Genomic DNA, 57,671 nt, shown 5'->3' with positions numbered 1-57,671 from the left:
ACGTAAATACAGATGATAAGCACCCACGGGAGCAGCACCATAATATAGCTCCAGTCGTCCCCCCACAGGTCTCCAGCCTGCCATCTCAAAGCAAAGTCATACTGTTGCTTGTCTAGCCGGAGTGTCAACATCAGAGATAATGCGCTGTAGCCACTGCCCATAGCGACACCAGTTAAAATTAAGCCTGTAGGCGAGATGTCTCTTCCCCGCCTGAAAGCAAACATAAAAATCAAAAATGCTGCCGTAAGGCCGCCTGCAAAAGCCAGCCCAGGAAGAAGAATAGGCGATAGCAATCCTTCACTAGCGAACAACGTAATATACATAAGTACAAATAACCCTGAGCCTGAGCTGATGCCGAGTGTTCCCGGACTGGCCATGTCGTTTTTGAGCAAGCTTTGCATAATACAGCCTGATATCCCCATGCCAATACCTACCAATATAGAAAGCACAATACGTGGCAGTCGAAAGTCAAACACGATCAGGTTCTGTTTGCTCGTTCCTTCGCCAATGATGACCTTGAAAACTTCGAGTGGAGTTAGGTTCATTTTCCCAACATTCATACTAAGTACAGCCACTAGCAGCGTCAGCACTACTAACAGTAAAATAATGCTAATCCCCCTGGTATTACGGGACAGTTTCAACTAAACTCCCTCCTCTGCTTGCGCACAAGGTAGAGAAAATAGGGTACGCCCACCAAGGCAAAAATAATGCCAAGGGGTGTTTCGTGAGGACGATTGATCAGACGTCCGAGTAAATCCGCCGCCAACAGAAAGACTGCTCCATACAAAGCTGAGGCCGGGATAATATACCGATAATCCGTTCCGACCAGATGGCGCATAATGTGTGGCACGATCAAACCAACGAAGCCAACAGGGCCGACCACAATAACCGATAACCCCGTTAGAATTAATACAATTAAGGTTGAAAACAACTTAATCCTGTTTGCACGAATACCCAAGCCTGATGCCACATCCTCCCCGAAGCTCAAAATCGTAATCGAGGGAGAAAGCACGATGGCACAGATCAAACCCACTACAAACAGTGGCGCAATGAAAGCTAATTCACCCCACTTGGCACTGGCTGTACCACCAGCAGACCAGTAATCAAGGGCTTGGCCAATCTCATACTTAATAGCGATAAACGTACTAAACGCACCAAAAAGCATGGAGATGGACATTCCTGCCAGCACCAGTCGCTGAGGCGTCATTCCTCGCTTGCCTATAGATGCGATGTAATACGTAATGCCTGTAGTGATTGCTGCACCTAGACAAGAATACAGCATGGTTTCTCCGTAGGTGCGACCAGGCAAAAAGGCCATACATAACGCAATAGCAAATGTCGAGCCAGAACTTATGCCAATGAGTCCCGAATCCGCTAGTGGATTACGAGTGGTTCCCTGCATAATTGCCCCACACACAGCCAAGCTGCACCCTACAATGATATCTGCCACGGTTCGTGGAAAACGCAAGGTGTGAATAATCTGATGTTCTGTAATGTTGGGATCAAACTGAAATATAGCACCCCATGCCAGCTTCAGGCTCATTTCCGCAGCACCAAAGGTAATAGATGCTGCGGTAACCAGCAGGAGCAGGAACACGCCCACGATCATGTAGCTTACAAAATGAAATATTCCTTTTTTATTTGGTTCTTTGTGAGTAGACATCGATTACACCCTTAGTTGGTCAATTATGCATCGTTACTTAGTCTGTTCCAGCAATTTGCTAATAATATAATCTAGCTGTCCCGTCATACTAGCAACGTCCGAATAATAGAACAGTCCTGCATATTTCGCTGGAATTTCGATGATATGTCCGTTTTTAACGGCTGGAATACTGCTCCAGATTTTTGTCTTCGCATATTCAGATTCCTTGCCTTCCTGCTTAAACCAAAGGACATAATCTCCAAAGTATTCAGCAGCTACCTCGTAGGATAAAGAACCCCGACTCTCTCCGGAATTTTTAACCAATGTGTTGAGCTTTTCCGGTTTGTGAAGTCCCAGATAATTGTAAAGCAACGTTCCTCCACGTGAGCCTGTTTCATAATATATTCCGTAAGAGCCACTGCCCCAATCCTCGAAAATGCTAAACGTTTTGTCCTTGAATATGTCGGAATTTAGTTTTTCTTTGGCCTGACTCAGCTTGCTTTCAAACAGTGAAATCACTTTGTCTGCTTCTGCTTCATGTCCTGTGGCCTGACCAAGTAATTTCAAACGTTCTATAGAGGTCATTTTATCCTCAGGTATTACAAGAACAGGCGCAATTTTAGACAACTTATCATAATCCTTTGTATCATATGTAATGATGAGATCAGGATCATACTTCATAATTTCCTCAGTTTCCCACTTTTCAATATTGGGAATGTCGTTAAACTTATCGTAAAAAGGCATCGTTTCTTGTTTCCACCCCATGACTGCGGCTGGCTTAATCCCTAGTGTAAATACATCGCCAACATACCAGTTCACGACTACCCGTTGAGGATTAGCGGGCACCTTCACGTCTCCTTTTACCGTAGAGACTGTACGCGTATCAGAATCACTGCTTGCCTCTTCCTTCACGGACGACGCGGGTTTAGCAGATGAATCAGAGGAACTGCCAGCATTCCCGCAACCTGAAATAACGAAAATCACTACGAATAGTGCACATAAAATCATGTGAAACTTCTTATTCATCATACGATGCATGTTGTAAATCTCCTTTGAAATATAGTAAGTGCAAAACATACTTAAAATTAGTGATATTGATAATCATTATCACTGATATCAAATTGTAAATTTTACCTCACTGATTGTCAACTGTTTCTTTAAGTTTTATGTTTTACTTTAATGGGTTCTCCAGCTCCCCTCTTCTATTTGCTTCATGCCATTCCTGATAGATTCCTCCAATTTCATAAAAGGCTTTGTTCATTACAGTTGTCAGCTCCTTCATGATCTCCTTGGTATATTTTAAATGAGTATTTATGTTATCCACTTTATATTTGCGAAGCAAATTTAGATGAGCAATGATGTGAATCGTATCTTCGATAATCCAATAAATCACATCCTCTACATCTTTCGTAAGCTTGTTCAGCATCTGTATGCCTCTTTCATACATCTGGAGCGTATACCCCCGCTTGCCTACTTGCACATACGGACTAAGATCATCATAAAAATCCGTACGGAAAGGTCGTCTTACATATTGCTCATACTGCTCTTCATATATTGAAGTTTGTTCAAGCAGCTTAATAGTCATATCTATAATTTCTTGTTCACTGTATATTTTTTTCATCAGATTTTCCCTTGCCTTTCTCTACTAAATAAATTCAAGTCATAGTTAAATTAGATCACAAGTGATGCAATAAGAAGTCAAACTCTTTTTTTACCAACGATTAACAATTTTGTTTGATGCAAACGATAATTAGAATAGAGGGATTTCCCTCAATATATCCAACTGAAGGAGACAGGCGAATGAATAGAGTATGGACGAAAGCATCGGCTATTTTATTGGTAGTAATATCCCTGATGTTCAATGGAACGTACGCGCTCGCAGCTTCAGCAACATCAACGTATATCGTTACGTTTCAACAAGCAACCTTGGTATCCAACGATCACGTAGGCAACGAATGGGCCATTGCTGCCCAGGTGGCGGGCCAATCCATTAGTGAAGACAACAGCGTAAAGGTAAAGGTCAAATCAGGGGGCAGCATTAAGCTGTATGCGTATGCCGAGGAACAAGACAAAATTCCTGATGAAGGTGAAGCCACCAAGAATGTAAAGGTCTCCTCTGTTTCTGCCAAAGGTTCTACCGTTAAGCTAAGAGTGACGGTTACTGAAAACCGTGGACGTTACTCAGGTCATCAAGCCGTTTGGGAATTTACGTATAAGATTAAGAAACAATAATAGAAAAAATAGACCGTCACTCCCAGGAGGGGCGGTCTTCGCTTTTACAAGTCGCGGTAACTGGGCACATACCATTTCGGTATATAGGTTTGAAAGTAATCATACGCTTCCAAAACCTCTTCAGCTCGTTGCACCATATCGTCCACCTCTTTTTTGCCAAATGGAATGGCCCAGTGAACCGATGAAAGCTGATTGCTTGCAATATACAGAGCCATTAATCTAAAAAATAAGTCAGGTACATGGTTATTAAAATAACCGTGGATACGGCCCGAAGCGAATAAAGGACTTAACGCTGCACACCAGGTAATTCTATTGAATTCCTCCCAAGGATCACCATAATCCATTCTATTAAAATCGATGATACCCAGTTCACCGGATGGGGTAACCACCATATTGCCCACATGATAATCCCCATGCTGAAAAGTCTGGGGACGATTTTCTAATAGCTGACGATTTTGCTCAATAAAGCTTATGGCTTGATCTGCTCCCTTTAGGGGAATACCGCATGACTTATAGTTTGTAATATATCTGTTTATTTTGCCATTATAATGTTCAACCCATGGGACTCGATCTTGCTCCGCATGAATCTCATGCATTTTTTTCAATGCATCTCCTGCTTGAACCCCGAGTTGATACTGTTGTGCTGCGGTCAACGTAGGGATAATCTCTTCAGCATCTTTCCCTTCGATCCAGGTGAACAGGGAATATACAGATTGACCATCATGACAAATCCCAAATTCAAGCGGCCGGGACATGAACAGATTCTCCACGTGGTTCAGCTTTGTTACAGCTTCAAACTCGCGCTTCTTTTTATCATAATGAACCATATCCGCCATTCTTAGCAGCAAGTCCCTACCGTCAGTGGTTTGAATATAATATTTCTTGTCACTGGACCAGCCTCTATGAATTTCTTCCACGTGGCTCCACCTGCTGGCACCCGGTATTTCACTAAAGAGTTGATTCACGCTCATCCCCCCCCCAAGTTAAGATAGCCTTACTTACTATATATGCTTTCCATAGTTTACCTTCGTAATGACAGAGGAATCAATCCTCTTCCCGGAAAAACCTCAAATAAAAAAGGCTGAAAAGACAAGCCGTCTCTTCAACCTCAATATTCACTGAGTTGCCATCGTGAAAACCCATCACTTGTATTTTCAAATCAGTAAGAATAAGAAAACTCATGTTTAAATTCGTCTACCCGTTGAATGGTTTTCAGAATATTTCGACCTTCACGTGTGCCGTCAATAATACGACGAGCTTGTTTACTATCCCCGATATTAATAACTTCTACTTGATGTTCTTTACCATATTGGAGCAAGCTGTCCATCAGCGGACTGTGTGAATGCATACCCAAGCATACGAATCCAAGATCAAAAGGAATCTCAAACTCCTGTTTTCCATGCTTTACTTTGAAGCGGTCGCTACACACTTCTGTCAATGCTGTTTCCGTATGGACGTTCACTTCCCGCTCCTCTACCATTTTCATCATGGAAATCCGAGTAATCATATCCAGATCTTTACCCAGTAACGGCATCATCTCAATAATAGAAACCTCTTGTGCTCCACGCTCTGCATAATATTCGACGACATCCAGTCCCACGGCTCCGCCGCCAACTACAGCAATGCGTTTACCTTCAAATTCCTGGAATTTCTCCATGTTGTGCAAAAGATCAAAGATGGAGAACACTTTTGTACCTGGTTTACCGAGTTGCTCATGTAAACCTGCAATGGGCGGAAGAAGTGGTGTGGCCCCCGTCGCATTGACAATAATATCAGGATTCAGAGCACTAATCATCGCCAAATCGGCTCGGGTCCCTGTTACAATGTTCAGATTGGTTAACTGTTTGGTGCGCTGAATCAGATAATCAGGGAAATCATTGATGCGTGTTTTGTCTGGCAGGCGGGCAATATCACGAGCCAAGCCGCCCAACTCTAGTTTTTCCTCAAAAAGGGTTACTTTACAGCCTACTTCGGCTGCCGTACATGCAGCTTCCATACCAGCGGTCCCACCACCAATAACAACAACCTGAAAATTGTTCTTAACTCGTTGTTTCCGGTATTCAGCTTCTTTGAACAGATCCGGATTTACCGTACAGCAAATCGGTTTACTTTTGGAGATACGGTGATCCGCACAACCAATGTTGCAAGAGATACATTTTCTAAGCAAATGTTCGTAGCCGTTTTGCACTTTAAGCACCCAGTTCGGTTCTGCAATCAAGCCTCTACCCATAGCCAGAAGATCAGCGTCACCTCTCTCCAAAATATCCTGCGCAACCTGTGGGCTCCGAATATTACCTGAGGTCATCGTGACCTTCCCGAATTTTTCTTTTACTGCTTTGGCCATATAAGAGCGCCAACCATCTGGCAAGTTCATCCCGTCAATCTGGAACTGGATGGAATCATTCAGAGCAGCAGAAACGTTCAGAATATCTACCTCATCATTAAGATACTCCAATAACTCGAGTGTATCTTCCAGTGTGTTCCCACCTTCTGTGAACTCTTCCGCGCTAAATCGTAAGCAAATAGGGAAAAATGGGCCCACCACTGAACGAATTTCATCAATGACTAATCTGGCAAAACGGGTACGGTTTTCTGCGCTGCCGCCAAATTCATCCGTGCGTTTATTATACATCGGCGAAAGAAACTGACTCAGCAAGTAGGAGTGTCCCGCATGAATTTCAACACAGTCAAATCCTGCTCGTTGCGCTCTTCCCGCTGCTTCTCCGTATTTGCGCACAATGGCGTAAATTTCTTCTTTTTGCAAAGGTCTTGGAATCACTCCGCCCTTTTTAGAAGGAATATTCGAAGAAGATACAGGCTGAACTCCGTTCAGTCGTCCCGCATAAGCTGAAGCACCCGCATGGTTAATTTGTACAGAAACACAAGCTCCATAAGAGTGCAGGGCTTCTGTTAATCTAAATAGTCCGGGAATAAACTGATCGTTATCCATACGCAACTGGGTTGTTCCGTTCGTACCCATCGGGAAATCCAGACAAACATTTTCTACTGTTATCAAGCCGGTACCACCTTTGGCCCGTTGCACGTAATAGTCAATATGATCCTGAACAAAGCTTCCGTCCATGGCAGCAAAGTTAGTTCCCATCGGGGGCATAACAATCCGATTTTTCAAGGTCATTCGTCGTATGGTTAGAGGTTCAAAGATAGCAGGATAGTGGTTCATTGTTCTTCCTCCTTGCGAGTTTACAAATTTCATGTTCAAGCTTCCATTAAAGCATTCTCATATGTGATTTTTTTCACTTTTGGGAATTTCGAGATATTATTGAGTACGATCATTCCTTATGGTTTGATTTTATATCATCTAATTCATAAATTCTAATGCTATTTTATGTAGTGAATCATAGTTTCAGTCTATAGATTAACTGGATTAAGACATAAAAAAGGAACAAACCTGTGAGGAATGTCCCTTTTGTGTGAAAAAAATCATGCTAATATTCCGAACCGCCTACCGATCTGTTCTTTTGAAATCGTTGGGTACACGCTCCAAAATCCCCTGCCCGAAAAGCCGGGTGAGTCCAATGAAAGGAAACACCTCAGCTTGACGTCAAGGGAGACTTGTCTATCCGTATACAGATTATACTTTTAAATCACCATCATAGGTGGCAATCATATTGTACAGTTCAGGACGACGGTCACGGAAAATGCCCCATTCAATCCGTCCTACTTCCAGCTCATCCAGATCAAATTCAGCAGTAAGCACTTCCTCATCGGTACGACCCGCTTCTGCGATCTTGTTACCTTGATGTCCGGCAATAAAGGAAGAACCGTAGAATGTAATACTGGAGTCCTCGTCCGTTTCAGTTCCGATCCGATTGGAAGCAATGACTGGAATCAGATTGGAAGCCGCATGACCCAGCATGCAGGTCTGCCAGTGATCTTTGGAATCAATGGCAGAGTCCTGCGGTTCCGAGCCAATAGCTGTCGGATAGAACAAAAGTTCTGCGCCCATGAGCGCCATACAGCGGGCCGCCTCAGGGTACCATTGATCCCAGCACACGCCTACCCCAATTTTGGCATAACGTGTATTCCATACTTTAAAACCGGTATCGCCCGGATTAAAATAAAATTTTTCCTCATACCCAGGACCGTCAGGAATATGGCTTTTGCGGTATTTACCCAACACTTCACCGTCTGCGTCAATGACAGCAAGACTGTTGTAGCGCGCGTAGTTTTTCTTTTCATAAAAACTGATGGGCAGCACAACCTGTAATTCTTTGGCGATCTTCTTAAAATGGTTAACCGCCTTGTTGTGCTCCAGCTCAGTTGCATATGAATAATAATCAGACTTTTCCTTCTGACAGAAATATGGAGTCTCGAACAACTCCTGCAGCAAAATAATTTGTGCGCCCTGCGCAGCCGCTTCACGTACTAGCTTCTCTGCTTTACTAATATTTTCTTCGATATTGGTAGAGCAGCTCATTTGAGTTGCTGCCACTTTTACTTTTCTCACGTTAGTCCTCCTTTTAGATGTTGTATCGTTCAACGATTTACAGCAGGCATCTGCTGGGTCGTACAGTGTACGTTACCGCCTTCACGGATGACCGCCATACCGTCTACAGTACGAATGGTGCGATCTGGAAATACATTTGCCAGCACTTGCTCAGCTGCAAGATCGCTCTTAGCGGCAGTACCGCCAAACACCGGCAAAATAATGCCGCCATTCACAAAGTAGAAGTTAATATAGCTCAGTGTCAATCGGCTATCTTCATAATCCACGCGCGGTGGCTGACCGATCCGAATCACTTCCAGCTTACGGCCTTGGGCATCCGTTGCTTGCTCCAAAATACGCAGATTTTCCTGCGTGATTTCGTAATTTTCATCCTCAGGATCATCACATACTTGCATAATGACCTTGCCAGGAGCTGCAAAGCAAGCAATATTGTCCACATGACCATCTGTTTCGTCGCCACTAAGACCACGTTTTAGCCATATTATTTTCTCGACACCTGTATACTCACATACATACCGTTCAATTTCTTCTCTGCTTAATTCCGGATTTCGGTTGGGATTGAGCAAACACTCTTCGGTTGTAATCAGTGTGCCTTCGCCGTCTACGTGCAATGAGCCGCCTTCCATCACCAGCGGTGCATCAAACCGTGGAACTCCAAGTTGGTCCAAAATTTGCGGCGCAACCTGGTCATCTAGATCCCATGGAGCGTATTTGCCGCCCCAGGCGTTAAACTTCCAGTTTACACCTGCCAATTGACCATGCTCGTCTGTGAGAAAAGTAGGGCCGTTGTCACGCAGCCACGCATCGCTGTGCTCAATCGGCAGCAGTTCTACCCGTTCCCCAAGTTCAAGCGCCTTAACGCTCTCCAGATCATCCGGATTTACGACCACAGTAACTGGTTCAAATTCCGCCATTGCGCGTACAATTCCGGCATACCCCTTGCATACATCGCCATGCATATCTGGGTAAACCATTGAAGATTTTACAGGCCAAGAAATATACGTGCGTTCATGTGGCGCCCATTCAGGTGGCATCTTATAATGTGAATCCTTAATTTGCATGTATTGAAGCTCTCTTTCTTTTTCATAATGTAGACTCCGCTCCTATCATACAATAATATGATCTTTGTCTCAATCGAAGCGGAAAAGTTTTAATAATTTACATTTACATTGGAATAAATTACTTTGAAAACGTGATTGCTTTCACCGTATTCCCATCAAAATCCTTCACAGTGAATTGTGCTCCCTCCAGCACACCGTAAGAGGATGAATAGTTTTCTTTTGGCAGCGAGATCGAACCGGGGTTCAGTATAAAGACCCCATTTTCCACATCCGCTACCGGAATATGAGTATGTCCCTGGATGAACACATCTCCCGCTTCCAGTGGTGGTAAATTTCCGATACTAAAGCCATGTCCGTGCGTGACATAGATTCGCCGTCCTTCATGGTGCAACAAAGCATAATCACCCATCATAGGAAACTCCAGTAGCATCTGGTCCACCTCTGCATCACAATTTCCGCGCACAGAAACCGCAATATGGGACTTGTACTTATTCAGCAGAGCTGCCACTTCTGCCGGATTATACCCTTCTGGTAACGGATTACGTGGTCCGTGGTACATATAATCTCCGAGCAGAACAAGACGATCGGCTTTCTCCTCCCTGTACTTTTCCAGTGCCAATTGCAACCAGTGTAATGAGCCGTGAATATCTGATATAAACATCAATTTCATGATTGTTCTTTCCTTTCTGATTAGGCTAAAAAATATTCCACTTAAGTACATTATTGCATTATTCCCTGAACAAATCTGTGCAAAATTGTTCTTTTGTTTGGTAACACTCTTTTAAGACAATAAACTACAGCTCCGAGTGAGCTGTAGTTTATTATTAGTTCCTTTTGTACTTGGTCTTATTATCTTCGGTGATTTTACGGATTACCTTACATGGGTTTCCAGCAGCGATCACACCAGAAGGGATATCTTTGGTAACAACACTTCCTGCACCGATACGTTGTTCTACATCAAGAGGATGACCCGCAGTATAAAATCCGCAGTTAGGAGCAATAAACACATGATCACCGAAAACGATTTTTGCCCCATCAAGCATGATCGTATTATGGTTACTATAGAAATTTTCACCGATTTCAATGTTATAGCCATAGTCACACACAAAAGGTTGCTCAATCAGGAATCTATCAGTTGTCTTCCCAAGTAAAGTTTTGATGAGTGTTTCTCGTTCTTCGATATTTCTAGGATGAAGCTGATTATATTCGTGGCAGAGACTTTTGGCGTATAAACGTTCTTCAATCAACTCTTCAGAACTGGAAAGCTACTCACATTGAAATTTCCACCAAATTACCTTCTGGATCTTTAATTACGCTTTCATAATAGCCGTCACCTGTCAATCTTGGCTGACCCACAACTTCATATCCTGCATGCATGAGCTGCTCTGTCTTTTCATTCACCCGAGCTTTACTTCCAACGGAAAATGCCACATGAGCCCAGCCCGTAATATTTATCTGTGGTGAATGATCTACTCCCGTTTTACGCATAACCTCTAACCTTGCTCCATCCTCAAAGGTGATAAAATAGGACTCAAATCCTTTTGTAGCGTTATAATATTTATCGTTAGATTTTCCATCAAAATATTGCTCGTAAAAGCTTTTCATCTTTTCTAAGTCCCTCACCCAGATCGCTACATGCTCAATCTTCATTATTTTCCTCCTTCTGCAGCCCTCATCATTAAAAAATCATTAATTTATACTGGACTCAATTTTTAACATCGTTATTATTAACGTTTTAATAAGTCTCAATATATCTCAGTAATTCATTTTTGTCCAATCTATTTATCATCAATTATCAATAAATAACGCTTTCGTCTTCAGCTTGTAACTCGGTTGCTAATACCCCTAAAAAATTAGCGACCGCTTCGTAAAAGAGAAGAAGCGGTCGCTATCTATAAGCCTTCATTGTATATTTAATACTTAATCACTGGTTTATTTATAAATTAACGTTTCAAGCTTTCACCGTTCGTAGCAATAACTTCTTTGTACCAATGGAACGATTTCTTCGGATATCTTTCAAGTGTACCGCTGCCATCATCATGACGGTCTACGTAAATGTAGCCATAACGTTTTTTAAGCTGAGCGGTCGAAGCGCTGACAAGGTCAATACATCCCCAAGACGTATAGCCCAAAACCTCTACTCCGTCCTCAATTGCTTCTCCAACTTGAACCAAATGATCATTCAGGTAGTTGATTCGGTAGTCATCCTCAACCGTTTTTTCGCCTTTTTCATTCGTGATCAGTTCATCAACGGCGCCCAGGCCATTTTCAACGATGAACAATGGTTTTTGGAAGCGATCATAGAACGTATTCAGGACATAACGCAGACCTTGCGGATCAATTTGCCAGCCCCACTCACTTGCCTCGAGATGCGGATTGATGACACCACCAAGGATGTTACCTTCACCTTTGACTTTTTTAGCTTCGTCAGCTGTCTCACAAGTACTCATATAATAGCTGAACGAGATAAAATCAACGGTATGCTTCAAATCTTCGGCATCACCTGGTTCAAAGTGAATAGAAATTCCGTTTTCTTTAAAGAATCGTTTCATGTAACCAGGGTATTGACCTCTTGCGTGAATATCGGCAAATGCCATGTTTCTGTGATCAAATTCCATCGCAGCAATCACATCGTCTGGATTAGGTGTTAGCGGATAAGTAGGCATACTCAGCACCATACAGCCAATTTTGAAATCAGGGTTGATCTGGTGACCGATTTTTACCGCTCTTGCACTCGCTACAAGCTCATGGTGAATAGCTTGATAAAGATCTTGCTCACTAAGTTGATCTTTTGGTGTGCTAATTCCTCCACTCATGAATGGTGCTTCAAGAATGGAGTTGATTTCATTGAAAGTCAACCAGTATTTAACTTTATCTTTGTAGCGATTAAATACAGTTGTAGCATAGCGCTCATAAAAATCAACAAGCTTACGGTTTACCCAACCATCGTATTCTCTGGATAAATGTAAAGGTGTTTCATAGTGAGATAATGTAACGAGTGGCTCAATTCCATATTTGTGAAGTTCATCAAACAAATCATCATAAAATTGCAAGCCCTTTTCGTTAGGCTCCAGTTCGTCACCTTTAGGGAAGATACGTGACCATGCAATAGAAGTACGGAATACTTTGAAGCCCATTTCCGCAAAAAGTTTGATATCTTCTTTATAATGATGATAAAAATCAATACCGATCAACTTCATGTTATCTTCTGTTGGTACATCCGTAACGGGCCCCCAGCCACCACGAGGAGTTACATCCTGAATGGACCAGCCTTTTCCATCTTCTTGATAAGCGCCTTCGAGCTGATTAGCAGCAACTGCTCCGCCCCACAGGAAATCTTTTGGAAACTGTGTACTCATATTTTCTCCGCCTTTGCTGATGTTTTTCATTAACTAGATAGAAATACGTTACCTCTATGCTAATGTGTTATAAGTACTTCTAAATGAATCTTAAGGTTTGTAACGCGTTTCATGTCAAGTATTATTTTAAAAACTTCTAGAGCTTATAACTGTATTATCTCCAATAAGTACTCCCATATTTATAACTCTTCTATTATTGAGTAAAATGACTATTCTTTAATTGGCGGATCTACATGAATATCTCTATCTGGTTCAGTGCTTACCCAACGTGTAAAAATAACCTGAAAGCCGGCTCGAGTCGGCGCGCAGGCAAAAGGACCCGCCTGTTGTCCCGTTTCATAAGGAAAACGTGCTACACGTACGGTGCGCCAGCTTTGATTTTCGGTTCGAGCTCTAATGATAACTGCATCCTGTAGCTGTGAAGCACGAATCGTGACATTTTTCCCTACCCACTCAGGTACAGGAGCTAATGACCAATCGGAATAGCCATCTGTGACTACGACAGCTAATTGAGGAATTCCGTCATTTAATTCAATCCCAGCTTTAATCCACTTTTGCTGTCCTTGATACAGCATTATACCGGCCTGATCATAGAGCTCCGTAAATGAGCCTAATTGAAACGTGACTTCGATGGCTGAGCCTTCTTCCCAGTCTGTAAGCAGGGAATGTCCGCTACTGCGTTCAAATCCATACAAAGTTTTTTCCCAGTAGTCGCTTCCTTCTCTGGTTTCAACTTTAAGAAACTGGTCTTCTTCTATGGATGATACAGGGTGATTAGTCCATGTTCCTGTAGTCCATGCAATTGATCTTTGAGTCATTGATCTCATCCTCTCATGCTTTATTGAACGATGTCCTATTTCCTTTTCTCCACCAATTGCAAATTGTACGTCAGACTTTCAAGGGTCACCGAAATCAACCCATACATATATTCATCATGCGTATCGTTTTTCACAAATATCTCGGGCATATGTTCTTTGGGTACATCTTTTAGACAGCCGTTATAAATATCGTCCAACAGAGTCGGCTTGGATAACTCTCCAGTCAAAGCGATAGATACAGGGTCTATAATTGCAATAATGGAAGTTATCGTTTGGATCGCCAGAGGAACAAATCCCTCTGTGCTATTTAACTGTTTAAGCTGTTCCTCTCTTGTTAAATCAAAGGGTAAGAAGGACACCTCCCCCGCAAACTTGGTATTTCCTTTTAACAAATGTCCGTCGACAATAAAACCCGCTCCCGGGAAATTGTCCTTGGGAAACGAAACAATAGCAAAGGTTTTATCCTCATCATAATTCTGCATGTTATAAAATCCGTAGACTGTCAAATGCATATCATTTTCAATGGTAACTTCTAATCCGTATTTATCTTGAAGCCGTGGACCTACAGGGACTCCTATGAGCAGGTCGAGATCGCAAACATCGATAATCCCTTGATGAACAACCCCAGGAATGCCAATCCCAATGGCTTTGACGTTTCCATAGTTATTAATCAGCTCTCCAATTTGGGTTTCTATGACCTCATAATCAATATGGGGCACTATGGAAGTATTCTCGATGATGATATCACCAAGCAAATTGGCAACAGCATAAGTAAGAGAATGTATACCGCCTTCCGTTTTCACATTTAAACAGATAATATATGAATAATCAGCGTTATATTTGTACCGTCTAGCCGGACGTCCGCCGTTCGATTCTTCCAATTCCGTCTCTAATACTTCCCCGGTTTGAAGAAGCTCATTCAGAATATTTCCGCAGGTTGCCACACTAAGACCTGTGATACTGGCTATGGATGACTTGGTTGCATATTCCTTGGATTTCAGTGTGTTTTTAACTAACTCTACATTAATTTGTTTAACCCGAATAGTATTATTGGAGACTGGTTGTATTTGAATACACTCCTTTTCCAGTATTTATTAAAAGGTTTATAATAAGTTGTAATATACCGCTCTGCCTGCAAAAAGTCAATTTGAACGCGTCTTCCTCTTCTCTTCTATCATCATGCTATACTATAAATAAGAAACAAATTTTTAGTGCGGCATCTTTGCAATGAAACTAAGTGAAATAGGAGGGATTCTGTTGTCAGCTATTGAGTATATAGCAATAATCGCGTTGCTCCTCTCCGTCATACTTTTAATTAAGGTCTATAGCCTTCAATCGCGTCTTAATGACCTGAAATCCGACGTGGAGCGTCTTGAAAATCGTTCAGGAATACAAGGAACATCGCTGTCGGGTACTATTGCTGCCACTCCTTCACATGTTCTAGATGCAGGAGCTTCAGAAGATATCAATGAAAAGTTGCTCCTGCTAATTAGGGAAGGAAAAAAGATTCAAGCCATAAAAGAGCTGAGAACCGCTAAGGATCTTTCCCTTAAGGATGCAAAGGATTATGTCGATCAATTGGAAAAACTCTAAAGAAAGGAAGAAATAAGATGAGTGCCAGCAAAACAAACGCCATGCGCATATTAGATAGGCAACACATACAATACAATATTTTGAGTTATGATCATCAAGACGGAAAAATAGACGGGATGAATGTGGCTGAGAAAATAGAGAGAGCCCCAGAAATGGTTTTCAAAACTTTGATTGCACACAGCAAACAAAATCTGTTTGTTTTTGTAATCCCTGTACATAAAGAGCTTGATCTCAAAAAAGCAGCCAAATGCGCGGGAGAGAAAAAAATTGAAATGCTTCCAGTTAAGGATTTGCAAAAGTATACGGGATATATTCGCGGTGGCTGCTCCCCCATAGGAATGAAAAAGCTCTACCCCACTTTTATCGACCAGCCTGCATTGGAACTGGAAGCCATCGTTGTGAGCGGTGGGAAAATTGGGACCCAACTGGAGTTGAGTCCACACGATTTAGCTCAAATCATTCAAGCACAGTTTGCAGATCTGACGCATACAGCATAAAACTCACCACATGATCATAAAATCTTTATGCATATTTTCTCTAATTCCTTGCTTCATCAAGCTTCAACCTGGAAAGGAAGATCTAATGATGCATAATGATTGCCCGAAAAATGTAAGAATCCCCCAACCCATCAGAAGCGATGGTGCTGGGGGCATCGACAAGGGCCCACGTGATGTGATGAGGGATCTACAAAATCCCGATATGCTGGTTCCCCCCGTAACGGACAATGGTCTCATTCCGAATATGAGATTTTCTTTTTCTGACGCCCATATGCAGCTTAATCATGGTGGGTGGTCAAGAGAAGTAACGGTAAGAGAATTACCTATTGCCACAACCCTTGCCGGGGTGAATATGAGTTTGACGCCGGGAGGTGTACGTGAGCTTCACTGGCATCAGCAGGCGGAATGGTCTTATATGCTGTTGGGAAGTGCTCGTATTACGGCAGTTGACCAAAATGGACGTAATTTTATTGCTGATGTGGGTCCCGGGGATCTCTGGTATTTTCCTCCTGGCATTCCCCACTCTATACAGGGGCTTGAGGATGGCTGTGAATTTCTGCTGGTTTTTGATGATGGCAGCTTTTCCGATCTGAACACCCTATCCATCTCGGATTGGTTCGCACATACTCCCAAAGACGTACTTTCTGCAAATTTTGGTGTACCAGAAGCTGATTTTGCAGCAATTCCTCAAGACCAAGTATACATCTATCAGGATTCAATTCCCGGTTCAATTCAAAGCCAAGCGCTTCCCTCTCCTTACGGGACGTTGCCCCAATCCTTCAAGCATGAATTACTAGCCCAGCCCCCAATCAAAACACCGGGCGGAAGCGTACGCATCGTTGACTCCTCCAATTTTCCGATTTCCAAAACCATCGCAGCCGCCCTTGTTGAGATTGAGCCCGGAGCCATGCGAGAAATGCACTGGCACCCCAATAATGACGAATGGCAATACTATCTTACAGGGCAAGGACGGATGACTGTCTTTGGTGGTAATGGCGCTGCCCGCACATTTGATTTTAGAGCCGGAGATGTCGGATATGTGCCTTTTGCTTATGGTCATTACATTCAAAATACTGGCTCTAGCTCATTATGGTTTCTTGAAATGTTTAAAAGTGACCGTTTTGCGGATGTTTCCCTGAATCAATGGATGGCTCTTACGCCCACAGAACTGATTCAGAGTAATTTACATGTAGGTGTTGATGTAATCTCTAATTTACGAAAGGTAAAATGGCCCGTCGTCAAATATCCTGGTTATTCTTATGACCCTAAAAAGAAATAACGGGAACAACTTTGTCATGATTATTTCCAGCTATCCCCATGGCTCAGAACAAACTGCTCGAATGATATCGGACGGCGCCCAGTGACACGCTCTACGGTATGAGTAACTTGATCTTCACTTCCATTTTCACGTATCCTTCTATCCAATCCCGCCAGCATATCTGCATATTCTTCAGGCATTCCAGCTCGAACCATGCCCGCTTTTAGCTCTTCATCAGGCAACGAGATATGCTGGATTGCTTGGCCTGTTAACTTCCCAATAATCTTACCGACTTCGCCATAGGTTAGTGACTGAGGTCCAGTGATGACATGAGCTATGTTATGTGGTTTATCGTCAATCAGAGCTCGTACTCCCACTTCTGCAATGTCATCTGCACTGACAAAACCTACTCTCCCTTCTCCTGTCGCACTATAAATCGTGCTGGTGTTTTTGATGGTACTTACATGCTGACCTTCTGTAAAATTCTCCATAAAGTAGGATGGCTGCAATACAGCCCACTCTGGAGCTAATCTACGTAGTGCTTGATGCACAGGTCCAAATACTGGTCCGTCCTCAGGCACAGATGCGCTCCCTAACAGCACAAACCTTTGCACTCCTTCTCTCAAGGCCCTCTCAATAAAAGGAATCATCACTTTGGCGGGATTGACATCCAGCACAGGTACTACCAAATAAATTTTATCTACATTCATCAGCGCCTGTGCATGTGTTGATTCATCATACCAATCAAAATATACATAATCTTTCCCTTCCCATTCGGCAGGATGAGCACGTCCTGCCAAACGTACCGGATGCTGAAGTTGCGTAAGTCTGGCGGCTACACGGCTACCTGTTTTGCCGTTTGCTCCTGTAATCAACGCTATATTTCTGTCTTTCATGAAATTCAACTCCTATTTAAATTTTTTGTTTTCGCCTAGATATCCATATCCCTATGAGGCTTGAACTCTTTCATTTATGATTCCAGGGCTTCAAGAGCTACTAAAGGGTTCCAGTAATCTTTGTAGTGAATAATTTTTCCGTTCTTCAGCTTAATAACAGAAATGTAGGTTTGATTATACGGTTTACCTGTGCTCACAGCCTGCGCCTCACAGGCGAACTCGGCCACGAATAAATCCGGGTCCGTTGTCGTATGGATAATTGGTGAAGAGAAATGCTGAATCCGAAGTATATTAGGAAACTCCTTAATGTACTCGTAAATTGCTGCTTTGCCCTGAAGCATTTGTGCAAAATGCTTAGGTGCATAAGGGAACTCGAAAACAGCGTTATCATCAAATAATGAAATCCATTGCTCCATATTTTCTTCTAACAGGTTGCTCGTAAATTTATGCATGACTGCTTGCGCTTGCTGTTTTACTTCGTCAGTATTCGGATTGATTGTCATGGTAGACACCTCGCAAATATATTTTTAGTTCCTGCTTAAAAAACGAATTCAAGACGCTAAAATAAACATAAGCATTCTAGATTGAACAGTCTATAATACTCAAAAAAAATTTGACCAATCAGTCTGGAATGTTCAAAAAATAAACGCTATTAAGCGTTCATAAAGATCAATCTAAAATCGACAGCGTTGTACGCACAATATCTCTAAGCACCTCAGTGCTCGCGCCTGTCTTGGCGGTAAATGTCAACGATAGTCGGGCATGATTTAGAAATCTGGCGATTGACAATAGCTCAGATTCCGTAGCATGAATCTCCCCTTCTTTTTGGGCGCGGACTAGGGCGTCGTAAAAAGCAAGTTCAAGCTTTTCTGTGTTTTCAGAAATAAAAGCTTTGATCTCATGATGATGCGGAGCCTGTTCAATAGCACTGTTCATAATAAAGCATTCCTTGGACATCCTCTTATCCGTCAACACTCTAACAGATTCATTAAAAATCATCGCTATTGCATCCTTAATGCTCCCAGGTTGACTGAGCAGATGAACTACGGCTTCGGTCTTGTCACGTATATAAAGCTGAATAGCCGAAAAAAACAAATCATATTTCGTTCCGTAGGTATCATAAAGACTCTGCCGCGCTATACCCAACTGATCCAGTAAAATTGTCAGAGAAGTTCCCTCATAACCATGCTCTCCAAATACAGCCATAGCTTTTCGTAGAACACTTTCAGTATCAAATTCTTTAGCTCTTCCCAAACCTTATGTTCACCTCCTTGCCTATGATTATAATTTTTACAGACTGATCAGTCAAGAAAATAAAATTGATTTTTTATAAGTTTATTTACAAAAAAACCATCGTACCGATACGATGGTTTAGGAATGTTTATTTTATACAAACGCTCAGATGTAAATGATGCAATCCGACTATTCGTCAGAGTCTACATTATGGTAAACCTGCTGAACATCCTCCAAATCTTCTAATGCATCAATCAATTTATCGAATTGAACCTGTGCATCTTCTGGAAGAGAAATATCATTTTGGGCAAGCATGGTGAGCTCCGCAACGGTAAACTCAGTCACTCCTGCTTGTTTGAAAGCTTCCTGCACAGCATGGAATTGATCAGGCTCTGCATATACGATGACGGCTTCATCTTCTTCAATGATGTCTCGCACCTCTACATCTGCCTCCATCAACAGCTCCAGCACTTCATCTGCGGTTTTACCCACCAGACCAATAACTGCTGTTGAATCAAACATGTAGGCTACAGATCCGCTCACGCCCAGGCTACCGCCATTTTTCGTAAAAGCAGAACGCACATCCGATGCTGTACGATTAACGTTATTGGTCAGTGCATCTACAATGACCATGGAACCGTTCGGTCCGAAACCTTCATAACGAAGTTCTACGTAGTTTTCATCGCCAGCACCTTTTGCTTTTTCAATAGCACGGTCAATGATTGCTTTGGGTACATTGTACGTTTTTGCACGTTCTAAAACGACTCTTAATACCCGATTGGATTCAGGATCAGGTTCGCCCTGTTTGGCTGCCACATAAATTTCCACGCCAAATTTAGCATATATACGACTCGTATTAGCATCCTTGGATGCCTTCTTTTCTTTAATGTTATTCCACTTACGTCCCATAATATCCCGCTCTCTTCCTGTATGAATATACACAACGAACTTCATTATATCCTTGTATATTATATCTCCTAAAGGACATACGAACAAGTTCAAACAACTCCGTTATGGAAAAATAAACAATTCTACCTAATTAGGGATGCTTGGAAATATGAACTTTCAATTCTCCTCATCTATGGACAATCCCCCTATCCATGTCTAAGATGAGGAGGAAGTCTGACTTGAAGGAGATCATTTAATTGGATGTCTTGTACAAAAAGTTGAGCCATAATCATGAAATCACAGTATACGAAACCACCGAGCTGTACGGTGAAAAGGGATTATTTCGGGTGATGCAGTTTTCAAATACAGCCATCCAAGGCGCGGTGGACTTGAATCATCCGCAACGCATTTTGTTCGAATATCCTAGAGCAATCATCCATCTCATGGAACTGAACGATCCGTCATTTGAAGATGTATTTATTATTGGGCACGGTATAGGTACAATAGCGGGTCATTTTACAGATAAACGCTTTAAGATTGCCGAGCTGGATGCACAAGTCGTAGAGTTCAGCCGAACATTCTTTGGATACGATCAGGATAATGTAACTGTTGGCGATGGACGACGCATTCTGGAGAAGGAAGCGCCTGATGCTTATGACTATATTATTCTGGACGCCTTCACAGAGCAGGGTACACCTTTGCATTTAGTATCCTGGGAATTTTTCAAGATGGCCAAAGAAAAGCTGGATTCCGAAGGCTCCCTGATCATGAATTTAATGGGCAAAAGTGAACACGACCATCTGATTAATGCCATTCACACAACGTTGCGTGAAGAATTCGCCTATGTCACAACTTTCTCGCTCCCCTCGGATGGCGCTGCCGATATTCAAAATATCATTATGGTAGGTCGGGACAAGCCAATCCGGTTTCAGGCACGTCAGATGGCGGACTTTCATGAGATTACACTTGGAGAAGGTCATATTCTACGGGATACAGATGCTTAGTGTAGTTCCAATATTCGTCTCTCTACATCTTCGATATGAATCGTCTCTTTGTTGCAGCTTTTTCGTTCCACTAACTCTACTTTCCCGTGTTCGGCATCTTTACCAACGACGATGCGCACGGGAATGCCTACTAAATCAGAGTCTTTGAATTTAACCCCGGGCCGTTCCTCACGATCGTCCAGCAGCACCTCCACACCGCGATCCAGCAGCTGGTTGTATAATTTTTCGGCTATTTGCATCTGAAGCCTGTCTTTCACAGAAATCGGAATAATATGAACTTGAAACGGGGCCAGCGCATGAGGCCATATCATTCCGTTCTGATCATGATTTTGCTCTACAATGGCAGAAAGGATTCGGGAAACCCCAATACCGTAGCAGCCCATAATCATCGTTTGCTCCGTTCCGGACGCATCCAGAAAAGTCGCACCCAGCTTCTCACTATATTTGGTGCCTAGTTTAAATACGTGTCCGATCTCAATCCCACGATAAAGTTTTAATTCCCCTTCCTTACATCGAGGACACCTATCCCCTTCTATGACATTCCGCAAGTCAGCCACATGCCGAAGATCTATATCGCGCCTTGGATTCACATGTCGATAATGATAATCCAGCTCATTCGCGCCTGCGATACCGCTGGACATTTGGACAACGGCGTAATCTACCCACACAGGGATCGTCAATCCGCATGGGCCTACGAACCCCGAGGGGCTTCCGGTCGCCTTTGACACGGTGTCTGCACTTGCTATTTCGAATTTTTCACTACCTAAAATATGTTTAAATTTCACTTCGTTAACCTCATGATCACCCCTGACAACTACAGCAACAGGTTGATCGTCAGCCATATAAATCAGTGTTTTGATGATTTCTTCAGGTTCTATGTGAAGCGATTCAACCAGTTGATCTATTGTACGTAGGCCTGGAGTATGGAATTTTTCCATTTTAGCTGTATCAAAAGAAGGATGGCTGACATGTTCATTTTCATCTGAGACTGGAGCTATTTCTATTTTCTCCGTCGACCGCGCCACGGCTTTTTCAAGATTAGCTGCATATTCACAGCAGGTGCATGCTACAATGGTGTCCTCTCCAATATCAGCTAGAGCCATAAATTCATGGGTTTCACCTTCGCCACCAATGGCACCCGCATCTGCTTCTACTGCACGAAAATTCAGACCACAGCGGGTAAAAATGCGCTGATATGCCTGGAGCATAGTCCAATAGGTATGATCTAGTCCTTCCCAATGTGCATCAAACGAATAGGCATCCTTCATCAAGAATTCTCTGCTACGAAGCAGGCCAAATCGAGGACGTCGTTCATCCCGAAATTTGGTTTGAATTTGATACAGGGTTACAGGCAATTTGCGATAAGAATTCACTTCATTTCGTATTAAAGACGTAATGACCTCTTCATGTGTAGGCCCCAATGCAAACTCTCGATTATGTCGATCTTGCAGACGCATCAGCTCAGGACCGTAAACATCGTATCTCCCTGATTCTTGCCATAGCTCCATTGGCTGCAATACAGGCATCAGCAACTCCCCAGCTCCGGCGCGATCCATTTCATCTCGTATGATTTGCTCTACTTTTCTGAGCACCCGTCTGCCCAATGGCATGTAGGTGTACATTCCAGCCGCCAGTTGGCGGATAAATCCTCCCCGCAGCATAAGCTGATGACTGATCACTTCGACCTCTGCGGGTGCTTCACGCAAGGTTGTCAGTAATAATTGGCTTTGGCGCATGTGTAGCTACCTCCTTGTATGGACGATAAAATGTACGCAAAAAGACACATCCGTCAGGGACGAATGTGTCGTGGTACCACCCTTAATTTGACCGTAGCCATACACGGAACGGTCCTTCATCAGATAACGGCGTCTAGCCGGTAACGGTTTATCTTACAAACCGCTACAGCTCGCAAGGCAGGGAAACGTTCATTCGCGGCGAGAAACCTTTCAGCCCATGAGTTTCTTCTCTGTACAGCGGGTATTGAACCTTTGATCCTTGGTCTACACTATTCCTATATATTACAATTTTCACCACTTTATACGAAATGTAATTTCTAGTCAAGGAGATAATCGTCTATCTGAGATCAGCCAGGGACATGAACGATATTTAATTTTCAAGATAATTAAATTCCGTTGGTTACCCTATTGCATAATGAGTGGCCAGACTTTAGAACGGATACACCTGCGAAAACCCAGAACAAAGCAGACACTACCAAAGAACCTCCCTTTAAAAGCAAATAAAGGAGGCACTGTGGCAGAAAAACAATTACGTATTTCACGCTGTCCATCAGACAACATGCTCCTTTTACCAATTAATTGATTGAGGCCATTACGTACGTGAAGCTCCCAATACGCGCTGTTGTAGGGTAGAGTTCTCTTGATTACTTATGTATCTTCCTTTTTAAAATACACGCCCTTGAAAAACACAAAATTTTGCGAATGTGTGCCATATAGCTCCTGAAACCTAGAATGGAGTTTATTCATAGAAAGGGTCTCTGAAACCGTCCGATCCGTTTGCAGGGTCAAGTCGACACAGCTAATTCCAAATTGGCACACTTGCTCCATAGGATAACCTTGGGTGATTCCATAAATCATCCCGGCAATAAAAGCATCATCTGCGCCTGTGACATCAATGACCTCTTTAACGGGATGCATAGGAATTTGTCCATGAGTTCCATCCTGAGAGGCGTACAAAACTCGATCAGCACCGCAGATAAAAATGACATTTTGAACCCCAAGTTTGTGAAAAATCCGGGTGGCATCCAACATATGCTGATCATCTGTAAGTTCTAGCCCCAAATAAGCTTCAGCCTCCACCGGTTTACATACCAGCCATTCCACCCCATGCAAATTTCGGGGAAGCTTTCTCATCTTGGAGGCCGATACCGAAGAAACGACAATCGGAACCCGATGTTCATGGCAGACATGTATGGTGGCTGCAATTACGTTCATAGAGAAATTAGTGTCCAGCAGAACGAGTCGGGACGAGGCGATTAAAGGAGTATTTTCATAAATTACTGAAGGACGAATCTGATCATAAATCTCCATTTCTGCTGTCGCTACAATCAGTTCACCACGCTCATTCAGCAAGGCAGTATAAACCCCAGTTGACGGCTCACCTTTGACTTGCAGAGGAACCACGTGCATGTAACGGCCGGACTGTTCAATAATAAATTCACCTTCCGCATCGTCCCCAACCGCAGTTAGCAGGCTGACCCGTTGGCTCAACCTCCCTAAATTTTCGGCTACATTTCGTGCTACCCCACCGCAAGATTGCAGCCTTGTACTGCTTGGATTGGAGGTATGAAGCTGAAATGTACCTTTAATCATGATTTTACGATCCAGATTGGCCCCCCCGATACATAGTATTGGTTTGCTAGAGGGCCAAGGCTCGTCCTGTTCATTTTTGTGGATTTTTTTTAATTTCATGATTTGACTCCTTTCTCGAGTCTATTCGCTAGAATGATTTAAATTTGTACAGAAATAGGCACCCTATAAAATTAACACGTTCCAAATGTCAAATTCCCAAGAATAATGTCGAGTCCGTTAAAATATCCAAAAGTTACCCATGCAAAAAAATCACCCTATCGTAAAGTTTACCTTCCACTTATACGATAGGGTGATTGGGTTGGAATTGCAGCATAGTTCTTCCTTACATTATGTTATTCAGGATTTTTGCAAAATCCTCTATTTCAAAATAAATAGAGCTGCTCCGTGAGGAGGTAAATCTGCGGACAGTTCTTGTGTTAAAACACCTAAATCCACATGGTTCCACAAATCTCTGGCATTTGCCTGTCCTTCAATACCAAGGTCTTTTAAGGATACACGCATCTTTGAAGCTTCATCTCCAGCATTAAACAAAGCTGCGTATACATGACCTTCCCCGTTATGTGAAGTCCAAACGATATGTTCATCCTTTCTGTACACCTGCCGCGCATTCAAACCGTTGCGATGGGCATTTAACACTTCTTCATTCGTTAGCAAGGAAAGGGTCCATGCATCATTATCCCGCAGTTCTCCCCCGAACATCAGTGGAGACCGGAAAATGCTCCACAAGGTCATCATCGTTAGCTGCTCATCCTTCGTAAAGCGTGTCCATCGGTCATGGCTGCCGGAATCCACCGAATCTACCGAACGAATACCCAGATGACCTAGTGGCAGCATGTCGCAATCCGGCCAGTGACCCGGACCTACATGTTCCGCCCACTTCTCGCAGCGCTCAAACATACCATACAGTAAAGGCCATACATCCCAGAAGTCATCAGTCATACGCCACATATTCGCGTTTGCAATTAAATCAGATGCATGCTCCAGCGGTGCAGGACCAGGTGATAGACTCAGCACCATCGGACGTCCGCATTGGGCGATAGCCCGCCTAATCAATTCAATTTCCGCCAAATGAATACCATAGAGACGTGATGCAGCAATGTCATCTACTTTGACAAAATCCACACCCCATTCCGCATACAGGTCAAACAACGAATTATAGTACTCCTGTGCGCCTTCCTTGGATGCATCTACCCCATACATATCTGTGTTCCAGGGACAAATAGAGTTGGGATGCGCAATTTGTCTCGCCGTGGCTGTGGTTCCCAAAATCGGGGTATCCTGGTGCACCGCCTGACGGGAGATGCCTCTCATCATATGTATACCAAATTTCAATCCCAGACCGTGTACATATTCCGCAAGAGCTTGGAAGCCTCGTCCATCTGCTGCCGAAGGAAAACGATTCACCGCTGGAATAAGACGTGAAAATGAATCCATTTCCAATGGGACGAACGGGCGATACTGTGAAGAAACTGCTCCTGACTCATACCACTGAATATCCACCACGACATATTCCCAACCATATTCCTTCAGGTGCTCCGCCATATATTGAGCATTTCCCCGTACTTCCTCTTCCCGTACTGCTGCACCGTAGCAATCCCAGCTATTCCACCCCATAGGTGGTGTATGCGCTGTCAAATGATGTTTCATTTCATTCATCCTTTCACCTAGTAAAACTCATCCTGCTACCAGAAATCCCCTCATTACTACGTTACTATTATAATGTAAACCCTTACTTTTGTCGCTCGTCATCTTTTCCATTTCCACTTTTTATACATTTAAGTTGACTAACTTAAAGAATGTGGTACATTTAAAATTGCTTGTTAAAAAACTTTGACTTGAATCAGAGGGTGATTTTACGTGTGTGAACATGCTTATCGAATTTTGTTGTTTTACAAATATGTCAACATTGAAGATCCTGCCACCTTTACGGCAGAGCATCTGGCTTACTGCAAGGAGCTGGGCGTCAAGGGAAGAATCTTGATTGCTGCAGAAGGAATCAACGGAACACTGTCTGGTACAGTAGAGCAAACGGAGCAATATATGCGTGATTTGCGCGCCAATCCGAAATTCCACGATATTGTTATTAAAATAGATGAGTCTGACGGTCATGCGTTCAAGAAAATATTTGTACGCCATCGTCAGGAGCTAGTTACGCTGCGTCATGAGGATGAACTGGACCCTAATGTAATTAGCGGTAAGCGGCTGTCACCAAAGGAGTTTTATGAACAGCTTCAAGATGAAGATGTAGTTGTTCTGGACGGACGTAATGATTATGAATATGACATCGGTCATTTCCGCGGGGCTATTCGCCCTGAAGTCGAATCGTTCCGTGAATTTCCACAATGGATTCGCGACAATATGACTCAGTTCAAAGACAAAAAAATCCTGACGTACTGCACCGGAGGTATCCGTTGCGAAAAGTTGTCCGGTCTTCTGATCAAAGAAGGGTTTAACGATGTAGGCCAGTTGGATGGCGGCATTGTGACTTACAGCAAGGACCCGGAAGTACAAGGACGTTTGTTTGACGGTAAATGCTACGTATTTGACGAACGAATCTCCATTCCGATCAATCATACGGATGAAGACGTCATTGTCGGCAAGTGCTTCCATTGTGAAACGCCCAGCGATCATTATATCAACTGCCCGGTGTGCAATCTCCAGCATATCGTATGTCCGGATTGCGAAGAACAGCATCAGCACTATTGCTCTGATGATTGCCGAACCAAAGCGGAAACCGTCGCTACTGCATAAATCGGCAGTATCATTGGTTCATTATAATAAAAGGGATGCCCACAGCCATGATAAACGGCTAATAGGGCATCCCTTTTATTGTTTTCACAATAAGTGTCGAAGGCTTCATAGTATATACCTATGACCTTGATTGTGTTTTCATCTTGGACGGGCTCGAAAGTAGCGCCTTATAATGGAAAATGTCATTACAGAAAGGATGGGTGGAATTCATGATACAAATCGTACTTTCAACTCTATTATCCGTTATCGTTCCGCTGTCCATTCCAGTGATCGCCGGATTTTTACTTGGAAAATTCATGAAGCTGGAAACGAAACCGCTCTCGACTTTGTATTTATATTTTTTAAGCCCCGCCATGATTCTGGACACGCTACTCAAAGCACAGCTTTCTTGGCATGATGTAGCGCAGACTGCCACTTTTTCAATACTGAACCTGCTGCTGTTGTGGGGAATTGCACAATTAGCGGGGAAAATCTTTAGACTGAGCACTCCGGAAACGGCTGGACTTACCTTAATCTCCACGCTGACCAATAGTGCAAATTATGGCCTGCCCCTTATTTTACTTGCCTTTGGGCAGCTCGGTCTGGATAAAGCCTCCGTGTATGTCGTCATCCAGATAATCATGGTCAATACCATTGGCGTTTACTTTGCAGCCCGCTCTGAATTTTCTGTTCAAAGTGCTGTTAAGTCGGTGTTTTCACTTCCTGCGATCTATGCAGCTCTACTCGCCATGGGACTGCGGCTGCTGGACTGGCATCTTCCCTCTGGCATTCAGTCGGGCGTCTCGATGATTGCTGCCGCTTATTCTCCAGTCGTGCTGGCGATCCTTGGTACCCAGATGGCTTATGTAAAAATATTCAAACTGGAGTCGTCTATTAAAAAAGCCAGCTACGCCGGACTAACAATTCGCCTTTTGCTCTCTCCGCTTGCGGCTTGTCTTGCTATGCTGATACTGGGAATTTCAGGCCTTTTGTTCTCCGTTCTCTTCATTTTGGCCTCGATGCCGGTTGCTGTGAATGCTGTCATTTTAGCAGAAAAATTTAATGCATCGCCAAAACTGGTTTCCACCTGCATCCTGTGGAGCACGCTTGCCTCATTCCTGATATTGCCTATTCTGATTATGTTGGTAGCAGGTTAGCAAGAAAAAAAGACTCTCTACACCATAGAGAGCCATGCACGATCCTGTCTCCATTCTACTTGTACAGGCGTTTCAAAAAAAGTACTAAGCGTGTCACTGCTCAGAATATCAGTCGTTTTACCTTTGGCAAATACCGTGCCCCGGCGGATTAGAATCGTATGCGTGTACATCGGTAGAATTTCTTCGATATGATGTGTAACATACAGTAAATTCGGCGAAGTCGGCGTCTCGGACAGCTGACGAATGCTATCCAGCAATGCTTCCCGGGAGAAAAAGTCCAAACCATTACACGCCTCGTCCAAAATAAGTAGCTTGGGCGAGGCCATTAATGCGCGGGCGATAAGCACTTTTTGCTTTTCTCCCTGTGAGCATCCCTGATACAACCGATCCACGAGATGAGCACACCCCAGTTGCGTCATAAGCTGAACGGCCTGTTCATACTCTGTATCCGTCGTCTGGTCATAAAGTCCAATGGAGGCAAATTTGCCGCTAATGACAACATCCTGCGTACGCTGACTCCCATTAATTCTTTCCTGTAAAGAGGAACTGACCCAACCAATAGATTTGCGCAGCTCCCTCAGATCCACATCGCCAAAGGTATGACCCAATACACCGACACTACCTGTGGTTGGCCATATATAACCGTTAATCATATTGAGCATCGTTGTTTTACCTGACCCATTCAAGCCGAGTACAGCCCAGTGCTCTCCCTCAGCTACCTGCCAATTGATTTGGTCCAGTATGGTACGGTTATCTCTCTTCCAGCTTACATTGTTAAGTTCAATGACAGAATTCATGGCTGTACACCCTTTCTATTCGTCGTATCATCAGATGTTTATACGCATAGTAAAGATCATCGTTAGTACGGCTAGCTCCTCTTTTATGTAAGCATAGCACAGGGTCACAGGTTGTTCAATTTTAAATAGCCCACTCCATTGTTCATATAGGAGTGGGCTCAACATGTACTGCTCATGTAAATTCTCTTGCTCCATCTACTTTTTCTTACGCTCGCGAAAACGGCGTACCTTCATCAAATTACCACACATTTTTTCGTCGCAAAATCGCTTTGACCGATTTCGGGTATCATCGTAAAATACCCATCGGCAATCGATATTATCGCAAATACGAATTCTGGAGCCGCCGCTATTGACAAGTGCCTGGGCAAAATCGGCTACAACCTCTGCCAGCACTTTTTTCCAACCATTTGCCACGGGTTCCAGCACAATGCTGAAATGCTCATCCTGTTGCTTTAATAAGCGAGTGACCGGCCCCCCTTCCATCATCTTTCGGTTAATCATATCCACCAGAACAGTTGTCATTTGTCCGCCAGAAGTCAGGTGCTCAGCGAAGCTACGTAATTCCCGCCGGAGAATTTGCATTTCTTCGATATCTTCCGCACTGGCTGGGACCGAAGCGGTAAATTGCCACCGCATAAGAAATTCATTTTGCCATTCGGGCTTCAACAAACGATCTTCTGAACGTCCGCTCCCTCTCCAATCGTGCCATTCGCTGTTTACAAAATCAGTCCAAAGTGTATTCAAAAGAGTTCCTCCACCGTCTGTAACCACTAAAATCAATTTAACTGGTTGCAAATCTTAATTTGTCATGCTACATTGTTAATTGTAACGATTTATCCTATGTTTAGCTAGTTACATCCCTACAAAAGGAGTTGGGTTAGGTGAGCCAAGATCGAGTAAATATGCTGGTATTGCAAAGAGAAAATTCATGGGATAAGGAAGAATGGATTGTTCCTCTTGCCGCAGCACTTCACGGTGTGAATACACAGGAGGCCACTTGGACACCACCAGGTGGAGGAAACACGATTTGGCAAACGGTTCGTCACATTAATTATTACAATGAGCGTATTTTGAGACGTTTAACTAACCGACCTATAAGTTCAACTGGAATAAGCAACGATGAGACATTCGGTCCGCCAGGGGATGCTGAAGACCATGAAGGATGGCAGGAGACGCTGAAAGAAGCGGAAGCTCTTGTAAACCAACTGCTTGTCGCCATTACTGCTCTGAATGATGCTGATCTGGATAAGCCTCACGGCTCCGACACTCTCGGTGCTGAATTATCGCGGTGGACGCTGCACGATGCATATCATAGCGGACAAATCGTACTTATACGCAAACAATTGGGGACTTGGCGAGTTTAAAATGTAATCCTAAATAAAAAGGATGAATTATGAAAAATTCATCCTTTTTTCTGTATTAGCTGCTGGCAATGAAGCAATCTACTGGTCAAGATATTTTTTGTTTTTTAGAATCTTTAATTACATTCTTATCTTTATTTTTACCTTTATTCTTGTCTTTATTTTTATCTTTATTTGTATCTTTGCTTGGGACGGTGACCTTTTTTTTTTCATTAGCCAGTCGCCAATAGCTTAACACTTTACGGTACATGGACTTATCTGTTAATTGGTTAAAAATATATGGGTCCGGCTTCGTATTCACCTCAATAATCCACGGGATAAAGCGATGATCCAGTCCAATGTCCACACCAATTTGCCGGAATTTCGGATATGTTTTTTGCAGTTGTTTGGCGATAGTAAGACCCAGTTCATTTAGTTTCTTAACCAGCTCCGCCTGCTTGCTTTGCGATAAATGGGATTTTAGTAACTGCTCCAAGGCCATCGGCTTACCACCACTATGATAGTTGGTCACGATTTTACGGGGATGACCAAGACGTCCAATAATTCCGGTAGACTCCCATAGCCCTTTTTCATTACGCTGCACCATGACCCGAATATCAAAATAACGCATTTGATGGCGTAGTAAATGGATTCCCTTTTGAATGAGATAACTTTTCTTCCCCGTATGTTTCGATAGGCTGATATATAGTGCATCCAAATGTTTGAATTCTTGGCGCGTTTCCTCATATTGATAGGCGAAACGCTGGCCGGCCTCCTGCTCTACTCTCATTACACCTTTACCAAAGGTACCTCGCTCGGGTTTTACATAGACCATACCGTACTTCTCCAGCATTGATTTCAAATTTGCTTTATTATATTTGCGAGTTTCAGGTACATACGGCTTGATGCTGCCATGCTGGAGCAACAATTGGGTTTTATGCCATTTGCTGCGCAACGCCTGCGCTTGTGAAGAATTCACTTGCCCCTCTCCTCTCTACTCTCAGGTAGAACGCTCCTGTTAAAAAAGATCAATCTATCGTATGCGCTAACTCCCCATTCGAAGCTTCATCAGCCCTGTCCTGCATAGAAATGGACGTTTGACCTTGCCCGGTCGAAAGCGCCTGTCCAAGCATACGATATGGAGAGACGCTGGGAGCGTATATTTGCACATATAGGGAGTGAATAACATGTCAGCGCAATCGGATGGGCCACGGAAGGGTTCCCTTACAATCGATGTTCTGATTCCAGCAATTGATAAAGATCTTGCCACACTACCGCTGGTGATTGACAGTCTGCGCCGTCACGTGCAGCACCGAATTGGAACTATTTATATCGTCTCACCGCAAAGCACCGGGATTCGCCGTCTGTGCGCAAACAAGAAATGTACATTTATTGACGAAAAAACGGTGCTGCCCATCACCAAAAAACATATTCATTACGGGACAACGCGCTGGGACCGCTCAGGCTGGCTGTATCAACAATTACTCAAAATGAATGGCGACAAAATCAGTAAAGCCTCTTTTTTTCTCGTCATTGACGCGGACACGATTTTGATTCGTCCACATACGTTCCGTAAAGACGGAAAAACGATTTTTTACTACCGCAGCTGGAGCCAGCCTGAGTATTTTCGCACCTATCACAAGTTGATGGGCGTTAAAGCGCCCTCACCAAAGTCCTTTGTTACTCACTATATGCTTTTTGAAAAAGCGCGGCTTGCCCAGCTCAAGCAAGTTATCGAGGCCCGACATGGAAAACCTTGGTACAACGCGATTATCCAAAGTATAAACCGGACAAAACAGTTTGGGTTTTCCGAATATGAAACGTATGCCAACTATTTATACAGCAATCAACCCTCTCGGATGATTTTGCGCAAGTCATTGAATAAAGCGCTTCATAGTCGGGCTTCTTCCCTGTCGCAAAAACAATTGGATGTCTTGGCCAAGAGCTATCGTTCCTTATCTTTTCATCAACGCAAGGTGTACCAGCTTGCTCCAAAAACAAAGATTGAATCATCGCTAAAATAGTTCTTAAAATCCTGCAAAATGATGCAATCCAAATGGATCTGCATTGAAGGAGGAAACGTCCGTGCGCATCGTATTGTTATGCGGTGGTGCTGGAAAACGGCTATGGCCACTATCCAACGAAATCCGGTCGAAGCTGTTTCTCCAGTTGTTGCCCGCCCCTGACGGGCGAAAGGAATCTATGCTCGGCCGGGTGTACCGTCAGCTTACCTTAGCCGGGCTGGATTCCTCTGCCCTGCTTCTGGCTCATCGAAGCCAGGTAAATCTAGCCTTTCGCCATACAGAAGGTCGTCTGCCCGTTTTGGGCGAGCCTGCCAAACGGGGAACCTTCACCGCTGCTGCACTGGCGGCTGCTTATTTTCACACCAGAGGCATGGGGCTGGATGAAGTTCTCTGCATTGCTCCAGCGGACATGTTTGCAGGGGAGGATTTCTTCCATAGCATAGCAGCGCTCTCCGGCTTATTGCTTGAGAGCGGAGCCGATTTGGCTATGCTTGGGACAAGGCCCACTCATCCCTCCGACCAATACGGCTATGTCGTTCCGGGTCTGCAAATGATACGGGAAGGGAAACCTTCTTATGCGCAAGTTGCTCGCTTCACAGAAAAGCCGGATCATTCCGGGGCACAGCAGCTTATTCATCAGGGTGCGCTGTGGAACTGTGGTATTTACGCTTTTACATTACGGTATATGCTCTCCTGTATGGAGCGAAGTTATTTGCCGCTGAACGATAAAGCATTATGCGCAATGTATGATGGCCTCCCGGTTCGCAGTTTCGACGAGGAGATTGCAGAGCGTGCCGAACATGCCATCGTCCTGCCATACGATGGCGAATGGCACGACATCGGCAACTGGCAGGCTCTAACAGAGCAGCTAAATAGCCAAGTGATCGGGCGTGGACAGATCAGTGGCCAAACTCATGGCACGTACATCGTCAATGAGTTGCCCTATCCACTTCATGTCATTGGTGTAGAAGATATTATTGCAGCTGCGAGCCCCGACGGCATTCTCATCGCTTCCAAGAGCCATGCTCACGCGATCAAGGACCAGCTAGGCAAACTTCAACTACATCCCAAGCATGGCGAAACCTCTTGGGGCAGTTACCGGGTGTTGGACGAATTTGATCATCGGAGTCTGAACGATATACTGGCCATACGGCTGACGGTACTGCCAGATCACCGCTTGAATGGCCGTATTCACGGCAGTGGACTTAAAGTATGGACGATCGTGTCCGGCCGGGGAGAGGTCATGCTGAACGGAGAACGTTTTGCTGCGGCAAGCGGTTCTGTATTTAGCATTCCGGTCGATACGTATCACACGATCCGTGCCGATCTGGATACATCACTGGAGCTAATTGAGGTACGTCTGGGGAACAGCTTAGTGAACGCTTTCTATAAATCCGAAGCCTGACAACACATAGATATAATATCAGCACGCCACGGATTCTGAACGAAGGTCGCACATAAAAAATCGCTCCTGAGCAAGGTGCAAAAAACCTTGCTCCAGAAGCGATTTTATTTTGTGATGCCATATTTTCTTGAGGTAACCGTTCTAACCTTGGCAGATAAATAAACCTCGTTGCCTTTGATTATTCCGGCTTCTTTTAAAAAATGCTGGACGATCTCCAACTGATAGTGTATGCGTACTTTCTTGGGCAGGCTCCAACCCGTTTCCACGGTAACCGCGCGTGCACCTAAAATACGGGCTGCTGCAGTGCGGGAGGAACCTGGAAGCTCATGCAACCGAATGTTGAAATGTCGGTCGCTCATCTGGATGGAGCGATTCATTCGCTTAATAATCCGACGAACCATAGGTACCACCGGATTGGCCTTATTGGAGATTAGCGTTTGACCAAGCACCTTGGCATCCTTTTGTGACAATCCGTTGGCCTCATGCAAGTCGAGATACCATTCAGGTTGATGCTTTTGTGTTAATTTGAATAGAGCAGCGGAAAGTGGTTGTGTTGCCAGTTGCTTTTTTTTGCGCGGAAAGGTTCGATTAAGATCAGGTATTCCTCTAATCCGTTTGCGGTAAGCCTCTTGATTTACAATCGGTACAATTATAAGCTTACCATGGCTAAATCGCAGTTTTTGCTGATTCAAAAGCTTTACCAATTTCTCAGCAGCTCGTATGCTTGCTATTTCTTTACCATGTATTCCCGCCACCACCATCACACACGGACCTTTCTGTCCCCCTGTAGCTATATAATAAGGAGTTGCCCAAGAGCCCTTTCCGAGCATATATCGTTTGACCTGCATCTCCTTCACCCCCGTATAGGCTGCCGTTGTCCTCTCTTCTGTTCTCGCCGACGGATGATTTCACGGTATAGTCTCAAGTAGTTACTGGTCATTTGTTTGTTGGTAAATCTTTGAGTCACATACAAACGTAGCTGCGCTGGTGACGGGTAATTTTTTTGCTGTGCTTTTCGTGCCATTTGGCTAACCGATTTGCAGATCAACTGTGGAAAGCCCGATAGTACCTCGGGAACGGAGCCATTTTTTAATGCCAGCACCGGTGTTCCACAAGCCATGGCCTCAACCATGACAAGTCCGAATGGCTCTTCCCACAGTGTCGGAAACAACAGACACTCTGCATGTTTCAGCAACTTCTGTTTCTGAGCGCCTCCAACTGCGCCTACATAGCGTATATTCGGATTGCGCTGAATTCGTTTCTGAATCTCTTTACGGAAAAATTCTGGTGCTTTGATAGGACCTGCAATAAGCAGTCTTTTTCCTGTTCGTTCTGCAACCTGAATGGCCTCCAATACACCTTTATCTCGTATGATTCTGCCCATGAACAGCAAATAGCCACGCTTCTCACTGCTGAACTCGTATTCATGTGTGTTGATACCGTTATAGATATAAAAACCTTTGCCCCTGCCCATCAGCTGGCGCGCTCGTTTACTGACATATACTGGGTTTTTACCGTGTCTCTTCACTGGAAGATGAACGGTGCATACCGATGGACAAGGCAGCTTCCTACGCCCTACAGTAGAACGAAAGGTATGATCATGAATGATATGTGTGTCGGAAGGCATATGCCGGAGTACATATTGGGGGATCTGACTATGTTTCAACCCCTTGGGATAGGGAATCAACCGCGCACTGCTCTTGCTCCCACGGGCGGCAAAAAGAGATACATGATGTCCTCGTCTCACCAATTCCTCCGTTAATTCATACACGACTTTTTCCGTTCCGCCCTTGTTGGAGGGTACCGGCTGTGCATCGGGATAGTTGGAAATGACCTGAACAATGGTTAGACGTGGTTTTTTGAGTGCTTTATTCTGCTTTGAAGCCATACGAATTCCCCTTCCTGACCGGAAATACGGTGTGATCCTTACAATGTCAACGGGAATCAGAACACACTCCCGTACAGGTTATAAATTGTAGTATATAGGTATGTATATTTTGCGTGATTGCTTGTGCCAATCGTCTGCAACTCGCTTTTTGTCATACGAGCCTATCTATAAGTGGAGTCTAGACAATTTGTCAAGCCAAAATTAAGGAGGAAATTCTCATCGTTTTCTAATAAATGAGGACAAAGCGTTGGGGTAACAGGTTTGTAACCATGAGTGGTAAATTCCGGACATTTTATTTGTGTTATTGTCATTTCAGGACATCAACACAATACGAATAACGGAGGAATTTATATATGAAACGTACTTCTAAAAAATTGTGGATGGGTATTTGCTTTACTATGACTTTGGCATTGAGCGCAGGGAGCTTCGTCGTTGGACCAGCCACCACTCATGCCGCTTCGGCAAGTAAAGCTGATCGGATTATTTCTAAAGGCTCCCAGTATATGGGCGTGCGTTATCAACATGGAGCCCCAGCTGGCAGTACAAGCTCTTTTGACTGCTCTTCATTCACTCAATATGTATTTGCACAAAATGGCATCAAGCTTCCGCGATCTTCCAGACAGCAATCAACTGTTGGCACTTTCGTACCGCGTAGCCAGCTGAAAAAAGGTGATTTGGTCTTTTTCTATGCGCCAATTCATCATGTAGCCATTTACATGGGGAACGGCAAAATTCTGCATACGTATGGTAAAGGCGGCGTAACGGTTACAGATCTAAATTCGGGATGGTGGAGTCGCAATTACACAACAGCACGTCGTGTCCTTTAGCATAAATTTTAGATGATATCCATCCACCGAATGCTTAACTTACAAGTAACAATAAAAAGGCTGTTCCGCGAGTAGATATCTACTGGAGGGACAGCCTTACCTGTTGTCTTTGGGGCAGCGTGACGATGACTACCGTTCCTTCTCCTTCTACGCTCTCCATACGTATCGTACCCTGATGGGCGTCTGTAATTGCCTTGGCAATTGGCAACCCCAGCCCGGTTCCTCCGGTTTTACGATGTCTGGAGCTATCTACCCGATAAAATCGTTCAAAGACCCGCTTGATCTCGCCCTCAGGTATTCCGATCCCATAATCCTTAACCTGGATATAGACATCCTTTTCATCTGTAGATAACCCTATTTCGATCTCATCCGAGCTGTATTTTAATGCATTATCCAGCAGGATCACTAGCAACTGCTTCATTTTCGTCAGGTTGGCATCCAGCCAAATTTCGTTCTCTTCTGTTAAAATAGAAATTTGACGATCATGTACAGGCTTGAGATGCGCTACTACCTGTTGACAACAACCGATCATTTCGATCCGCTCATGCGGCTCAGGGTCTTTCTGCTGTGAGGAGGCAAGAGTCAGTAACTGCTGTGTCATCGTACGCATTCGCTGAGTTTCTTCATAGATCGACTCAATGGATTCCTTACGAATCTCCTCATCACGCGTACCCCACCGCCGCAGCATGTTGGCATAGCCCTCAATAATCATAAGTGTCGTATTCAGCTCATGTGAGGCATCTGAAACAAACTGCTGCTGACTCTGAAAGCTTTCTTCTAATCTCTCCATCATTCGGTTAAAAGTAGCGGTCATTTGGGACAATTCATCTTGATTGTGACCACCAACGGGGATTTTTTTGAATTTCAAGCTTCTTTCAATTTCCTGCATCGTTTGAATACTACTTGAAATCGGCAGCAATATCGCATTCGCCAAAATCGTGCTCCCTACCAAACTTAGCAACATAGCCCCTACAGTGGATGTGATGAGGATCGTATTTAAAATATCGAGATTGGTTTCGAGTGCATCCCATTTTTCTACAATCTCCAGGGTCCCCTTCTGATTACCCTCTGGAGAAAGCACAGGGAGATGGATTACCAGAATTTTATGACCCTGTACATCTGTCAGTTGAGAACTTTGTGAAGTGTTAAAACGTATACCGCCCAGCTTAAATCGGGACTGGCGACTTACTTCATACAGAAGTCGGGATTGCTGATCAAACACTCTCAGAGTGGTGTCTCCAGAAAGCTCATCTTTTAGTTTGGAGCCCCATGCATTCTTTAGAATCATCGTGGGTCCTGTTTCGGCAATGATTTCAGTCCATTTATTTTGCAGCACTTCTCTTTCGTTTCGCGTAGCGATTTTGACGAACAATAGGTGAACTGTAACATCCACAAACAGGAGTATCGACATCACTAAAATAGAACTGAGCAGGGTTATTTTGGTCCGAAGCTTCACGAGTCTTCCTCCCGGATGCAGTACCCAACGCCGCGCACGGTTTTTATCAATTTCTTTTTGTATCCATAATCAATTTTTTTGCGAACATACCGGATATACACATCTACGACATTCGTATCACCGACAAAATCAAATCCCCACACGTCCTGAATCATTTGATCCCGCTGCAATACCTGATTTTTGTGCTCCATCAGATAAAGAAGCAGATCATATTCTTTTGGCGTCAGTTCGATTCGATTGCCCTCCCGCACCACTAACCGTGTCTTGCGTTCCAACACCAAGCTGTCCACTTGCAGCCTAGACGGCGGCTTATCCTCTTCCTGTAAAGCGGTAGCTGTTGGCTCCATTTGATGCCTCATACTGGCCCGCATCCGCGCTAATAACTCCTCGATCTCAAAAGGCTTCGTAATGTAATCATTGGCACCTTCATCCAGACCTGAAACCTTATCAGGAGTCGTGTTACGTGCAGTGACCATAATTACTGGTGTATGATTGTCCACTTTTCGAATCTGCTTTAGCACCTCGACCCCGTTCATCTCCGGCAGCATTACATCCAGAATGATGATATCCCATTTACCAGCTAGAGCTTTTTCCAATCCTTCTCTGCCCGTCTGTGCGATTTCAACTGCATATCCTTCATGAGATAACTCCAACTGAAGCAATCTGGATATCTTCTCTTCATCATCAATAACCAGCACCGACTTTTCCATTGCAAAACCACCTATTTTCTATAGAAAAAACAAATGAGTAATGGAAATGACATTCATTTTTTATTTGATTTTAAGCTTTTATCCGTATAGTCGCTCTATAATATAACTTTGTTATTCAATTTTTTGATGTTAAGGAGTAATTTATTCATGTTAATTAATGTAGACTATGCTTTATTTCACTGGATCAATGAACTGGCTAATTCCCTCGCCTTTTTGAATGGAACCATGCTTTTCTTGGCGCAATATGCACCGTATTTTTTCGGAGTGGCTTTGCTGATTTACTGGTTCACTTTTAAAATGCCGCATCGGATGATGGTTTTAGAAGCCGTCATAACGGTTTGTATCGGCTTTGTAATTAGTTGGGGCCTTGGACATTTGTTTTACAGAGATCGGCCTTTTGTCGGACATTCAGTCATTCAGCTTATTCATCATGATCCTAATGCTTCATTCCCGAGTAACCACACCCTTGGATCGTTTGCTCTGGCTACAATTTTATGGCTTCATCATCAAAAATTTCGTGTCCTCTGGGTTATCTTGGCTGTACTCATCGCAGTATCCCGCGTGTGGACCGGAGTGCATTATCCCTCGGATATTTTGGCAGGTGCGCTTATTGGTGCAGTTTGTGCCGTCGGCGTTCATCAATTCATTCGAAGCCGGAAGCTTCCTGGCATCTTCATGCAGGCGGCTATTATATTTTATGAAAAATGGGAGCATAAGCTGGGGCTCAAGCCTGGTGAACAGGCCAGAACTAAGATGACTGAGCACACTTCCTCTGTCCAAATGAAAAGCAGACGCTAAAGCGTCTGCTTTTTTATAAGCTTTATTATTTATGCTACCCGTTATGCTGTCGATTTGGAGCGAAGTGGCAGCATTCGTCGTTCTTCGTACCGCTGATAAAACCAAATACAAGCCGCCATCCAGCAGCCACTCATAAAATAGCCACCCACAACGTCGCTCGGATAATGTACGCCCAAATAAATGCGGCTCGTCCCGATTGCTACAATCAGCAGGCTGCTGAGTACAATAAGAAGGATACGCCCCAGCCTAGAAGGAACATGCTTCCACACTAAAAATGTCAGCGCCGCATACATGCTGAAAGCTGTCATGGAATGTCCGCTTGGAAAGCTGTATCCATTCTCTTCAATAATACGGTTAATCTCCGGTCTCGCACGCTGAAAAAGCAATTTTAGTATCGTATTCAGCATTACCGATCCCAATATACCAGCCGCCAAAAAAAGCAGTTCTCTGCGATGTCCCAATACTCTATAGAGCACGAACATGGCAATTAAAATGATGATCACAACTGGAATCCCACTGCCGATCATGGTAAAAAATTTCATTAGACGGGTCATGGCGGGCGACTCTAGTTGTCCAATAGCCGAAATAATTTCCTGGTCAAAATGCCGAACTTGATGGTCACTCACCCATAATGCGACTAAGCCAAAACCGAATGCACATACTATACATGTGAGCAAAGCCAAGGAAATGGGCAGCTTTGTTGATGTTTGCTTCATTTTCTATAGTTCCTCCATAATGTTCATTGCGTGATAAAACAAAGTTCAGCATTAGCTTACATATAGGTCTTACTTTGCCCACTTTTCTCTTATCATTTCATTAAAAGAATTAGGTGCCTCCCTGTTGGTAACCACTGCCACTCCCTTTTTACCAACGTAACAGCGTCTTCCATGCAACGTTGAATGAGTTGAGAGCCTAATCTTCTCATGCAATAGCATCCGTCCTCCCTTATTTGATTATCATTCCATTCTATGGATGTGGTTGGACTTCTCATACTAGCCTCTCCCAACTTTAGTATCACTTTATAATATAAGGATTTCATATTGACTACAAAATCGCAAGCGGAATGTAGCGAAAAAAGCAGCAGCAAAAAAGGACGCCATTCAAGCCTTATAAACGGCTCGAATGACATCCTAAGATTACACGTGACAACTACAAGCGCAATTCCCAAGTTAAACAAACATGATCTTCTAATTAGGTTGGTGTGACTTCTCCAATTTTAACCTTACTCTCTGCTTCCTCTATTGGATAGCGTCTGCGGAACCACAGCGACTGAAGCAGCAAAAAGGTGCCGCTTACTGTCCAATATAATGGCATGGCAGCAGGGGCATTAAAGGAAAAGATCGCCATCATAATCGGTGAAAGATAGCCCATGATCGCAAATTGCTTGCGCTGGTCAGGCGTCATCTGAAGCTGAGAAAGCTTGGCCTGTGCCAAGTATACAACTGCGACGACGATTGCCAAAATCCAGTCCGGCTGTCCGAGCCGGAACCATAGGAAAGAGTGAGATGCGAGCTCCGGGGTTAAGCGGATTGCAGTGTACATACCGCTCAAGATCGGGAGCTGAATGAGAATAGGCAGACAACCGATATTAAGCGGATTGAATTGATGCTCTTTGTAAAGCGACATCATTTCCTGCTGCATACTCTGCTGGCTGGCGGCATCTTTTTTGTTTTCATACTTCTTCTTAATTCGGTCCAAATCGGGCTGCATGGCGCTCATCTTGCGCTTCATCCCCTGCTGGGCACGCGTTTGACGCATCATAAGAGGAAGTAAGGCCAGCCGGACAATAAATGTCAAAGTCATAATCGCCAGCCCAAAGCTTCCACCAAACCATTGCGCCAATTGCTGAATAAGCCAAGAAAGCGGGAACACCACGTAATGATTAAAAAATCCCGGTGTCTGTGCATTTATCTCCGCAGCATTCGCACCACAACCAGACAGCAGCATGACCACCGCCAACACTACCATTAATCCAAATATCCGTTCTTTTTTACCCCAAAAGGTGAATCCCTTGAATCGTTTCATATGTTCCTCCTCGTTGATTGGCTGTGCCATCGTTCAACGAGGGAGAACAATCGGATGCATCTTCATCCGGCGCTTCCTTACGCCGGATATGTCGGGCCAGCCGGACAGGCATGTCCTGTCCACGGGCAGACATCGGCATCTGTGGAGAAGCATGAGACCTTACGGGCCCGCCTTCGACCCAGCATTCGGGTACATTGCCGTGCAAATGAGCGAGATACGTATAAGTCACTGTGCACAGTAAGCCGATTGTAAATAAATAAGGGAGTAGGTCCTGAAGCTCAAACAAGGGATTCACCTCCTTCGGTTGGTTGCCACAATTATAGCACGAAAACCGGACAAGCGACTAATCTTTAATTAGAGATACAGGTTGGATCACAAGCAACTGAATTTAAGTATTTATGCTCAAAACAACCAAAATACAAATACAAATTGAAACTTTTGGTTTTTTTTACAGTCTAATCAAAGGTGACTTTCTGAAATCCTTACTCCCCTATTAACCATTAAAGGAGCCAGCGCGTATGAGAAAAACGATACATAGCACATTGTTTACAGGATTGGCGGTAGCCAGCATTGGGTTGCCCTTGATCAGCGGTGGATTCGCTGAAAAGGCAAGTGCAGAGCCGTCTGCGGTCTCTATGAGTAACGGCGCTTATAGCACCTCAATCCAAGCACCTGTGATCAAACCTTCCTGGTCTTTTCCCGTTATCCCAATCGATAGAAACCGATATCCAGATCAGGCGGTAACAATAGCGGAAAACGGTAAGGTGTTCGCGGTTGATCCTAACCACAGACTGGTTGCCCTTGAGGCCAACTCGGGACGGAAATTGTGGCAATATGGTGATCAGCTTACCCCTGATTTAACGTACAACAAAGGTATCATCTACGGAATGACACGAAGCGGTTCTATCTATGCCGTTACAGAAGCTGGCAAGAAAGTGTGGTCCACTCCGCTGGGATTTACTGAAGCATATCGTATTCAGCGCATTGGTCCGACTATATATATTATGCAATCGGTGCAAACGGCTGCCATTGATGCTGTCAGTGGCAAGGTGAAGTGGAAAATCAGTGAGGATAAGAACTCATACAGTGGTTTGGGCGAAATAATGGAAACTGACGGTGTGCTTATCCGCAACTATAATGTACAAGGCAGCCTGACCTTTGAACAGATTAATGCCTATGACGCTAAAACCGGCAAAAAGCTTTGGGACAGCTTTAGAACTTCCTTTCCACTGGCGGTTAAAGACGGAATCGTATACTCTGTAGCCAACACGTTTATGATTGATGATGACCCGGTAAACCATAAAGTTACGATCGCACAGTACGACCTCAAGACAGGTAAATCCAAAGGAGATCGTCAGTACCGCTGGACCGAGCCTGAAAATAAAGACGGTGTCTACCGATCTGGAGGTGTATATGGTTCTGCTTTTTTGTACGGCAAAGATCTTTATGTCTTTCAGGGAGAGACACTAGCTTCCTATGATTTTTGGAACTACAAGCCAGACAGCAAACCTGCTCGCAAGTGGGCGCAAAATGGCTATGATCAACTTGTTCCTTTATTGTCTATTCATGAAGGTCGCATGTTCTACCAAGATTTTAGTACATCCAGACTGACTGCTATGAAGCTGTCCTCAGGTCAATTCATTCATTACGACGGCGATAATCCGACCGTTCAAGCTGACGTATTCGGTAAAGGAGTCTACGTCGGGCAATCAGATGGCGTATTTCATGGCTATGATTTGATGAGCTTAAAGCCCGTGTTTGCTGTCAACACAGGCTCACGCTCCTTCGGTCCAACGCTCAAATCCGGTGGAATGATATTTATTCAAAGCAGAAACCGTCTGCTTGGCGTCAAGCTCCCTGCTTCTTTAAAATAAGGCCAAAGATTTCAAGCAGCATTCTCGCTGGAACAGCAAAAGGTTAACGGATAGCAAGCATACGATTCAATGCTAGTACAGCATCCTGTCTGATCTGAGCATCCACACGAATCACACCCACAGGCTCACCCCGATCAAACTGCTCCATTGCCCACAGCAAATGGGGAAGATCGATCCGGTTCATGGTCAGACAGGGACACATATCGGGATTGAGCGATTCAATCTGCTGTTCAGGGTACTGCTGCTTGATTCGTTGCACGAGATTCATTTCTGTGCCAACAGCCCATTGGGTTCCCGGCTCTGCCGCGCGAATGGTATCGATGATGAATTTTGTGGAGCCCGCGCAATCTGCGAGCTGTACGACCTCATAAGAGCATTCGGGGTGAACGATGACCCGGATGTTCTTATCACGCTCGCGGACATTGCGAATGTGATCTACTGTAAACTTTTCATGAACAGAGCAATGTCCTTTCCATAAAATAATTTTTACAGTTGCCGGGTCCTGTTCAGTCTCAAGCTGATCGGTCATTGGATTCCACACGGCCATTTCATTTAGCGGAATTCCAAGATCGTAAGCTGTATTGCGACCTAAATGCTGATCCGGCAAAAACAAAATACGTTCCTTTTGCTTCAGCGCCCACTCCAGCACTTGCTTAGCATTCGAAGAAGTCACGGTAGCCCCGCCATGCCGTCCTACAAAGGCTTTGATCTCTGCTGTGGAATTTACATACGTTAACGGAATGATCGTATCTCCTACCAACTCCTGCAAATTCTTCCATGCTCGTTCTGTCTGCTCCACATTCGCCATATCTGCCATCGAGCAGCCTGCACGCATATCCGGCAGGACAACAGTCTGTCGATCAGTAGTCAGCATATCCGCTGTCTCCGCCATAAAATGTACCCCACAAAATACAATAAACTCTGCTTCCTGATTTTGTGCAGCCAATTGAGCAAGCTGTAGAGAATCTCCTGTTATATCAGCAAACTGAATAACCTCGTCCTTTTGATAGTGATGGCCCGGTATGAGCAGCTTGGGTCCCCATTTTTGTTTCAGCTCGGCCACTCGCTGCTCCATGTCAGCAACCGTCAGTGTCTTATAATGCTCTGGCATAAGCCCTCGATTTCCTTGTAAAACGTCAAGCATAGACATTAGAATCCCTCCATATCGATGCGGCTGATCGTTCCCGCTCTCACGAACAGATAACCGCTTTGTGTACATACATGTTTACAAGTGTCTTGACACTTATATTTACACATGCTTACAATAATCTCAAGAGTTTTTGAATGGAATTATTTTTAAGCAGGGAGGATTTGGTGTGATTTATCTGGACTATGCCGCTTCCACACCTATGTGTGGCGAAGCTTTAAATATGTATAACGTATTAAATAAGGAAATGTTCGGAAATGCCAGCAGTCTCCATGATGCGGGCGGTCAAGCAGCCTATACGCTAGATTACAGCAGGCAACGAATAGCAAATATGATTGGCGGGCAAAAGGAAGGCATCTATTTTACAACAGGGGGAACAGAATCCAATATGTTGGTTGTGCAATCGATCCTGAACGGGTTGCCGCAGCATAAAAAGCATTGGATCATGAGCGCTTTGGAACACCACTCGATGTACAACCTTGCTACTTTGCTGGAACGTCAGGGCTATGAACTGACCATTGTGCAACCCGATCGGGAAGGACGGATGACTCGCGAAACTCTTTTACCTCACCTGAGAGAAGACACCGGACTTGTCTCCGTACAACACGCTAATTCGGAAACGGGACTGGTTCAGGACCTTGCTGCCTTATCTCCCCTGCTACGCGAACGGGGTATCTTGCTGCACAGTGATGCGGTACAGACATTTGGGAATATTCGCGTAGATGTAGAATCCATGGGAGTAGATGCACTCTCTGTATCAAGCCATAAAGTGTATGGCCCCAAAGGTGTCGGTGCTGCATATCTCAAACCCGGAACCCCGTGGCGTCCCGTGTACCCTGATACACTACATGAAAACGGATTTCGTCCTGGAACGGTTAATGTTCCCGGGATTGCAGCCTTTGTCGCGGCGGCAGAAATGATGACCGAACAGATGGAGTCGCATCAGGAGCGATATACTACCCTGAGAAGACACTTTATTACGAAAATTCAGGAAAGATCCATTCCGTTACGTTGGGCCGTACAGGAAAGCGAGAATAAAGCAGTGCTTCATCATATCGTAGGATGTTTTTTTCACGGTTACGAGGGACAATATGTTATGCTGGAATGTAATCGCAAAGGTGTCTGTATATCAACTGGAAGCGCATGTGCTGCCGGACACCACGATCCTTCGCCTGCCTTACAGGCGCTTGGAGCATCCGGCCGTGAAGCGTTACAATTTATCCGTGTTTCTTTCGGAAGAACGACCACCATCGAGGAATTGAATGTATTGGTAGATATTTTGACAGACCTGACGCATCGAAAAGAAAGGAGCTTATCCCGTTGACTGAATCTTTAAAACGGTCAGGTACGGATCGCCGCGAACAGCTACTATTGTGGCTCAAGAGCGAATCACCACTGACCGGGAGCGAACTGGCGCGCAGATCCTCCGTCTCCCGACAAGTAATTGTACAGGATATTTCCCTGTTAAAAGCAAGCCAAGAGCCTATCCTTGCAACAAGTCAAGGATACATTTATATGGAGCCTGCGAGTCAGGCAACTCCCTTAGCCTCACGTATTATTGTGTGTAAACATCGACCTGAACAGACAGAAGAGGAACTAAAGCTGATTGTGGACTACGGTGTAAGTGTGCAGGATGTTATTGTTGAGCATCCGGTATACGGGGATCTGACTGCTCCGATACGGGTTGGCACTCGCAAGGAAGTGGACGATTTTATCCGTAAAATCAGCTCCACCCAGGCCACTTATTTGTCCCAGCTGACGGGAGGCATCCACCTGCACACCTTGAATGCCTCGGATGAAGATAAAATTAATGATGCCTGCGCTGCATTGGAGCAAGCAGGCTTCCTAATGACGGACTAACTTAGTGCGCTAGCGGAGTAAAGAAAATCCTGTCCAGTATGTGGAGTGCAACTGTGCTCCACATGGACGGTATTGTAGGCAGCGAGAAATAAAAAATCCCGGCCCCCTCATATAAGGGAATCGGGAATGAACTATGTGAGCTTAATTTCAAGCAGCTCATATTTAATTACAGCCATGGGTGCATCCACATGAATGATACTGCCCACTTCTTTTCCCAAAAGTGCCTTACCTAAAGGACTTTCATAGGAAATTTTGTTATCAAGAACATCCGCCTCAGCAGGACTTACAATTTTGTATTCCATCTTCTCTGAAAATTCGATGTCATTCAGAATGACAGTCGATCCGATACTAACGGTTCTAAGGTCTAAATTACTCTCATCCACGACCCGGGCTTTGGTCAGCATCTTCTCCAATATGAGAATGCGGGTTTCCATAAACGCTTGATCGTCCTTGGCTGAGTGATACTCACTATTTTCTTTCAAATCGCCGTAGCTGATAGCCAACTTAAGGCGTTCGGCTAGCTCCTTGCGTTTTACGGTCTTCAGTTCCTTAAGCTCATCCTCCAGCTTGGCCAATCCCTCTTTAGTTAACAATACTTCTTCATTCGACATATTTTATCTACAACTCCTATTTCAGCATTTTGCTTAAGTCCAATTCAACGCTCAAAAATACAATAAACGAACTAAACCGTTTCAGTCTAAACATTGCTGATTGAAAACGCTCCTGGGATTTATGCAAATGCTCATTTGGCTTGCTTTATTGTAGTGTACTCTAAATCGGACCAACATGCGAAATAAATTACTGGATAACAGTAGCCAACTGCCTTCAGCCAGGATGATTCTTATAGTAACCAATGCTCTCTTATTCGCATATCGTATGATCATAACGTATATTGATGAGCACATGGAGTGCCGCTGTCCTTGTCTCGAATTTTGTGAAAACCAGGCAGGAGCAGTATATGGCGGGAGGAAGATTCAATGGCTTCCTTAGGAAAGAATGGTAATGGGAACGGGAATCGTAAATCCAAATCCCCCCTCAACGGTCAAAAGAAAAACGGATTAAACAGTAATTCGGCTATCTTTTCTGCGCTTCAAGGAAAAAATGTGGAGGTCCTCGTGGCAGCCCTCCTACTAACAGGAAAACTAAACGTCGATTCCGTGACTTTATACAGACAAGCAACATTGTTTTTAGGACTCACAGGAAAATACAAAACACTAGCATCCACTCCATCCAATGTCGATAATATGGTGAAATTTTTAAATGATAACGGGAATATGACACTGGACCAGGTGATACAAGCCTTTTCACAGAAAATAAATAATTAACAAGTGGCGAAAGGAGACTTATGCGGTGAGTGAGTTTGATGGAGAATATTTTGCAGAGGTTGTCATTATTGTGATTCTAGTTGCCATGTTCTTCTATGGCTCCTCAGATATAGAGGGACTTTCCGCTTCGCCAACCCAATCCTAAAATGATAATTCCCACTTCGAAAAAAATAAAAAAGCATCTATAGACTCTCACGAGGTCAATAGATGCTCTTACTTTTTAACGGCCCATCATTTCTACTTAATGTCCTTTTACTTCTACGCTTATCGTTTGACTAGAAACTTCTCCTGAAGCATTGACTAACTCGGCCCGATACTCATATGTACCCGGCTTTTGATTTTGGATGTTGGTGACTGCACTTTGGGCCTGCGGGCTTTGGCTTGGAAAATCCTGGGCATCGATCAGTTCTCCATTTTCATATAAGTTGTATTTTGTCGCATTCGTGCCCCACCACATGTTCATTGTAAGGGTGTAGGTGCCGTCACCGTCCCAATTGTCATGAGACAGCACTGGAATGCCAGGGGAAGCATCGGTCACTTCGACAGTTAACGGATCGCTGGTCGTTTTACCAGAAGCGTTGATCAGTTCTGCAGTATACGTGTAGATACCATTGGTCTTGCCTGTAACAGGAATGACTGCATGCTGTGCTCCAGGGGAAGCGGCTTGCAACGATTGGGTGCCAATCAGCTTGTCGTTTTCGTACAACTTGAGTTCATCACCATTCGTACCCCACCACAGATTCATGGTGATGTTGTAGTTGCCATCCTTCAGCCCGGTGTCCTGCCCGTTATCATGCGACAGCACAGGCTTACCCGGCACTTCACCTACAGCAGTCTTTTCGACTCTAACGGTTACAGGATTGGATACGACCGTTTTACCGTCCAAGGTGACGCTGGCTGTAATCCCCGCGCTCCCCTCTTTTAGGGCCTTAAGTTCTCCATACGTATCCAGCGAAACGGATTCATGACTGCTGATATACTGAACAGAAGCGCGGCTTAAATCAGCTTCGCTGCCATCTGTCAGCGTACCCTTGAGATGTGTCGCTGCCGTATCCCCAATGTTGAGGGTCGTTTGATCCATTGAAAGCTCTACTTCCTGCAAAGCTGCGCCTGTCTGAGATGAAAAATCATCCAGTCCACGCGGTTTTAACTGATAATTCCCTTTGAAAATCGCCGAAATTCCCTTCAGCTTCACTTGCTGTCCTTCTTGATATGGAAAAGATGTCCGAGTTAAGCCTGTACGTGCATCGACGCGCACATGGTGACTTACTTCACCAGATACTGCATCAAATTCAAACGAACCTACGGGAGTGGCGTCTATCACATTACGAATCATTGCCGTAGGAAGCTCAACCAACTGTCCTTGGTTCGCATCACTGAGTTCGGTGACTTGTACAGCTTCCGGAAGTTGTCCTTCTCCCGTTTTTTCAATTGCCACTGGATCGGTTAACTCTAGCTCACTATTATACAGTGCCAAGCTTGCTGTAAGCTTTACTCGATCCCCTTGGTGAAAGCCGCTTTGGTTCTGATATACATAAATACCGCCACTTACATCCTGCATGTAAAAGGCTTGACCACCGAATGCACCTGGTTCTGTCGTCACAACACCCTCTAAGGTCACGACTTTGCCAGCCGGGAGATTCCGTGCTTCTGCGACACTGATACGAGCTGGAACCGTATTGCCTTCCTCAGGCAACGGCTGGGCCGGGACATCAGCCAGCACGACGGATTGGGTCAGCAGATTGCTGCCGTTTTGCCTCAGTCTAAGATTAGCTGAACCACTGGTTCCCGGCTTGATCCGCACCGTCAAGTCCTTATAGGCATGGCCTTTGCCGTTGGACTCCAGGCTAAATGTTCCGCTATAGCCGTAAGAGGTCGGCCAGCTTCCATCCGGATTTTGAATTTGGGCTACTTGATTGCCGCCTGCAACATAAATACCTGTGCTGAATCCGCTAATCGTGCTGTTAGGAGCCAGTTGGTCGGCAGTAACCCGAATTTGAAAAGGCTGTGCATTGGGCAGCTGCTCTTGACGAACGATGCTGTACACTGGTTGCGCACTGGCTGTAGATCCGCCATAGGACCCTGCTTTGAATGTTCGCTGATCCCACCAGTTGTAGCCGGCTGCGGGAGCGGACCAAGGCTCGGCTTGTGGTTCCGTGGAAGTCTGTGGCTCTTCAAAAGGCAGTAATGCCGTCGGCTGGTCTAGCTGTAAGCTTTTCACTTCCGTCAGGCTGCTATACTCCTCCTTCTTGGACAACCAGTCTACGATATTGACCAGTAACACAGCGTCATCCTGCTCCTTAAAGCCGTCATACGTTGTCTTCTTGGTTCCTGTCTCTTCGCGCAAATATTTTGGCGTTGCATCTTCGACAGGAGACGAGTCCCCAATGAAAGCAGCTTTGCCTAGCCCTACTTTCGATACAGCTGCATAAGGTCCTTCCGGAATGCCGCCTCCGTTATAAACGCCCTGATCTACCGCGTTGCCCCAAGCCTGATTGGTTTTAGGAAGATATACGATTCCCTTGGCTTTCGCTGGGTCGATAATTGCGAGTGTTGATCCTGCATGCATTGCGACATTGCTCACTCCAGCTGTAATGCCGAACGCCTGCGCTGGCTCGACAATCTGATTGGCCGTGATATCGCCTAATGCATTGTAGCGAAAGCGCACACCAAACTGGCTGCCCAGCCAATCTGAGCTGACTACGCCCTGCATTGCTGCCGAGCTTTTTTCTTCCGCACTCATTCCCTTCGCAGGGTCTTCCCATGCACCACGACGATAGCCATTAATGCTCTCCGATCCGTCCCAGCGATTCTTGTTTCGGTCCGCGTTATAATGATCTCCAATGAAAAAAATACTATTGCCTGCTTTTACATACTGCTCCATTGCAGCCTGCTCGCTCTGTTTAAAAGGAATATTCGGCTCTGCCGTAACAAATACATCATAATTTTTTAGATCATTGTAAGTAATAGGCGTAGATTGGCGAAGCTCGTGTACATCATAGCCATTACTCGCGAGGGCTTGGCCAAAGTCTGAAAATCCACCATCAATCACCCAATCTGCTGCGCCAGCTGTCTGTCCATGTGTATTATCAAACAGCACTTTTTTACCAGCGTTCTCATTGACCACTTTCGCTGCAATGAAGGGGGCTGGGTCCGCCGGACCTTCTGCCCGTGCCGGTTGCATGCTGCCCGCAACACCAACGTACAACGATAAAGTGAAAACCATAGCAGTTGCGTATTTGAAGCTACGGGATGTAAAACGACGAAAGATTCCCATTATTTTCCTCCTGTTTGTTGGTTTAAAGCCCCTCTGGGGGGCATCAGATACAAATTTTAGCATTCATTTATGTTCGAATATGCATTGTTTTGTAAATCTTTAGGAATAATGAATAGGAAGGAAATTCCAATAAAAAAGATATATCGTATGCAGCAAGGTGAGTACCGCAAATAGGATTTTCCCGGCAGCCCGGGTTCTTCTTTCCCCTGTAATCAGCTTTGCGCCATTCACGATTAATACCCACACGGCAATGAGTGCTGAAATGAGTGGCAGCGTGCAAATTCCCCAGATATACCACGCGGAATAGCCATACACGATCTGATTGTTACCATAGATGACCTGCACCCCGAGAAAAATCGTATTTAGTGACGCAATGAATGCAAGGTTGGACGAAATGTGATTATTCGTTTTACGGATATCTCTGATCACATATCTTACGATCCAAATCAGCAAGGTCGTGATGAAAAATAAGGAGGCGGCAGCGTAGCTGACAAGCAGAGTCCAGGTACGGTGCCAAAGTGTCGTCTGCTTCATGGTCTTACTATCCGGGGCAACCATCATCCACGTACCGTTTTCCTGATACAGCAAAATTTTAAGCTGGCCCCCCTTTTCCACAAACAATCCATCGCCTGCTGCTTGAAAAACTTTGTCTGTTGCTTCATTCTCATTTGGGTATTTTCCTTTAACAATTAACGTATGATCATCTTGAATTCGCACGGTGTATGTAATGTTTCCTAGTATCCGAATCCATTTTCCCCACCCATGAACAGGATTAGAATCCACCTGATATACGCCCTCAATCTCTGGCGAAAGCTTCACTTGAGTGGAAGAACGAGCTAGTGACTGCGAAACGGCCTTCGGCTCTGAGGGCAGCATTTGGGCTATCGCATGGATGACTTTTCCATGAAGCAGGGTGTCCGTGTCAGCTGAATTAATGATCACAAAAATACCAATCTTTTGCGACGGAATCAGTACCATTTCGGAAATAAAATCATCAATTTCCCCGGTAGCCCACAGCATAGGTACTCCCGTCTCCAATTGACCACGGAAAAATCCGTAGCCTACGCCATCCAGGCGTGCATCGACTGCAAATTGCTGCGCATGCATCACTTTTACCGTATGTGGCTGGAGCACCACTTTGCCCTCATACTTGCCCTGGTTTAAATGAGTGATCAGATAATGGGAAAACTCGTTGGGTGTGACGTTCAACGCTCCTGCTCCCGGCAGATTGATATATGACAAAGGCTGTTTCAAATACGCTCCATCCTTCCACTGATACGATTGGGCCAGTGCCGGATGATTTAACGGCAATTCCAGCGTCGCGCTGGGCATATTCATCGGCTGGAACAGATGTGTACGGAGGTAATCATTCAGTCTCTGACCGCTTACTTGCTCCACGATATTACCGATCAGACCGTAGGCGACATTGCTGTAATCATACTGAATTCCAGGTTTGCGGATGGGAGGCTGATTTTGAAAATACGTGCTGAGATACTGCTCTGTGGGCAAAACGCCTGCCCGAGTCGAGCTGTTAATGTCGTACAGCGCTTCATCCAATCCTGAGGTATGTGTCAAAAGCTGATGCAAATTGACAGGCTGATTTTGGTATTGCGTAGTTTTATAGCTGTGGAGATAGCTGTTCACGTCTTCATTCAAATCAAGCTTGTTTTGCTCAACCAGCTGCATCGTGGCGCTTGCACTAAATGATTTGGTTAGAGAGCCGACACGAACAATGGTCTTCGCTGGATCGAATGCCACTTTCCGCTCCAGATCTGCATATCCATAGCCTTTACTAAAAAGGATTTGGTTTTCTTGGGTCACGACGACCGCAGCCCCCGGAATATGCAATTTTTCCAATTCTGTATTCATGATATCGTCCACTGTTTTTTCCAATGAATCAGGTGTTATGCTGTCTGTTGCCCATGCCGAAGCAATGAGCAGGTTCCAGAGAAACAACGCTGCTAAAAATGCGGATAGGTAGCAAATGCCTTTATTCTTCATATTGAAGTACCATCCTTACGTATGAAGTTGATTTAATGATTTGAACCGTGCGGTGATTGCATAGCGAGCAGATATTTATACTCCGTATGGAAGCCATCAGCATGGCGCTATGGAATCATCGCACTTCCCATCGCGGGAGTGCACATGATAAAGCGAATCCTGATCGAATCGTGTAAGCAGAAGGCTTCTTACCTGTCGATCAGGATTCATGTGTTACAGATTAAAAATTAGTGATTCCGTTCGTTGCATCACCGACCATAGATTTTCAAGATTTATGATGTGCCAAATCTTGTGTCATGTCTTTGTCCGTGTTCCGAGTTATCTTTTGTATTGTGGAACGGATACTTTTTACATTTTCCTCGATAAATCCGGGTTCCAGTAGTTCATAATGATTACCAATCAAGCTATGCTCTTCATAGCTACCTTGTGTAGCGTCTTTCCATAAAAGTCGATTATCTCCTGTACCCCTCACCGTTTCCGATCCAACGGCGACAAAGCCGTGAATATTCGCCTGAACGCTCTCTGTATTCACAAGCTGGTTGCCATACACCGCGTAAGCGATCATTTTACGTTGGTACGTTTCATTCAACAGCTCACGGTAGGAGTCGGGAACCTGTTCCAGCATGTCATGAATTTCATGCTCTGTTTCTTCAACTGTGAAGGCCAGGGCTTCCGCCCTTTTGACCGAATCGAGCATAAAAATATCGGATACAGCATGACCTTGACGTTCCAGTGTGTCAGCAACCTTATGCGCCAGATTACCACCTATAGAATAACCAAGCAGCACATACGGACCTTGCGCTTGCGTGCTGACGATCAAATCAACGTAACGTGCCAGCATGGCCTGCTCATCCGCAGCATCATCCACGAACTCCAATCCATACACGACTGCGTCCTGATCCAGTTGTTTCGCCAGCTCCGCGAACGACAGCCCGTATCCAAGCATAGGAGGAAAGCAGAAGATGGAGATCGGACCGTGTTCATTCAATCGAATGATTGGACTATCGGCCTTGTATTCCAGATCGGCTTTCAATAATGTGAGCGCCTGCTCTTCTATAGTCGGGAAGTCCATAACACTACGGATGGGAAGCTCAATGTCTGTGGCAAGGTGAACCTTGCGTATAAGCTCCAGTACTTTCAAGGAATGTCCACCCAACGTGAAAAAGTCATCATGGATACCCACTTGTGGAATTTCAAGCACTTCCTGCCAAATGGATGCCAGCAACTGCTCCACATCGGTTCGCGGTGCGACATATTCTATACCCGTGTGCAGCCCTTTGTCCGGCACAGGTAAAGCTTTGCGGTCGATTTTGCCGTTTGTCGTCAGCGGAAACCGATCCAGCTGTACAAATGCGGATGGAATCATATAGCTCGGCAGACTGGCCGACATCGCAGCTCGAATCTCACGGATGGTCAGCTGTTCATCAGCAGTAAAGTAAGCACATAATTGCTGCTGACCTGCTCCATCCCGCAAAGCAATAACCACGCTATCCCGCACGGACGGTACACTTGCCAGCCGCGCCTCCACCTCACCCAGCTCAATCCGGTAACCGCGAATTTTAACCTGTTGATCAATCCGTCCAGCGTATTCCAGTATGCCGTCTTCACGCCAGCGAACAAGGTCTCCCGTACAGTACAGGCGATCTCCATCCCTCCACGGGTTAGCAAGAAATCTCTCAGCCGTCAGCTCAGGACGATTTAGATAACCACGTGCAACTCCGTCTCCGCCGACGACCAGCTCACCCCAAGCTCCGACCGGTTGCAGGTTAAATGACGAATCTACAACATACGCCGTCGAATTGCAGATGGGCCGTCCGATCGGCACAGAATCCAGCTGTTCTTCCGTAATGTGATACGTCGTCGAAAAGGTTGTGTTTTCCGTTGGCCCATAGCCGTTAATGATGTTCATGTCCGGATTATCGCGCAGGACCCGGTTAATATGGGGTGCAGACAAAACATCACCACCAACCAACAAATACTTCACATCGCCGAAAAGTTTACTATCCTGCTGTGAAAGCTGATTAAATAACGGTGTGGTCAGCCACATCATGGTGACGCGATGATACCGTATCGTCTCTTTAAGCTTGGCCGCGTCCAATAGATCATCCTTATGCACAAGAACAAGCTGACCACCATTCAGTAGCGCACCCCAAATTTCAAACGTAGATACATCAAATACAAACGCGCAAGTCTGCAGCATTCGGGTCGATTCATCAAATGGCACATAATCCGTATTGCGGACAAGGCGCACGACACTTTGATGCTCAACTACGACACCCTTAGGCTTACCTGTTGAACCTGAGGTATAAATAACATAAGCAGCATGATTACCCGCTCCATCTATACCCAGATTGGAAGCATCTGCACTGTAGGACGTATCCTCATTCAGATTGACAATCTGTCCGTCAAAATAGCAACGATCCAGTAAATCCTGCTGAGCCAGCAGCAGCTTAGCTCCCGAGTCCTCCAGCATATAACGGATACGGTCCTCCGGATATTGAGGGTCTACCGGCACATACGCGCCTCCAGCCTTCAAAATAGCGAGTGTTCCCGTAATCATGTCCAGTGAGCGCTCCGTCAAAATGCCAACAGGTTCATCGGATTTCACCCCTGCCTCACGTAGCGTATGCGCTAAACGGTTGGCTGTCTCATTGAGTTCTCGATAGGTCAATGATTGATGACCCAAAGCTACAGCAATATGATCCGGCGTGCGCTCTGCCTGCTCCTCAAACAGTTTTTGGATCGTGTGATTGCTTGGATATGCAGAGACAGTGTCATTAAACTCTCCTGTAATTTGTTGTTTTTCCGCCGCTGTAACCAGTTCCAGCTCTTCTACGCAAACATTCGGGTTAAGCAAAACTTGCTCCAACAGATTCACAAAATGCCCATGCAGACGCTTAATGCCTGTTTGATCATAACTTAACGCATTATACATAAAACGAATCTTGATGCATTCTCCCGGCATAACGACTAAGCTCAGATCATAGTTAGTCTGCTCTGCAGCCACCACGTTGGAAATCGGGAATGTATCCTGCCCGTCACTTCCCAGTTCTTCGACCTGCTCATCTACCGGATAATTTTCAAACACCATAATATGGTTAATTAAATCCTGTTTCTGGTCGGTCAATGCCTGAATCTCAAACAGTGGATACGTATCATACGCATGAGAAGCCAGCGCCTGCTCCTGTGTTTTCTTCATAACTTCTGCAAAAGATTCCCCTACCTCACTAAGAATGCGAACTGGAATGGTATTAATGAACAAGCCGATAATATCCTCTATCCCGATAATATCCGATGGACGGCCTGAGACGACACTACCAAATACGACATCACTGTGGTTGTTATATTTTTGCAGCACAATCCCCCAGACGGTTTGTAATAACGTATTCATGGTCACCTGATATCGCTTAGCCGTCTCCTCCACCCGGAGGGTCAACTCACGTTCCAAAACCGTCACCCAATCACTAGCCGTGTTGCCTCCACTTTTGCGACCGGATTTTACAGCTGGTAATGCTGTTTGCTGCTCATATCCAGATAAATAGCTGCTCCAGTAGTCGGTTGCCGCCTTGGCATCCTGTGCTTCCAGCCATTCAATAAAGCGGCTGTACGGCACTGCCGGTGCCAGCTCTGGTACTCTGCCCTCCTGAAGTGCTGCATAGCTTTCAAACACTTCTTTATTTATAAGGGACAGGCACCAGCCGTCCATGACGATATGATGGAAGCTCCATACAAAATGATAGCTGTCTTCTCCGGTACGTAAAATCGCTACACGCAGCAGGACATCCCGACGCAGATCAAAGCCCCGTGCTTTATCTTGTAGCTTGAAATTTTTCACCCAGGTATCTATTTCATCCTCATCCAGATGGTGTAAATCTTCATATTGAAAGCCGCAATCCCGATTTCGATACACCACCTGCAACGGTTCCGTATCTCTGCCAAAATAAAAATGTGTACGCAGCGCCTCATGTCGCCGAACCAGAATATTCAGGCTTTCTGCAAAAGCCCGAATGTCCATCTGACCTCGCATATCATAAGAAACCTGCTCAAAATATGCGTCATTCGCAGCTGCTTGACTATCTAGCTGGCTGTGAAACAGCATCCCTTTCTGCATGGGGGTCAGTGCATATACATTGTCGATCTCACCCGCAGCACCCATTTCAGATAAGAGGCTGTCCAACCCCTCCACACTCATTCCTTTATAAGAAATATCACTTGGGGTAAGCTCCGGGTGTTCTTTATGGATGCAATGCGCCAAAATTTCACGCAGGCTCGATTCCAGGAATTTCGCCAATCGCTCGATGGTCTCCGGTCTATAGCTGGTACGACTATAGCTAATCGTCAGACCCAGTTGGCCTCCCGAAATAATGCCGCCAAAATCCAGCGTATACGTTCGAGCCATGGTCGGGCTCAGCGGCATCCCACCCTCATATGAGGATGATTGCAAGTCGTTCCCTTTCATATCCTGATCGAACTGTCCCAAATAGTTAAAGCTGATTTCGGGATCTGTCGTAAATATGGCTGGAGATGCCTCCGGTGCCTGTGTCTGACGGTCGGATAAATATTTCAGTACACCGTAGCCAATCCCTTTTTGCGGAATGCCACGCAGTCCTTCCTTCACACGCTTAATCCGTTGCGAAAGTGCCAGTTCTTCCGGCATATCGAGCAAAACAGGATATTGGCTTGTAAACCACCCTATCGTTCGAGTAATGTCCACCTCTGGTAAAATGGCTTCACGTCCATGTCCCTCTAGAT

Annotated in this window: 52 protein-coding genes (2 of these 52 cut by a window edge); 16 read left to right on the top strand and 36 right to left on the bottom strand. The window is 44.7% G+C overall.

What is annotated here, in order from left to right; genetic code table 11:
* The 4 genes from ACWGXJ_RS11860 to ACWGXJ_RS11845 all read right to left on the bottom strand — a co-directional run.
* On the bottom strand, nucleotides 1-641 hold the 5' portion of the coding sequence (locus tag ACWGXJ_RS11860) for an iron ABC transporter permease (RefSeq protein WP_235306289.1). Its footprint begins 367 nt before the window's first position; only the first 641 of its 1,008 coding nucleotides appear in the window; the start codon lies at nucleotides 639-641; its stop codon lies beyond the left edge, outside the window.
* Entirely contained in the window at nucleotides 638-1,663 is a 1,026-nt protein-coding gene (locus ACWGXJ_RS11855; protein WP_235306290.1) for a FecCD family ABC transporter permease, read from the bottom strand. Before ACWGXJ_RS11855 ends, ACWGXJ_RS11860 begins: the two co-directional genes overlap by 4 nt.
* A gap of 33 nt (nucleotides 1,664-1,696) precedes the next feature.
* Nucleotides 1,697-2,680: an ABC transporter substrate-binding protein gene (locus ACWGXJ_RS11850; protein ID WP_452566801.1), complete on the bottom strand. Its 984-nt coding sequence runs from the start codon at nucleotides 2,678-2,680 to the stop codon at nucleotides 1,697-1,699.
* A gap of 133 nt (nucleotides 2,681-2,813) precedes the next feature.
* Nucleotides 2,814-3,263: an Imm63 family immunity protein gene (locus ACWGXJ_RS11845; protein WP_061830167.1), complete on the bottom strand. Its 450-nt coding sequence runs from the start codon at nucleotides 3,261-3,263 to the stop codon at nucleotides 2,814-2,816.
* 179 nt (nucleotides 3,264-3,442) lie between these two features.
* Here ACWGXJ_RS11845 and ACWGXJ_RS11840 point away from each other — a divergent pair, with 179 nt between their 5' ends.
* Nucleotides 3,443-3,874 carry a hypothetical protein gene (locus tag ACWGXJ_RS11840; protein ID WP_235306293.1) on the top strand — a complete coding sequence of 144 codons (432 nt, stop codon included), beginning with the start codon at nucleotides 3,443-3,445 and terminating at the stop codon, nucleotides 3,872-3,874.
* Nucleotides 3,875-3,918: 44 nt separating this feature from the next.
* On the opposite strand, the gene ACWGXJ_RS11835 is transcribed toward ACWGXJ_RS11840, so the two are convergent.
* The 10 genes from ACWGXJ_RS11835 to ACWGXJ_RS11790 all read right to left on the bottom strand — a co-directional run bounded on the left by ACWGXJ_RS11835 (nucleotide 3,919) and on the right by ACWGXJ_RS11790 (nucleotide 14,524).
* A complete protein-coding gene (locus tag ACWGXJ_RS11835) occupies nucleotides 3,919-4,839 on the bottom strand; it encodes an aminoglycoside phosphotransferase family protein (protein ID WP_452566800.1) in 921 nt (306 codons plus the stop codon).
* Between the two features lie 194 nt (nucleotides 4,840-5,033).
* Nucleotides 5,034-7,055 carry an oxidoreductase gene (locus ACWGXJ_RS11830; RefSeq protein WP_452566799.1) on the bottom strand — a complete coding sequence of 674 codons (2,022 nt, stop codon included), beginning with the start codon at nucleotides 7,053-7,055 and terminating at the stop codon, nucleotides 5,034-5,036.
* 411 nt (nucleotides 7,056-7,466) lie between these two features.
* A complete protein-coding gene (aguB, locus tag ACWGXJ_RS11825; protein WP_025721082.1) occupies nucleotides 7,467-8,342 on the bottom strand; it encodes an N-carbamoylputrescine amidase in 876 nt (291 codons plus the stop codon).
* A gap of 29 nt (nucleotides 8,343-8,371) precedes the next feature.
* Nucleotides 8,372-9,403 (bottom strand): agmatine deiminase family protein, encoded by a 1,032-nt coding sequence (locus ACWGXJ_RS11820; protein ID WP_250261441.1) that lies wholly within the window; start codon nucleotides 9,401-9,403, stop codon nucleotides 8,372-8,374.
* Nucleotides 9,404-9,521: 118 nt separating this feature from the next.
* Nucleotides 9,522-10,073, bottom strand: a complete 552-nt coding sequence (yfcE, locus tag ACWGXJ_RS11815) for a phosphodiesterase (protein WP_452566798.1) — start codon at nucleotides 10,071-10,073, stop codon at nucleotides 9,522-9,524.
* Between the two features lie 154 nt (nucleotides 10,074-10,227).
* Nucleotides 10,228-10,650: a sugar O-acetyltransferase gene (locus ACWGXJ_RS11810; RefSeq protein ID WP_452566797.1), complete on the bottom strand. Its 423-nt coding sequence runs from the start codon at nucleotides 10,648-10,650 to the stop codon at nucleotides 10,228-10,230.
* A 22-nt stretch (nucleotides 10,651-10,672) separates the two neighbouring features.
* A complete protein-coding gene (locus ACWGXJ_RS11805) occupies nucleotides 10,673-11,053 on the bottom strand; it encodes a VOC family protein (RefSeq protein ID WP_023988486.1) in 381 nt (126 codons plus the stop codon).
* Between the two features lie 293 nt (nucleotides 11,054-11,346).
* Nucleotides 11,347-12,762, bottom strand: coding sequence for a glycoside hydrolase family 1 protein (locus tag ACWGXJ_RS11800; RefSeq protein ID WP_250245222.1), 1,416 nt, complete (start codon nucleotides 12,760-12,762; stop codon nucleotides 11,347-11,349).
* A gap of 209 nt (nucleotides 12,763-12,971) precedes the next feature.
* Complete coding sequence (locus ACWGXJ_RS11795; RefSeq protein ID WP_452566796.1) at nucleotides 12,972-13,580, bottom strand: DUF1349 domain-containing protein; 609 nt, start codon at nucleotides 13,578-13,580, stop codon at nucleotides 12,972-12,974.
* A 35-nt stretch (nucleotides 13,581-13,615) separates the two neighbouring features.
* Nucleotides 13,616-14,524, bottom strand: a complete 909-nt coding sequence (locus ACWGXJ_RS11790) for an ROK family protein (protein ID WP_081330751.1) — start codon at nucleotides 14,522-14,524, stop codon at nucleotides 13,616-13,618.
* Between the two features lie 283 nt (nucleotides 14,525-14,807).
* Between ACWGXJ_RS11790 and ACWGXJ_RS11785 the strand changes: the two genes are divergently transcribed.
* The 3 genes from ACWGXJ_RS11785 (at nucleotide 14,808) to ACWGXJ_RS11775 (ending at nucleotide 16,949) form a co-directional block, all read left to right on the top strand.
* Nucleotides 14,808-15,173 (top strand): ribosomal protein L7/L12, encoded by a 366-nt coding sequence (locus ACWGXJ_RS11785; RefSeq protein ID WP_446723031.1) that lies wholly within the window; start codon nucleotides 14,808-14,810, stop codon nucleotides 15,171-15,173.
* Between the two features lie 17 nt (nucleotides 15,174-15,190).
* On the top strand, nucleotides 15,191-15,670 hold the full coding sequence (gene ybaK, locus ACWGXJ_RS11780; protein WP_165179711.1) for a Cys-tRNA(Pro) deacylase: 480 nt from the start codon (nucleotides 15,191-15,193) through the stop codon (nucleotides 15,668-15,670).
* 88 nt (nucleotides 15,671-15,758) lie between these two features.
* Complete coding sequence (locus ACWGXJ_RS11775) at nucleotides 15,759-16,949, top strand: oxalate decarboxylase family bicupin (RefSeq protein WP_452567892.1); 1,191 nt, start codon at nucleotides 15,759-15,761, stop codon at nucleotides 16,947-16,949.
* Between the two features lie 20 nt (nucleotides 16,950-16,969).
* Here ACWGXJ_RS11775 and ACWGXJ_RS11770 read toward each other — a convergent pair whose 3' ends face one another.
* From ACWGXJ_RS11770 to ACWGXJ_RS11755, 4 genes are all read right to left on the bottom strand, one after another.
* Nucleotides 16,970-17,824 (bottom strand): NmrA family NAD(P)-binding protein, encoded by an 855-nt coding sequence (locus tag ACWGXJ_RS11770; RefSeq protein ID WP_235306298.1) that lies wholly within the window; start codon nucleotides 17,822-17,824, stop codon nucleotides 16,970-16,972.
* A 74-nt stretch (nucleotides 17,825-17,898) separates the two neighbouring features.
* Nucleotides 17,899-18,327 carry a nuclear transport factor 2 family protein gene (locus tag ACWGXJ_RS11765; RefSeq protein WP_250261447.1) on the bottom strand — a complete coding sequence of 143 codons (429 nt, stop codon included), beginning with the start codon at nucleotides 18,325-18,327 and terminating at the stop codon, nucleotides 17,899-17,901.
* A gap of 166 nt (nucleotides 18,328-18,493) precedes the next feature.
* Nucleotides 18,494-19,078 (bottom strand): TetR/AcrR family transcriptional regulator, encoded by a 585-nt coding sequence (locus ACWGXJ_RS11760; protein ID WP_235306300.1) that lies wholly within the window; start codon nucleotides 19,076-19,078, stop codon nucleotides 18,494-18,496.
* 168 nt (nucleotides 19,079-19,246) lie between these two features.
* Complete coding sequence (locus ACWGXJ_RS11755; protein WP_250245220.1) at nucleotides 19,247-19,966, bottom strand: YebC/PmpR family DNA-binding transcriptional regulator; 720 nt, start codon at nucleotides 19,964-19,966, stop codon at nucleotides 19,247-19,249.
* A gap of 236 nt (nucleotides 19,967-20,202) precedes the next feature.
* Between ACWGXJ_RS11755 and ACWGXJ_RS11750 the strand changes: the two genes are divergently transcribed.
* Nucleotides 20,203-20,949 (top strand): spermidine synthase, encoded by a 747-nt coding sequence (locus tag ACWGXJ_RS11750; protein ID WP_452566795.1) that lies wholly within the window; start codon nucleotides 20,203-20,205, stop codon nucleotides 20,947-20,949.
* Here ACWGXJ_RS11750 and ACWGXJ_RS11745 read toward each other — a convergent pair.
* The 3 genes from ACWGXJ_RS11745 to ACWGXJ_RS11735 form a co-directional block, all read right to left on the bottom strand.
* A complete protein-coding gene (locus tag ACWGXJ_RS11745) occupies nucleotides 20,946-22,685 on the bottom strand; it encodes a proline--tRNA ligase (protein ID WP_452566794.1) in 1,740 nt (579 codons plus the stop codon). The genes ACWGXJ_RS11750 and ACWGXJ_RS11745 overlap by 4 nt on opposite strands.
* A gap of 648 nt (nucleotides 22,686-23,333) precedes the next feature.
* Nucleotides 23,334-24,377, bottom strand: a complete 1,044-nt coding sequence (locus tag ACWGXJ_RS11740; RefSeq protein WP_452566793.1) for a carbohydrate kinase family protein — start codon at nucleotides 24,375-24,377, stop codon at nucleotides 23,334-23,336.
* Nucleotides 24,378-24,635: 258 nt separating this feature from the next.
* Nucleotides 24,636-25,925, bottom strand: a complete 1,290-nt coding sequence (locus ACWGXJ_RS11735; protein WP_452566792.1) for a glycoside hydrolase family 27 protein — start codon at nucleotides 25,923-25,925, stop codon at nucleotides 24,636-24,638.
* 210 nt (nucleotides 25,926-26,135) lie between these two features.
* On the opposite strand from ACWGXJ_RS11735, the gene trhO reads away from it, so the two are divergent.
* Both trhO and ACWGXJ_RS11725 read left to right on the top strand, forming a co-directional pair.
* Entirely contained in the window at nucleotides 26,136-27,029 is an 894-nt protein-coding gene (trhO, locus tag ACWGXJ_RS11730; RefSeq protein ID WP_250261451.1) for an oxygen-dependent tRNA uridine(34) hydroxylase TrhO, read from the top strand.
* 209 nt (nucleotides 27,030-27,238) lie between these two features.
* On the top strand, nucleotides 27,239-28,165 hold the full coding sequence (locus ACWGXJ_RS11725; RefSeq protein WP_452566791.1) for an AEC family transporter: 927 nt from the start codon (nucleotides 27,239-27,241) through the stop codon (nucleotides 28,163-28,165).
* A gap of 17 nt (nucleotides 28,166-28,182) precedes the next feature.
* Here ACWGXJ_RS11725 and ACWGXJ_RS11720 read toward each other — a convergent pair whose 3' ends face one another.
* Entirely contained in the window at nucleotides 28,183-28,962 is a 780-nt protein-coding gene (locus tag ACWGXJ_RS11720) for an ABC transporter ATP-binding protein (protein WP_452566790.1), read from the bottom strand.
* Between the two features lie 195 nt (nucleotides 28,963-29,157).
* On the bottom strand, nucleotides 29,158-29,706 hold the full coding sequence (locus ACWGXJ_RS11715; RefSeq protein ID WP_452566789.1) for a CGNR zinc finger domain-containing protein: 549 nt from the start codon (nucleotides 29,704-29,706) through the stop codon (nucleotides 29,158-29,160).
* A gap of 137 nt (nucleotides 29,707-29,843) precedes the next feature.
* Between ACWGXJ_RS11715 and ACWGXJ_RS11710 the strand changes: the two genes are divergently transcribed.
* A complete protein-coding gene (locus ACWGXJ_RS11710) occupies nucleotides 29,844-30,326 on the top strand; it encodes a DinB family protein (RefSeq protein ID WP_452566788.1) in 483 nt (160 codons plus the stop codon).
* Between the two features lie 85 nt (nucleotides 30,327-30,411).
* On the opposite strand, the gene ACWGXJ_RS11705 is transcribed toward ACWGXJ_RS11710, so the two are convergent.
* A complete protein-coding gene (locus tag ACWGXJ_RS11705; protein ID WP_452566787.1) occupies nucleotides 30,412-31,281 on the bottom strand; it encodes a YheC/YheD family protein in 870 nt (289 codons plus the stop codon).
* A gap of 208 nt (nucleotides 31,282-31,489) precedes the next feature.
* Here ACWGXJ_RS11705 and ACWGXJ_RS11700 point away from each other — a divergent pair, with 208 nt between their 5' ends.
* Both ACWGXJ_RS11700 and ACWGXJ_RS11695 read left to right on the top strand, forming a co-directional pair.
* Complete coding sequence (locus ACWGXJ_RS11700) at nucleotides 31,490-32,326, top strand: DUF6492 family protein (protein ID WP_452566786.1); 837 nt, start codon at nucleotides 31,490-31,492, stop codon at nucleotides 32,324-32,326.
* A 61-nt stretch (nucleotides 32,327-32,387) separates the two neighbouring features.
* Nucleotides 32,388-33,731 (top strand): sugar phosphate nucleotidyltransferase, encoded by a 1,344-nt coding sequence (locus ACWGXJ_RS11695; RefSeq protein ID WP_061830143.1) that lies wholly within the window; start codon nucleotides 32,388-32,390, stop codon nucleotides 33,729-33,731.
* Between the two features lie 104 nt (nucleotides 33,732-33,835).
* On the opposite strand, the gene ACWGXJ_RS11690 is transcribed toward ACWGXJ_RS11695, so the two are convergent.
* Nucleotides 33,836-34,579 carry a succinylglutamate desuccinylase/aspartoacylase family protein gene (locus tag ACWGXJ_RS11690; protein ID WP_452566785.1) on the bottom strand — a complete coding sequence of 248 codons (744 nt, stop codon included), beginning with the start codon at nucleotides 34,577-34,579 and terminating at the stop codon, nucleotides 33,836-33,838.
* A gap of 5 nt (nucleotides 34,580-34,584) precedes the next feature.
* Nucleotides 34,585-35,619 carry a glycosyltransferase family 4 protein gene (locus ACWGXJ_RS11685; RefSeq protein WP_452566784.1) on the bottom strand — a complete coding sequence of 345 codons (1,035 nt, stop codon included), beginning with the start codon at nucleotides 35,617-35,619 and terminating at the stop codon, nucleotides 34,585-34,587.
* Between the two features lie 353 nt (nucleotides 35,620-35,972).
* On the opposite strand from ACWGXJ_RS11685, the gene ACWGXJ_RS11680 reads away from it, so the two are divergent.
* The gene (locus ACWGXJ_RS11680) at nucleotides 35,973-36,446 is read left to right on the top strand and encodes a C40 family peptidase (RefSeq protein ID WP_061830140.1); all 474 of its coding nucleotides are present in this window, start codon (nucleotides 35,973-35,975) and stop codon (nucleotides 36,444-36,446) included.
* A 79-nt stretch (nucleotides 36,447-36,525) separates the two neighbouring features.
* Here ACWGXJ_RS11680 and ACWGXJ_RS11675 read toward each other — a convergent pair whose 3' ends face one another.
* Both ACWGXJ_RS11675 and ACWGXJ_RS11670 read right to left on the bottom strand, forming a co-directional pair.
* Complete coding sequence (locus ACWGXJ_RS11675) at nucleotides 36,526-37,902, bottom strand: sensor histidine kinase (RefSeq protein ID WP_452566783.1); 1,377 nt, start codon at nucleotides 37,900-37,902, stop codon at nucleotides 36,526-36,528.
* Nucleotides 37,899-38,612, bottom strand: coding sequence for a response regulator transcription factor (locus ACWGXJ_RS11670; protein WP_452566782.1), 714 nt, complete (start codon nucleotides 38,610-38,612; stop codon nucleotides 37,899-37,901). Before ACWGXJ_RS11670 ends, ACWGXJ_RS11675 begins: the two co-directional genes overlap by 4 nt.
* A gap of 147 nt (nucleotides 38,613-38,759) precedes the next feature.
* On the opposite strand from ACWGXJ_RS11670, the gene ACWGXJ_RS11665 reads away from it, so the two are divergent.
* Nucleotides 38,760-39,410, top strand: a complete 651-nt coding sequence (locus ACWGXJ_RS11665) for an undecaprenyl-diphosphatase (RefSeq protein ID WP_452566781.1) — start codon at nucleotides 38,760-38,762, stop codon at nucleotides 39,408-39,410.
* 41 nt (nucleotides 39,411-39,451) lie between these two features.
* Here the strand turns inward: ACWGXJ_RS11665 and ACWGXJ_RS11660 are convergent, their stop codons facing one another.
* From ACWGXJ_RS11660 to ACWGXJ_RS11650, 3 genes are all read right to left on the bottom strand, one after another.
* The gene (locus ACWGXJ_RS11660) at nucleotides 39,452-40,126 is read right to left on the bottom strand and encodes a phosphatase PAP2 family protein (RefSeq protein WP_341161562.1); all 675 of its coding nucleotides are present in this window, start codon (nucleotides 40,124-40,126) and stop codon (nucleotides 39,452-39,454) included.
* 475 nt (nucleotides 40,127-40,601) lie between these two features.
* Nucleotides 40,602-41,435, bottom strand: coding sequence for a membrane protein insertase YidC (gene yidC, locus ACWGXJ_RS11655; protein ID WP_452566780.1), 834 nt, complete (start codon nucleotides 41,433-41,435; stop codon nucleotides 40,602-40,604).
* Nucleotides 41,401-41,730, bottom strand: coding sequence for a hypothetical protein (locus ACWGXJ_RS11650; RefSeq protein WP_223830783.1), 330 nt, complete (start codon nucleotides 41,728-41,730; stop codon nucleotides 41,401-41,403). Before ACWGXJ_RS11650 ends, yidC begins: the two co-directional genes overlap by 35 nt.
* A gap of 223 nt (nucleotides 41,731-41,953) precedes the next feature.
* Here ACWGXJ_RS11650 and ACWGXJ_RS11645 point away from each other — a divergent pair, with 223 nt between their 5' ends.
* A complete protein-coding gene (locus tag ACWGXJ_RS11645) occupies nucleotides 41,954-43,309 on the top strand; it encodes an outer membrane protein assembly factor BamB family protein (protein ID WP_452566779.1) in 1,356 nt (451 codons plus the stop codon).
* Between the two features lie 43 nt (nucleotides 43,310-43,352).
* Here the strand turns inward: ACWGXJ_RS11645 and nadA are convergent, their stop codons facing one another.
* Nucleotides 43,353-44,459 (bottom strand): quinolinate synthase NadA, encoded by a 1,107-nt coding sequence (gene nadA / locus ACWGXJ_RS11640; RefSeq protein WP_061830132.1) that lies wholly within the window; start codon nucleotides 44,457-44,459, stop codon nucleotides 43,353-43,355.
* Nucleotides 44,460-44,625: 166 nt separating this feature from the next.
* Here nadA and ACWGXJ_RS11635 point away from each other — a divergent pair, with 166 nt between their 5' ends.
* Both ACWGXJ_RS11635 and ACWGXJ_RS11630 read left to right on the top strand, forming a co-directional pair.
* Complete coding sequence (locus ACWGXJ_RS11635; RefSeq protein WP_250261466.1) at nucleotides 44,626-45,780, top strand: IscS subfamily cysteine desulfurase; 1,155 nt, start codon at nucleotides 44,626-44,628, stop codon at nucleotides 45,778-45,780.
* The gene (locus ACWGXJ_RS11630; protein WP_039274627.1) at nucleotides 45,777-46,316 is read left to right on the top strand and encodes a transcription repressor NadR; all 540 of its coding nucleotides are present in this window, start codon (nucleotides 45,777-45,779) and stop codon (nucleotides 46,314-46,316) included. The genes ACWGXJ_RS11635 and ACWGXJ_RS11630 overlap by 4 nt, the downstream gene beginning before the upstream one ends.
* Before the next feature lie 131 nt (nucleotides 46,317-46,447).
* Here ACWGXJ_RS11630 and greA read toward each other — a convergent pair whose 3' ends face one another.
* Nucleotides 46,448-46,927, bottom strand: a complete 480-nt coding sequence (greA, locus tag ACWGXJ_RS11625) for a transcription elongation factor GreA (RefSeq protein WP_013310174.1) — start codon at nucleotides 46,925-46,927, stop codon at nucleotides 46,448-46,450.
* Nucleotides 46,928-47,293: 366 nt separating this feature from the next.
* Between greA and ACWGXJ_RS11620 the strand changes: the two genes are divergently transcribed.
* The gene (locus ACWGXJ_RS11620) at nucleotides 47,294-47,641 is read left to right on the top strand and encodes a hypothetical protein (RefSeq protein ID WP_025721144.1); all 348 of its coding nucleotides are present in this window, start codon (nucleotides 47,294-47,296) and stop codon (nucleotides 47,639-47,641) included.
* Between the two features lie 241 nt (nucleotides 47,642-47,882).
* On the opposite strand, the gene ACWGXJ_RS11615 is transcribed toward ACWGXJ_RS11620, so the two are convergent.
* From ACWGXJ_RS11615 to ACWGXJ_RS11605, 3 genes are all read right to left on the bottom strand, one after another.
* Nucleotides 47,883-50,918: an endonuclease gene (locus ACWGXJ_RS11615; RefSeq protein ID WP_452566778.1), complete on the bottom strand. Its 3,036-nt coding sequence runs from the start codon at nucleotides 50,916-50,918 to the stop codon at nucleotides 47,883-47,885.
* A 99-nt stretch (nucleotides 50,919-51,017) separates the two neighbouring features.
* The gene (locus tag ACWGXJ_RS11610; protein WP_452566777.1) at nucleotides 51,018-52,919 is read right to left on the bottom strand and encodes a serine hydrolase domain-containing protein; all 1,902 of its coding nucleotides are present in this window, start codon (nucleotides 52,917-52,919) and stop codon (nucleotides 51,018-51,020) included.
* 265 nt (nucleotides 52,920-53,184) lie between these two features.
* Nucleotides 53,185-57,671, bottom strand: partial view of an amino acid adenylation domain-containing protein gene (locus ACWGXJ_RS11605; RefSeq protein WP_452566776.1) — the 3' portion only. 6,727 nt of this gene lie beyond the right edge of the window; the window shows 4,487 of its 11,214 coding nt (coding positions 6,728-11,214); its start codon lies off the right edge, out of view — the gene reads right to left on this strand; it ends in the stop codon at nucleotides 53,185-53,187.

It is taken from the genome of Paenibacillus sp. S33, from assembly GCF_053615415.1.
Note: the sequence above shows the minus strand (reverse complement) of the source record. Positions and strands in the feature narration are given on the sequence as shown.

What these genes read in the sequence shown, in the direction of transcription:
- ACWGXJ_RS11770 (WP_235306298.1), bottom strand. Translation starts at nt 17,824, where the DNA reads ATGAAAGACAGAAATATAGCGTTGATTACAGGAGCAAACGGCAAAACA.
- yidC (WP_452566780.1), bottom strand. Translation starts at nt 41,435, where the DNA reads ATGAAACGATTCAAGGGATTCACCTTTTGGGGTAAAAAAGAACGGATA.
- ACWGXJ_RS11735 (WP_452566792.1), bottom strand. Translation starts at nt 25,925, where the DNA reads ATGAAACATCATTTGACAGCGCATACACCACCTATGGGGTGGAATAGC.
- greA (WP_013310174.1), bottom strand. Translation starts at nt 46,927, where the DNA reads ATGTCGAATGAAGAAGTATTGTTAACTAAAGAGGGATTGGCCAAGCTG.
- ACWGXJ_RS11720 (WP_452566790.1), bottom strand. Translation starts at nt 28,962, where the DNA reads ATGAATTCTGTCATTGAACTTAACAATGTAAGCTGGAAGAGAGATAAC.
- ACWGXJ_RS11855 (WP_235306290.1), bottom strand. Translation starts at nt 1,663, where the DNA reads ATGTCTACTCACAAAGAACCAAATAAAAAAGGAATATTTCATTTTGTA.
- ACWGXJ_RS11615 (WP_452566778.1), bottom strand. Translation starts at nt 50,918, where the DNA reads ATGGGAATCTTTCGTCGTTTTACATCCCGTAGCTTCAAATACGCAACT.
- ACWGXJ_RS11620 (WP_025721144.1), top strand. Translation starts at nt 47,294, where the DNA reads ATGGCTTCCTTAGGAAAGAATGGTAATGGGAACGGGAATCGTAAATCC.
- ACWGXJ_RS11805 (WP_023988486.1), bottom strand. Translation starts at nt 11,053, where the DNA reads ATGAAGATTGAGCATGTAGCGATCTGGGTGAGGGACTTAGAAAAGATG.
- ACWGXJ_RS11700 (WP_452566786.1), top strand. Translation starts at nt 31,490, where the DNA reads ATGTCAGCGCAATCGGATGGGCCACGGAAGGGTTCCCTTACAATCGAT.
- ACWGXJ_RS11795 (WP_452566796.1), bottom strand. Translation starts at nt 13,580, where the DNA reads ATGACTCAAAGATCAATTGCATGGACTACAGGAACATGGACTAATCAC.
- ACWGXJ_RS11765 (WP_250261447.1), bottom strand. Translation starts at nt 18,327, where the DNA reads ATGACAATCAATCCGAATACTGACGAAGTAAAACAGCAAGCGCAAGCA.
- ACWGXJ_RS11820 (WP_250261441.1), bottom strand. Translation starts at nt 9,403, where the DNA reads ATGCAAATTAAGGATTCACATTATAAGATGCCACCTGAATGGGCGCCA.
- ACWGXJ_RS11610 (WP_452566777.1), bottom strand. Translation starts at nt 52,919, where the DNA reads ATGAAGAATAAAGGCATTTGCTACCTATCCGCATTTTTAGCAGCGTTG.
- ACWGXJ_RS11755 (WP_250245220.1), bottom strand. Translation starts at nt 19,966, where the DNA reads ATGGGACGTAAGTGGAATAACATTAAAGAAAAGAAGGCATCCAAGGAT.
- ACWGXJ_RS11660 (WP_341161562.1), bottom strand. Translation starts at nt 40,126, where the DNA reads ATGAAGCAAACATCAACAAAGCTGCCCATTTCCTTGGCTTTGCTCACA.
- ACWGXJ_RS11685 (WP_452566784.1), bottom strand. Translation starts at nt 35,619, where the DNA reads ATGGCTTCAAAGCAGAATAAAGCACTCAAAAAACCACGTCTAACCATT.
- ACWGXJ_RS11785 (WP_446723031.1), top strand. Translation starts at nt 14,808, where the DNA reads ATGAAACTAAGTGAAATAGGAGGGATTCTGTTGTCAGCTATTGAGTAT.
- ACWGXJ_RS11645 (WP_452566779.1), top strand. Translation starts at nt 41,954, where the DNA reads ATGAGAAAAACGATACATAGCACATTGTTTACAGGATTGGCGGTAGCC.
- ACWGXJ_RS11775 (WP_452567892.1), top strand. Translation starts at nt 15,759, where the DNA reads ATGCATAATGATTGCCCGAAAAATGTAAGAATCCCCCAACCCATCAGA.
- ACWGXJ_RS11690 (WP_452566785.1), bottom strand. Translation starts at nt 34,579, where the DNA reads ATGCAGGTCAAACGATATATGCTCGGAAAGGGCTCTTGGGCAACTCCT.
- ACWGXJ_RS11800 (WP_250245222.1), bottom strand. Translation starts at nt 12,762, where the DNA reads ATGAGTACACAGTTTCCAAAAGATTTCCTGTGGGGCGGAGCAGTTGCT.
- ACWGXJ_RS11850 (WP_452566801.1), bottom strand. Translation starts at nt 2,680, where the DNA reads ATGCATCGTATGATGAATAAGAAGTTTCACATGATTTTATGTGCACTA.
- ACWGXJ_RS11845 (WP_061830167.1), bottom strand. Translation starts at nt 3,263, where the DNA reads ATGAAAAAAATATACAGTGAACAAGAAATTATAGATATGACTATTAAG.
- ACWGXJ_RS11670 (WP_452566782.1), bottom strand. Translation starts at nt 38,612, where the DNA reads ATGGAAAAGTCGGTGCTGGTTATTGATGATGAAGAGAAGATATCCAGA.
- ACWGXJ_RS11830 (WP_452566799.1), bottom strand. Translation starts at nt 7,055, where the DNA reads ATGAACCACTATCCTGCTATCTTTGAACCTCTAACCATACGACGAATG.
- nadA (WP_061830132.1), bottom strand. Translation starts at nt 44,459, where the DNA reads ATGTCTATGCTTGACGTTTTACAAGGAAATCGAGGGCTTATGCCAGAG.
- ybaK (WP_165179711.1), top strand. Translation starts at nt 15,191, where the DNA reads ATGAGTGCCAGCAAAACAAACGCCATGCGCATATTAGATAGGCAACAC.
- yfcE (WP_452566798.1), bottom strand. Translation starts at nt 10,073, where the DNA reads ATGAAATTGATGTTTATATCAGATATTCACGGCTCATTACACTGGTTG.
- ACWGXJ_RS11840 (WP_235306293.1), top strand. Translation starts at nt 3,443, where the DNA reads ATGAATAGAGTATGGACGAAAGCATCGGCTATTTTATTGGTAGTAATA.
- ACWGXJ_RS11665 (WP_452566781.1), top strand. Translation starts at nt 38,760, where the DNA reads ATGTTAATTAATGTAGACTATGCTTTATTTCACTGGATCAATGAACTG.
- ACWGXJ_RS11725 (WP_452566791.1), top strand. Translation starts at nt 27,239, where the DNA reads ATGATACAAATCGTACTTTCAACTCTATTATCCGTTATCGTTCCGCTG.
- ACWGXJ_RS11680 (WP_061830140.1), top strand. Translation starts at nt 35,973, where the DNA reads ATGAAACGTACTTCTAAAAAATTGTGGATGGGTATTTGCTTTACTATG.
- ACWGXJ_RS11745 (WP_452566794.1), bottom strand. Translation starts at nt 22,685, where the DNA reads ATGCGCCAAAGCCAATTATTACTGACAACCTTGCGTGAAGCACCCGCA.
- ACWGXJ_RS11740 (WP_452566793.1), bottom strand. Translation starts at nt 24,377, where the DNA reads ATGAAATTAAAAAAAATCCACAAAAATGAACAGGACGAGCCTTGGCCC.